Genomic DNA, 55352 nt, shown 5'->3' with positions numbered 1-55352 from the left:
GCGGTGGCGAAGGCGCGATGTTGGGTACCGGCGCCGGTGGTGACGGTACCGAAGCTGCGGTCGTCGGTCCCGAGGTAGCCGGCGCAGACCAGGCCCCCGACGATCACCACCTCGCCGAAGGCGATGACGACCGTGTCAGGCACCATCGGCCGCCCCAGGCGTCGCCGCGCTTCGGGAGCGACGACCGTGCCGTCCGAGGCGATCGGCAAATAGGTTGCCACGACGGTGGTCTCGGTGGGTCCGTAACTGGACACCAGTTCGATCCGTTGTCCCGCTGACGAATTCATCCATTTGTCGACGGCGGCCGGGCGAACGGCTTCGCCGCCAATAACGATCTGCCGCAGATGTGAACGGTGGATCGCGTGCAGCGCTTCGGCGTCTTCGCACAAGAGATGCCACACGGCGGTGGGCAGGTCGACGACCGTCGCGTCGGTGGCGATCAGACCCTCGACGAGTCCGTCGAGGTCGCCCGATTTCATCGCGGCGGTTCGCACCAGCTGCGCGCCCGCGGCAGCGGCGGCGAAGGTCTCCTCGACGCTGATGTCCGACGTCAGCGGGGCGCACTGCAGGATGGTGTCCTGCCGTCCCCAACCGTAGGCTCTGATCGCCGCGGCGCAGAACAGCGCGAGCGAGCCGTGGGTGACCCGCACCAGCTTGGCCTGCCCGGTGGAACCCGACGTCGGCATGATGTAGGCAGTCTTCGCGCCGAGTGACATGTCCTGCGCCACTTGGGCAAGACGATCGTCGACCAGCGAGCGGACACCGTCATCGATGGCCACCGGCAGCCCGATACCGGTCACGTCGACCACCCGCGCCTCGGCACCCGCCAGCTGCTCGGCAATAGCCTGCGCGCGGGGCGAAAGTTGTTCTGGTGTATCGCAGATGCTGTATCCGCAGCCGACCAGGTGACTTGCGATCAGGCAGTCGATGGTGTTGCCGGTGTCGTCGTCCGCAAGCACCGCAATGTCACCCGGCGAGAAGCCGTTGCGCACCAGATGGGCGACCCACCGGTGGACACCGGGACGGCCGGCCAGGGTCTCGCGGAGACCTGCGGACCCGTCCACGAACCACGCCCGCGACTGGGTCGTTGCGATCTGCATGTCGTCGGGGCGGATCGACCCGTCCGGACCGAGCGCGAACCACTCGCCGACGGCCTTGGCCATCGGCTGATCCCACAGGCGCACCATCGCTTCGAGTGCCACTGCGATCCGGCTAGCAACTCCTGCGGCGGATTTCGGCCGATCTGCCCGGTCCCAGATGGCCACGTTGAGCACGCGTTGACCTTCGTCCAGGACACTCGCCACCGTCCTGCCCTCGATCGGGCCGATGTCCGTCGCGACCGGTGCTTCGGTCAAGAACGGGCGCAGGGTGGGCGCGCAGGTCTCGCGGATGAAGTTGAGCGTCAACGCGTCCACCTGGGCGGTGCGGTTGATCGCCAAATACATTCGGCGGTAGTGCTCTTCGCGCAGCCAGCGGCGCCGCACCGCCTTCACGTATCCTCGGTCGACGGCGCGCACCACATCGCGCACCGATGCGAAGGGAGCGAACCTGACCGGGTGCGCCACCGAATTGACCAGGCACGTCGCGACATTGAGGTCCGGGTCACCGAACCTGTTGTCGACCGCGTGAACGAGCAGACCCTCGGTGCCCTGTCGCAGGCCCGCGTCCACCGCCAGTGCCGCCGTGGCCACCAGGACGTTGAGCGGGACCTGTTCGGTATCCGAGAGCCGAACGAGCGCGTCGAAGGCATCACCGGCGATCGTCACTGATTCTTGCAGGACGCCTTTGGCGGCGGCGCCGGCAGCGTGCGTGCTCTGGCCGGCCCCGCCGAGACGCGCATCCTCGGCGAGCTCACGCTGGACGGCAGCACTGAAACGCTGCAGCGCCTCGTCGGCCTTCGCCCCTTCGCGACGATGGGCTTCGGCCGTCCTCGTCAAACCGGTTGCGAGGGAGGGCACTTCTGCGGGGTCGCCGGCCGCGAGGTGGCGTGCCAGATCGGCTTCGATGATCCCGGTGGCGCCACCATCCACCACGATGTGGTGCGCATGCACGTCGAGTCCGCAGACGTCGCCGTTCTGGTCTGTCCACACGGTGTACCGCACCAGGGCTGTATCGAGGATGCCGGTCGACCAGGTGCGCTGGAGTTCGAAATCGGTACCGGTGCTCTGAAAATCGCCGGACCGCACGCGCACGATGTCGCCGAACCGCAGGCGAGGCACCAGATCCGGATACTGAGTTCCGGTCGCCGGCGTTTCCAGAACGCAGAGCTGCACCGGGTTTTCGCACACCATTGCCTCGCACGCGGCCAGGAATCTCGGCAACTGCAGCGGGCGGAATCGGTAGGTCTTGGCGATCAGGTACAACGACGGATCGCCGTCCTGCAGCACACCGTTATACAGGTTCTGTTGCGACCTGCTCAGCGGGATGCGGGCCACCCAGACTTCAGGCGGGCTCACAGAGGTTCTCCAGCTCCCGGACCCAGCCCGCAATCGAGAGGTCGTCCGCCAGGCGGGACGGCACGTCGGATTCCCGGTCCACGTCCAGCTTTTTCATCAGCAGAACGAAGCGAACGGAATCCAGCCCGAGGTCTCGAAGATCAGTGCCGTCACCATCGTGTAGATCCTCTTCATCGATGTACAACACGTCGCAGACCGCGGCGAGCACCCTTTCCCGGATCGTCTCAACCATGAGCGGACACTTCGGTTTTGCCCACCGACGCGGCCAGTGAGGCCCGCATGACCTTGCCGGACTGTGTCCGTGGGATCTCGGCGACGATCGCGATTGTCGACGGTCGCGCCATCGCTTCAGACTGTTGCCGGAAGCGGGCGGCGATCGCCTGCTTGAGCTTGCGGGCCGCGGACTCGTCGAGTTCGGTCGAAGGGACCACGGCCAGACCTACCAGGGCCCCGAACTCCGGGTCCGGAATCTCGTAACATGCGGCTTCGCGGACACCTTCGGCGCCTTCGGCGATCCGGTCGACCTCGTCTGGCGCGATATTCACACCACCGGAGATGAACATCTCCGAGGATCGTCCCTTGATGTAGAAGAAACCGTCCTCGTGGCGCTCGAGCAGATCGCCGGTGTTGACCCACCCGTCGATCAGAACCTCTTGGGTTCGTGCGGCATTGTTCCAGTACCCCAACATATTTGCCGGCGATTTGATCCAGAGCGTGCCGAAGGAAGCCGACGGCGCAGCACCCGGCGTCGCGGGCCCGGAGTCGGCAGAGCCGGCGAGGTAAACCTCGACTCCGGGATAGGGCCGTCCCACCGCACCGGCCTCTATCTTCGCGATCGAGTCCTCATCGGTCGGCAAACATAAAGCCGTGCAGCCCGTTTCGCTCAATCCGTAGACCTGCGCGGTGCGCACGCCCAAATTCTCGATGAACCGGACATCGGCCGCGATCGCCCGGGAACCTCCATACCCGAGGAGCCGTAGCGACGGCACCTTCTCATCGGTTACCTTCAGCTCGGCGATCAGTTTCGAAAGCAGGGTCGGGACGACGCACGTCGTCGCAACCTCGTTCTTGCTGAGAATCTCCAGCAGCGACGTGGTGCTCTCACCACCGGTGATGCACACCCCGCCGCGCATCAAACAGGTGAGTATCCACCACAATCCACCGATATGCGTCGCCGGCAGCGGCGAGTAGGTGGTTTCTCCGTCCACCCAACTGACCCAGTCCAGGCCGGTTTCGCGCAGGATGTCCTGCACGGCATAGAAAGTGCGGTTGGCCAGGAGCACGGCCTTCGGCTCGCCCGTCGTCCCGCTGGTGAAGATCATGGCCAGTGGGTGGTCGGCACCGTATTCCGGGCATCGGTAGTCGTCCGGTGTCGCCGCGGTGTTTCCGGCGTAGGCGTGCACGTCGACCCTGACCGCCGGTGTGGCGCGCAGATTCTGCGACAGCGTGGAAAGGTCGGTTCTGCTCCCGGGCGCGATGAGAATCGCGCTCGGGGCAGTGATCTCGCCGAAACGATCGATGGTGGCCGGCGGAAGATTGCCGTCGGCCATCACAGCGATCGCCCCGAGTTTCGCGCAGGCCAGCACCGACAGGTACGTCTCGGGCCCGTTGTCCGAAAGGACGAGTATCCGGGATCCCGGGGAAACCGACTGCGCCCGAAGTGCTGCGGCGAGCCCGTTGACTGCGGCCACCAGTTCGGCATACCGCAGCGCGCTTTTGCCGTCGCATCGGCGCAGGGCAGTTGCCAGCGGCCGCTGCCGCGCCTGCTCGAAAACCCGTTCCAGGACAGTTAATGGTAAGTGAGACATGACCTTCAGGTGCTTCCTTGGTGCTATACCGGACGATGCGTTACGGGATGTTGAGGGCGGCCAGCTCGACCTCGCCGGACGCGGCCCCGCCATACTCGTCCCAGAACTCCATGGCGCACTGGATCGAGAGGTACCGCAAGCGTCGGTCGACCACCTCGAAGTCCCGGCACAGCAGGCGCGCGGAGAACTTCTGGGCGTGGATCATCCGCTTGAACCGGGAGGCCGTGTTCTTGATCAGCATGCTGGGGAGCTGGTGATCGAAGTAGTCGGAAATCGACCAGCCCCGCAACACCGGGATCTCCTCGTTGAGGATCGCCGGCGCGAAGGCGCTGTACGCAAGCTGGTTGAAGCACAGAATCAATTCGGCCGCATTGAAATGGCCGGTGCTGCGAATGTAGGCCGGCTCGCTGATACTGAAATTGCCGTAGGCAAGGACAGAATCAGCGGTGGCTTTGTAGCTGGCGTCGACGAGATAGCGGCAATCTTTATAGGCGTAGGGTTCGAGAACCTTGACCAGCAGGTGCTCCTCGATCGGGGCGGTGTCGCTGATGTCGGTGAATTCCGCGCGGGTCGGCGCGAACGGGGACAAGGTGATGGTACTCATACTGGATATCCTGGTGTCGTCAAGCCGTCCAACATGGTCAGACGGTGGGTGGTTAAATGTCCGGCGGCGGTGCCGTGTTTTGCGCGGTGCATCAGAGTACGGTTGTCCCAGAGAATGATGTCGCCGACTTCATAGTGCTGGGTGTGAATGAATGGCGATTTGTACTCGGTGTCCAGTTGCCCCGTCGCTTCCATCAGTTCTTGCAGAATGGCGGGGTCGAGCACATTGCCGTCTTTGTCTTCGATCTTCGTGGTGCCGGTCGCGCAGATATAGAGAATCTCCTGCCCGGTGTGCGGGTGCCGGATCACCGTCGGCCACTTGATCGGCGGCGTGGTCCGATTGATCTCGTCCCACACTTCGCCGATCGGCCGGTAGACGTCACGCGGCCGGATCTTGATGTGGCGCCGCGGATCGTGGGTGCCGAACGTGCCCCGCACCGGGTCCTGCTTCGCGGCCGGCAGCGATTCCCAGACCCGGGTGAGGTCGATGAAATAGGTTCCGCGGTCGGGTCCTGGCACGGTCAACGGCAGCACCATGGAGAACGCGAAAGGCTCCGGCATGAACATGTAATCGATATGCCAGAAGGCGCCGGTTTTCGGAACGCCCTGCCCTTCCTCGGTGGACGAGACAAAGATTTCCGGGTGCTCCTGGTGATGGTAAAGCGGCTCGTAGTAGGGAACGATTTGTCCGACGATCCGTCCGAGTTTGATGAATTGCTCCGGAGTCGGATGCACATCTTTGAGGACGACGAGTTTGTTGGTGTACACAATCTCGCGGATCTCTTCAGTGGAGAGATCGTCCAGATTGGCGGGATCGAGTCCGGTGACCTGAGCACCGAGGCCCTCGCCCTTCACATTAAGTGTCATTAACTGTCTTTCCTGTCTGGTAGATAGATGAGTCAGGGTTGCGCATTTAGGTAAGGTGCCGTGATGGTCCAACCCCCTTGGGTGATTTCTTCTGATGATGTCGCCGTATCGCCTGGCGGCGCGGCTTGAGATGAATTGAGGTTGTCAGCAGCCGCTTGCCCGTTTCTTGCGTAATCCTTGAAGGCCTCTCCATGGGATTCCTGGGAGTACGCATCATCGGCGTCCCGGCGTCGCGTCGACGGGCCACGTGGCAGGCAGCAGTGGCAGGGTGCTGCTGGACCCGTCGTCAGTCAGGTGGGCGAGCCCGGCCGGCGCTTCGGCGCGGGCGGGCGTGGTGCCGGTGAAGCCGAGCCCGCCCGCTCCGCGGGTGCTCGCGGTCGGCGGCTCAGGCTCAACGCCGGTCGTGGGCGCAGCGCCGATTCCCGTTGTGGCATCAAGCAATTCGTCACGGTGACCGCGAACTTCGACGGCGGCCCGGCGCCGGCGCCGGCCCTGGACTCTCGCTGCTGCCAGCTGCGCGGGGGCCGCGGCGTCGACGGTGTCCGGCATGCTGCCCGGTGCCTTCGCCCCCGCTCGGGGACCGGTGCCGATCCCGGGTGGCGGCAAGCCGGGCACGGCATAGCTGATGGCGGACGTCGGCGCCGGGCTGGTCGCCGGCGCCGGCGCGGTGGAGCCGGACGCGGGATTGGCCGTCGGGGAGCTTGGCCCGGCTGCAACCGATACTGCAGGCGCCGCAACGATATTCGTGATCGGCTCGGCGCGGGTGGCAGCGCCCGGTTCGGCGGTCACCGGCAACAAGCCGGCCGGCGGCAGGCTGTTCAAGTACGGGAGCAGCAGCCCCAGTGCGCTCAGCGCGCTCAGGGCTGGCGTGAAAAACGGCAGCAGCAGAAGGGAATACGAGGCGTAGTACGGGTACCAGAGCAGGTCGTACAAGAGCAGTGCGATCACGGCCAGGACAACGGTGGTGGTGGGGCTGAACCCGAATTGCTGGAAGAAGTCCAGGAAATACTGGTACGGGTTGGCGATGAGATTTTCCAGATCCGCGATGAGTTGCGCGATCGAATCCGACGGGGCCGTCGTGGCGGCGCCTTGAGCTTCCGCAGTGGCCGCCCGGATCGGAGGTGCCGGTTCGGTCGTCGGCGTTGCTGCGAGGGCCCCCGTGGTGACCGCCTGATAGACGGTCATGGTCTCAGCGGCTTGGATCCACATCCGGACGTAGTCGGCCTCGTTGAGGGCGATGGGGATGGTGTTCACACCGAAGAAGTTGGTGGCGACTAGTACGCCGTGAATCGTGTGATTGGCCGCCAGTTCAAGAAGGGTCGGCATGGCGGCGACGGCACTGCTGTATGCGATGGCGGCCGTTTCGTGCTGCGCGGCGGTATTTGCGCTGTCGGCGGCCGCCTGTTCGAGCCATGCGAGATAGGGGACGTGCGCGGCGACGTACTTGCCGGCGCTGGGGCCCTGCCAGCCACCGGCCTGCACGTCGGCGAGCACCTGAGTCAGCTCGGCTGCCGCGGCGCCGTAGTGACCGCTGAGTTCTTGCCACTGTTGCGCGGCCAGCAGCAGGGATCCCGGACCCGGCCCGGCGTTCAACAGTGCCGAATGCTCCTCCGGAGGCAGGGCCATCCATATCGGGCCGGTCAGGCTGCCACCTCCTCGCTTAGATCGATTGCGCGAGGCGGAAACCGGCCTTGCTTTGCCCCGTCGTGAGTTAGTCGTCGCCGGTAGGTCAAAAGTTCCGGCGGTCAGTACTGTCTGAGCCATGCCAGCGTTCGACGCCCGTCACCTCGGCGGGATATCCGAGACCGCACTGCTCACGCTGCATCAACGGGCGACCGAGGCCGCCCGCCCGGACGGCGTCATCGATGATCCGATGGCGATCGCCTTGCGCGACCGCATCGACTACGACTACCACCACTTCGGCCGGACTCATCAGGCCACGGCCCTGCGGGCACTGGCCTTCGACAACGCGGCGCGGGCATTCCTCGCCATCCATCCGCGGGCGACGGTCGTCGCGCTGGCCGAGGGCCTGCAAACCAGCTTCTGGCGCCTCGACAACGGTGAACTCACCTGGCTCTCGGTGGATCTGGAACCGATCGTCCAGATACGCCAACAGCTGCTGCCGGCATCCGACCGGCTGCAGTACTGCGCGCAGTCCGCCCTCGATTACTCCTGGATGGACCGGGTGGACGACAGCAACGGCGTGCTGATCACCGCCGAAGGCCTGTTCCAATACTTCGAGCGGGCAACCGTATTCGATCTGATCGAATCCTGCGCGAGGCGATTTCCCGGGGGGCAGTTGGTCTTTGACAGCATCCCGTGGTTGTTGAGCGTGTATTCGCGGCGGCGCGGCTTCAAACTCAGCGAGTTCTACACGGCGCCGCCGATGCCGTTCTGGTTCACCGCCCAGCAGTACGCCGACCTGTGTGCCGTTCCCGGCGTCCGCGCGGTTCGCGAGCTCCCCGCACCGCCGGCGCGCGGCCGGTTCCTACCGAAGGTGCTGGCCCTGACCTACCGGGTCTCCGTCTTCGACCGGCTGCGGGCCCCCAACACGCTCGTCGAGTTCGGATAGCGGAGTGGCGATCGCGAGCGCGGCGCAGCCGGGTGAAGCGGGTCGCCACCATCAGACCGTGGCGATCGCGAGCGCGGCGCAGCCGGGTGAAGCGGGTCGCCACCATCAGACCGTGGCGATCGCGAGCGCGGCGCAGCCGGGTGAAGCGGGTCGCCACCATCAGGCGGTGGCGATCGCGAGCGCGGCGCAGCCGGGTGAAGCGGGTCGCCACCATCAGACCCCACCGCAAACGGACCGGGAACAAATCGCCCGTGATGCGCGACTATTAAGGCATGGATTGCGAGGTGGCGCGCGAAGCGCTGTCGGCCCGACTCGACGGCGAGCGTGAGCCCGTGCCGTCGGCCCGGGTCGATGAACACCTGGACGAGTGCGCTGCCTGTCGCGAATGGTTTGACCTGGTGGGTGTTCAGGCGCGCGAACTGCGCCGCCTGGTCGAGTCCCGCCCGGTGATCGCGCCGGTGGGCCCGATCGGAACTCAGCAGCCAGCGCCGTCGCGACGACGATTCGCCCTGAGCTGGCAACGCTGGGCGCTGCTCGGCGTCGGCGTTGCCCAGATCGCCCTGGCGGTCGTGCAGGGCGCGGGCCTGGATGTGGGTCTGCACCACGGGATGGACAGCACGAACCATCTGCTGCACGAGTCCACGTCCTGGTCGCTCGCGCTCGGTGTGATCATGATGATCGCTGCGCTGTGGCCCGCCGCGGCCGCCGGACTCGCCGGTGTGCTGGCGGTGTTTGTCGCGGTATTGGCCGTATACGTCACCGTGGATGCGGCCTCGGGCGCCGTCACCCTCGGACGGCTGCTGACACACCTGCCGGTGGTGCTCGGCGCAATCCTGGCGACCATCGTGTGGCGGACCACCCCGGCGCCCGGGCCGGCGCCGCAGGCTGCCGAACCCGATATCGTGTTGCCGGACAACGCTTCTCGGGGCCGCCGTCGGGGACATCTGTGGCCCACGGACGGCTCGGCGGCCTGAGGACGGCTTAGCGGCCGGCCCCAAAATTGCGCAGGCGCAGGCTGTTCGACACCACGAAGAACGAGGAGAAGGCCATCGCCGCTCCGGCCACCAGTGGATTGAGCAGGCCGGCGGCGGCGATCGGGATTGCCGCGATGTTGTAGCCGAAGGCCCAGATCATGTTGACCTTGATGGTGCGCATGGTCGCCGCGGCCAGTCCCAGCGCCAGGGGTACGACCTCGAGGTTGTCCCGGACCAGGATCACGTCGGCGGCGCCGATCGCGACGTCGGTGCCGCGCCCGATGGCCATGCCGAGATCGGCACGCGCCAGGGCCGGACCGTCGTTGATGCCGTCACCGACCATCGCGACCACATGCCCGCGCTCACGCAGCTGCTCGATCACGTCGACCTTGCCTTCGGGCAGCACGTCCGCGATCACCTCGTCGATGCGGACCCGGGCCGCCACCGCCGCCGCCGATGCCGGGTTGTCACCGGTCAACAGCACGGTTCGCAGACCGCGATCGTGCAGCGCCGCCACCGCGGGCACCGCCGACTCCTTCACCGCGTCGGCGACCGCGATGAGCGCACATGCCGCACCGTCAACCTCGACGAATACCGCGGTCTCACCGCGTGATTCGGCGTCACGCCGCGCGTCGGTCAGCACCGTCCCGTCGGCTGGCGCACCAATCCAGGTAGGTTTCCCGACCCGCACCGCACGGCCTCGCACGGTACCGCTGACGCCGCGCCCGGGCACCGCACGGAAGTCGGCGACCGAATCCCGCTGCGGCGCGGCCGCCGCGATCGTCAGCCCCACCGCGTGCTCGGAGGCCGCTTCCACCGCCGCGGCCAGTTCCAGTACCTCGTCGGCATCCCAGCCCGGAGCGGCCGTCACCGCGCTGACCGCCAGCTTGCCCGTGGTGAGCGTGCCGGTCTTGTCGAAGACGACCGTGTCCACGGCGCGGGTGGCTTCCAGGGACTGATGCCCCTTCAGGAAGATGCCGAGCTGGGCGCCGCGGCCGCAGGCCACCAGCATCGCGGTGGGCGTCGCCAGCCCGAGGGCGCACGGACAGGCGATGACGAGAACCGCGAGCGCGGCCGTGAACGCCCGCTCGGGGCCGGCGCCGGCGAGCAGCCAGCCGGCCGCGGTCAGGCCCGCGATCGCGAAGACGCACGGAACGAACACCGACGCGATGCGGTCAGCCAGGCGCTGGGCGTCGGCCTTCTGCACCTGTGCTTCCTCGACCAGACGGACCATCCCGGCGAACTGGGTGTCGGCGCCGACGGCGGCGGCCTCCACGATCAGTCGGCTGTCCAGCACCACGGTGCCACCGATCACCTGGGCGCCCGGGTGGACCTTCACCGGCTTGGCTTCTCCGGTCATCGCGCTGACGTCGACCGCCGCGCAGCCCTCGACAACGAGACCGTCGGCCGCGATCGTCTGCCCGGGCCGCACCACGAAGCGCTGCTGCTCTTTGAGCTGGTCCGCCGGGATCACCAGTTCCGACCCATCGGCCTGGAGCACCGCGACGTCCTTTGCGCTCAGGGCGGCCAGAGCCCGCAGCGCACCGCCGGCCCGCGACTTCGCCCGCGCCTCGAAATACCGGCCCGCCAGCACGAAGACCGTGACGCCGGCGGCGACCTCGAAGTAGATGGCGTCACTGCCGAGCAACGCCTGCCAGACACCCCGGCGTTCGACGCTCTGATGGGTGCCGAATGCCGTGTGCAGCGACCACACCGTGGCCGCGGTGATCCCGACCGAGATCAGCGTCTCCATCGAGGCGCCGCCGTGCATCGCATTGCGCAGCGCGACCCGGTGGAACGGCCAGGCGGCCCAGACGACGACCGGCAGCGCCAGCGCGCTGAGCACCCATCCCCAGCCGGTGAACCGGGAGCTGGGCACCACCGCGAACATCACCGACAGATGCGCCAGCGGCACGAAGAACACGGCGGCCACCGCCAGCCGGACCAGCAGATACCGCGCGTGTTCGGCGTCCGGGTCGCCGGCGCCGTCACTGCCGGCGGTTCGCGGCTCGGCCTGGTAGCCGGCGCGCTCCACGGCCTCGCACAGGTCCTCGGTGGCGATGTCCTCGCTGAGCTCGAGCGTCGCCACCCGGGTGGAGAAGTTCACCGAAGCCCGTACGCCGGGCAGCTTGTTGAGGGTCGATTTCACCTTGAGGGCGCAGGCCATGCAGGACATCCCGGTGATGTCGAGTTGGACCCGCTGCACCTCTGCGGGTGCGTCCGTCGTTGCCGCTGTCACGTGAATTCTCGCCTCCTGCGAACTCGTCCCTACACAAGTCGTCAGGGCCGGTTCAAGAGTTCCCTGCGTTCGTCATGTCCGCATGGCCTAGGCTCAAAGCCCGTGGCCCCGGGCAGTGACGATGACCAAATTACCGATCTCGCCCGATCCGCGGGGCGGGGCGACCGGGCCGCGTTGTCCGAATTCATCCGCCGCACCCAGCGTGACGTCTGGCGGATGGTCGCTTACCTCGCCGATCCCGGCACTGCCGACGACCTGACGCAGGAGACCTTTCTGCGGGCAATCGGTTCGCTGCCCAGCTTCACCGGGCGTTCGACCGCGCGGACCTGGCTGTTGTCGATCGCCCGCCGGGTCGTCGCCGACCATTTCCGCTCCAAGATGCGCCGGCCGCGCACTGCGCACGTCGCCGATCTGGACGAGGCGCTCGGGCAGGGCCGTCGCGGCAGCCGGATCGAGAACATGGTGGAGATCCGCATCCTGCTGGATGGATTGGACCCCAAGCGACGGGAAGCGTTGATCGTCACCCAGGTTCTGGGCCTGTCCTACGCCGAAGCGGCTGAGGTCTGCGGATGTCCCGTCGGCACCATCCGGTCCCGGGTGGCCCGGGCCCGCGACGACCTGCTGCGGGCTGCCGCCGAAGGCGACTGCGCGGGGTAGCTGCGGACGTTCAGTTGCCCTTCATCGCGGGGTGATTGCGGGTCAGCAGCGGCAGCATCCACTCCGGAGGCGCGACCCGGAACAGTCCCGCTGAGATGCGGTTGGCCAGCCCGGGAACCACCACGGCCTTTCCGGCCGCCAGGCCGTCGATTCCGGCCTGCGCCACCTGATCGGCGGGTATCCACATGACCCGGGGCAGCGCGGCGTCGGCTTCTTCCTTCGAGAATCCGGCCGCCTCACCGAATCCGGTGTCCACCGGGCCCGGACACAGTGCCGTCACCGAGACGCCGGTCCCCTTCAACTCGCCCCGCAGGCTGTGGGTGTAAGACAGCACGAATGCCTTAGCCGCCCCGTAGGCCGCCTGCCCGGGCAGCGGGCCGAACGCGGCTACCGATGCCACGTTCAGGATCGCGCCCCGACGACGGTCCACCATGCCGGGCAAGAATCTGCTGCACAGATCCACGACGGCCGCCACGTCGACTTCGACCAGGTTGAGTTCCTTCTCCGGATCGGACTTCGCCACCACTCCCAGCGTCGACAGGCCGGCGTTGTTGATCAGGATGTCGGGGGTCAGCCCGAGTTCGCCGACCCGGTCCAACAGCGTCGCGCGGTCGCTGCGCTGGGCGAGGTCGGCAGGCAGCGGATGCGCCTTTGACCCGAGTTTCCTGGCGAGCGCCTCGAGCCGGTCGGCGCTGCGGGCGACCAAAACGATGTGGTACCCGCGTTTCGCCAGAATGGTGGCGATCTCCTCGCCAATGCCGGACGATGCCCCGGTCACGATGGCCGCGCTGTTGTTTCCTGCAGGTGGGAGAGCCATACCGAGACCGTACCGGGCCGCTACGGCGTGTCTTCGGCGATCGCGGCGAGCCGGTCGATCGACGCCCGCAACCGTTCCGCGGTGGTGGCCTGCGCGCGAGCCAGTCGATCGGGGTCGGTCAGCGCGGTCCAGTCGTAGGTGTGGGTAACTGTGGTACGTGTCTCGGACACCGGCGTGAGCTCCCAGCGCCACAGATGACCGGGCGGCGTCTTGCCCAGTTCGGAAGGGCGCCAGGCGATCCGGCGTCCTTCGTCGAATTCGACGACGTGGTTGAGCCGGACGGTGCCGAGCGTCAGCGTCATCGTGAAGGCGTCACCGACCCGGTGGACGCGCTGCCCGGGTTCGGCTGCGGCGAGGTTGTCGTTGCCGTCCCAACTGGGCTGCAGTGACGGATCCGCGATCAGTTCGAAGATCCGCTGCGCGCCGGCCGCGATGTCACGGGTAGCGCTGACCACCCGCGCCGACTCCGCCATGCAGCGATCCAATCACGGGGGCTTAGGGTGATTGCCGTCAGCAGCGCTCGGCGCCGCGCTTCATCAGGTTCGGACCGGTGACCTTCTGGTGCGATCGACTGCGCCGCATGGCGAACAGCGCGCGGTGGGCGCGCGCCTTCATGGGCGCGGCAATGGCAGAGCCACCGGGGCTCTGAATCCAGTTCTGCAGTGCTGTCACGTTATCGGTCCTTCATCGGTGCGACGTCGGAACATCGCTTGGTGCCATATCAGCCGATCCCCTTTAAGCCTGCACCGCGGCCGAGTGAACAACGCGCAAAGCAGGCCGCGTGTGGCCTGTGCGATCCGGCACACAGGCGTGCGGAGGTCGCCGGCGTCACACTTCTCGTCGCCGGCGCTTCGTTTTCCGAATGATCACGTCGGAGAACGAAACGTCGTGCCCGCCGGCACATCTGACCTGAGGCACCACGGACTCACCGCAATTCCGGTGGATCAATTCCGTGCCGGACCCTGCCTGCAGCACCCTGCCGAACTCGATCAGGCTGATGAGCACCGGGAACAGGTCCCGCCCCCGATCGGTGAGCACGTACTCATACCGGGTGCGCTGGCCGGGTTCACGGTACGGCTGCTTCTCCAACAACCCCGCATCGACCAATTCCCGCAACCGCTTGGCAGCGATCTGTTCGGTGACCCCTGCTCCACGCGCGAGGTCGTCGAAACGTCGGCCGCCCCAAAAGGCTTCGCGAAGCAACACCATGGCCGAATGGGTGCCGATGAATTGCAGTGCGTATTCCATCGGGCACCAGTCGGCGGCCGTCCACCCGTCCCGATCGGCAAGCCGTCCCGATGACTTCACTCGATGTCAGGCATTCAGAATCAGGCAATTGCTGGTGGCAGTGGCCAGCAGCTTGCCGGTGCTGCTGGTCAGTTTCGCCTCGGCCAGCGCGGTGCGACGGCCCAGGTGGGTCACCGTGCCAGTACAGCGAACCGGACCGGTTTCGACGCTGATCGCACCGATGAACCGCACCGACAGATCGAGGCTTGTGTAGGCCACCCCGGCCGGCAGCATGCTGTGCACAGCGCACGCGGCGGCGGAATCCAGCAGCGTGCAATACATTCCACCGTGCACCGACCCGATCGGGTTGTAGTGGAACTCGGCCGGAGTCAGGGTGAAGACGGCGGTACCTGCCGACACGGATTCCAGCCGGCCACCAATGGTGCTCATGACGGGCGGCTGCGGTATCTCCCCGTCGACCATGGCCTGCAGAAACTCCAGGCCGCTGCGACTGCGCGCCGCCTCGGCCGCGCTCAGCGGATCGGACCATTCGATGATCCGGTTTCGCTTGACTTGCTCACGCTCGGGAGCGCACGCGGTTTTGCTCATAACGGGCATCATCCAGGTCTGACTCAACTTAAGTCAAGTCAGACCGATCATGGTGGCGAGGATGGTGGCCACCTGCTTGGAACTATCGCCACTGAAGGCGTAGGCGTCACCCCGGCACACCGTGAGATTTCGGCCGGGACGCAGGACCTCGCCACGCGCGCGCAACCGGTCGCCGACCGCGGGGGCAAGCAGGTTCACCTTCAGCTCCACGGTCAGGACTCGCGACTCTCGCGTCATGAGCGTGAGCGCAGAGTAACCGCAAGCACTATCCAGAACGGCGATGCTGACGCCGGCGTGGAGAAAGCCGTCCTGCTGGGTGAGTCCCGGCGAGAAGGGCACCTCGATTTCGACCATGCCCGGCTCGATGCTGTGAAGTGTCGCGCCAAGCGTCGACATGAAGCCCTGCAACGCAAAGCTTTCCCGCACCTGTTGGCGGTAGTCGGGATTTCGCGGTAGGTAGGCGGACACTCAGGCCGCCGTCATGGCCGCGCGCTCCAGGTCGAGAAGTTGGTCGCCCTGCCGCTCCTCTTCGTAGGCCTTGCGGCCGCCCCGTATCCCGAACAGCCGCTTGGAGATCAGCAGGTAAAGCACCGCGGCGATGTTGATGGTCAGGGTCGCGACCCGCGTGGTGGTGACGCCCTTCAGCAGGTCGTGAATTTCCAGCGGCAGGAAGACCGAGGTGGCCACCACCGCGAAATACTCACCCCAGCGTTTCATCAACCACAGGCCCACGCCCTCGACAACCTGCAGCACGGCGTAGGCGGCGAGCAGACAGGTGATCAGTGCCAGGGTGGACGGTTTGGCCGCCAACGCCTTCTCCAGCTCATGGATCGCCGACATCTGGTCGACCTTGAAGCCGGCGGCACGAAAGACCGGCAGGTCGCGGTCGAGGGTGGCCTGAATGGAGCCCCGGGCACCGCGGAACGTCCAGACCGCCCAGGCGGCCAGCCCCAGCACCACGGCCCGTCCGAGTCGCTCGACGGCCAGTGCACGGATGATGATGGCCTGCCGTAACGCCTTGCCGCGCATGATCATCGGCGCGTCTTCCGGATGCCCGCGGCCGTGCGGCTCGCCCAGCGCGAAGTCGCCGCAGCGCAGGCACCGCCACACCTCGCCGAGCTCGGTCTTGGCGTGCAACCGCGCAGCCAGTTGCTCATCGTCCGGGGCGTAGGTGGCGTGGCCCGCGACGGCGCAGGTGATCAGCTCCCACCGGTTGAGGGTGCGTTTCTTGCTTTTGGCCACGTGCGCTCCTTCGGCGAGGTTGACGCCGATCATTCAACCCGACGAGCAAACCGCGCAAGGCAGGCCGTACTTCACGCCGTTCAAAACCGCCGCGAGCTGCGCGGCCCGCGGGCTGTCGGGCTCACGGTACCCAGCATTGCCGTGAGTTCGCGGGTGGAGATCTCATCGAGTCGTTCGACCGCGTCGACTATCTCGCCGCGCAAACCCTCGCCGCAGAACGGCTCGGCCAGCCAGTGGAATTTGTCCACCACGCGGCCCCAGGACAACGGGCGGGTGGGTGAACCCTCATAGTCGGATTGTTCGTGGCCGAATCTGCGCCCATCGCGAGTCACGATCCGCACCCGGGCCGCCGTGCGACCGGGGTAGGCCGCGGTGAGGTCCGCGGCCGGTTCGACGACCACCCGGGTCAACAGGTCCTGGACATCGGCGCGTCGAACCCGTTGATTCTCAAGCTGTTCGGGTCCGACGCCACCGTCGAGCAGGGCAACCGAGGCCAGGTACTTGAGGTTGTAGTCGGCTTCCTCTTTGGTCCTCGGGTGGTCCTTGTTGCCGTACGCGCCGCCGCCGGCGAAGTCGAACGCCCCCTGGAAAACTTCCAGAGTCACCGACGCGACGTCCGGGCCGCTCAGTCCGTTCGTCTCGCGGAGTGCGAGCACGGCGTCGATGATGACCTGGCCGTGGATCAGCGCGCAATACTGCTTGAGGTAGGTCTGTTCGACGGCGGTGAGTTTTGTTATGCCGGTGTGCAGATCGATCACCTGGCCGAAGAGTTGCACCAGACCGTGCGGGCCCTCGAACAGTGTTCTTGGGCCGGTCACGCCGCGGGCCGCCAGCATCGTGGCATACACCGCGCGCATACCGGTGATGGCCGGCGAGATCCCCTTCCAATTGGAGACGGGCTCGGCATGCACGGCCGCGAGTGAAACGTTGTCTGCCGCGGAAGCCGCAATCGCATCGGCGGTTCGGGCCGCGTCCAGGCCGATGAGCCGGGCTGAGCCCGCCGCGACCGACATCGCCAACTGCAGCGCATGATTGAGGCCACGCGCCATCACGGGCACTGCCGCGCTGAACCGACACTGGACCTCGTAGGCAACCGCAAGGGCGAGCAGGAAGTCCGGACCGGGGGCGTCGAAATGCTCGGCGACAGCGAGGATGGCGCCGAAGTTGTCGGCGGGGTGACACAGACCGCCCACCGTCAGATACGTGTCGAGCAGGTCCGGGTAGCGGACCAGCACCGCGTTGAAGAAGGCCGCCTGATCCACCGAGGCCGCCCCGCCGCCGACGAGTGTTGCGGTGCGCCGGCCGCTGAACTCATCGGCCTGGGCACGGATGGCCGGAATGAGTTCGCCACCCAGAGACCCGACCGCGCACGCGATGCTGTCCAGTACGTTGCGCTTGAGCATCGCCCTGGCCGGCTCCGCCAGATCGGATTGTTGCGGCCGACCGCGAAGCCGGCGAGGTCGCCCACAACATAGTTCGGCGCCATCGGTTCTCGTCCTTCTCTCGTCGATACCTCGACTCAAGCGCGACCACGCAGCGGCGTCCAGGACTCTTTGCCTACCTGTGTTCGGGTGAACTTCCTAAGGCAGTTCACCCGCCGCCGCGAGAACACTGCGATGCGGATCGTCGGACGGGGTCCACCACCGCCCGGCGGGGGGCGCGTGCCACCCGTGGTTGTCGGCGACGCCCAGCAGCGCCCGGACCAGATTGTGCACGCTGACGCGTTCGTCGTCGGCCCGGTGCACGAGCGACCATGTCCACACTGGAACCGGACCGGCCACCGGTCGTTGTCCCAGGCTGGGCGGCGGCACCGCCGTGTGGCGCTTGGGCGAGGCGAGCACGGCAACGCCGAGTCGGCGGACGTGGGCGTAGAACGCGTCCCCGGTGATGCCGCCGTCGTCGATGTCGACGACGCGCGCAGCGGTGTCCGCGGCGAATTCCCGCGCGAACCGATTCCAGGACCGCCAGGCCGACTCGTCGGCGTCGACCAGAACCCGAAGTTGGCTTGCGGCAACGGGTTCGGGTGCCGCGATACCCGGAAGCACGGCACCCAGCGGCTCGGCGCGCAGCAGATGTGCCGCGAGCCCGCGCTCAGTGGCCTGCTGCGCGGTGACCCAGGTCAGCGCCACGTCGAGGGTGCCTTCGGCCACCCGGTCGGCTTGCACGTGCGACGGCAGCACCCACTCATCGACGCGCACCGCCACTTCACCGAGCAGCGCGCCCAGATCGTCGGGCAGCCAGCTCACGTATCCGAGACGCACCGGCGCGGAGGTTTCGGCCGCCTGACGCATCTTGACTTTCACGTCGTCGGAGAGGGCCAGGATGCGGCGGGCATCCGGCAGCAACGTCCGGCCGCTCGCGCTCAATCGGACGGTGCGACGGTCGCGTACGAAAAGTTCGGCGCCCAAATCCCGTTCCAGGGCGATGATCTGCTGCGACAACGCCGGTCCGGAGATGTGCAGGCGCTGCGCCGCCCGCCCGAAGTGCAGTTCCTCGGCAACCGCCACGAAGTAGCGCAGCTGCCGCAGTTCCATGGGTTTGAGACTATGTTTCCGATCCGGCGTCGGCGAATTCGCAGAACGCGGCGTAGGCGCGGGCGCCGTAGATGGTGCCCGGCCCGCCGTACATCATGATGCTGACACCGACGGCCTCCGCGGCCTCCTCCTTCGAGGCCCCGGCGCGGACCGCCGCTTTGGCGTGGGAGGCGATGCAGCCGTCACATCCGTGCACTATCCCGATCGCCAGCGCGATGAGTTCCTTGTATTTGGCGTCCAGGGCGCCGGATGCCATCGCAGCCTTGCTCATTTCGCCGAACCCGGCATATACCCCGGGAATCATCTGGCGCAGCGCGCGGTGTTGCGGGTTGAGGTCGCTCAGGACGTCATGGTGACGGTGTTGTTGGTCCATGACAGGAAGTGTACTGATACCGGTAGGGGTATTGGTATAGTATGGGGCAGGAAGAGATAGGAAGGCACCCGATGAACTCTGACGAAGACACGATGGGCGCAGTGCTCAACCGGTTGCGCCGCGCGCAGGGGCAGCTCGGCGGCGTCATCGCAATGATCGAGCAGGGCCGCAACTGCAAAGACGTCGTGACTCAACTCGCCGCCGTATCGAAGGCGCTCGACCGGGCCGGATTCAAGATCGTCGCCTGCGGGCTGCGTGACTGCATCAACGGCACCCAGCACGGCGACTCGCCGCCGCTGAGCGAAGCGGAGTTGGAAAAGCTCTTCCTGGCTCTGGCCTGACGAGAAGGCCTGACGGAAAGAAAGGGATCAGCCATGACATTGGGAACCGCGGGTTTGACCGCCACGCTGCACACCTCGTTCAGCGACGCCGTTGAACAGACCACGCAGGCGCTGGCCGAACAGGGCTTCGGCGTCCTGACCAGAATCGACGTCAAAGCCACGCTGAAGCAGAAGCTCGGCAAGGACATGGAGGACTACCTGATCCTCGGCGCCTGCAACCCGCAGCTTGCGCACCGCGCACTGGATGTGGACCGTCAGATCGGCCAGTTGCTGCCGTGCAACGTGGTGGTGCGCACGGCCGAGGACGGCGGGGTGCTGGTCGAGGCGATGGACCCGCAGCTGATGGTCCGCGTGGTGGACCAACCGGGCCTGCAGGAGGTCGCCGACGAGGCCGCGGCGAAGCTGCAGGCTGCCATCGGCGCTCTATCGAAGGCATGACGGAACGCGAAGACAGGCAGGATATCTGCGAGCTGTTGGTTCGGTACGCCACCGGGATAGACCGGCGCGACTGGCCGTTGTTCCGCACCGTCTTCACCGATGACTGCGAGCTCGACTATGGCGAGATCGGTTCGTGGAGCGGTGTCGACGCCGTCACCGACTTCATGGAAAAGGTGCACGCGATGGCCGGGCACACCCTGCATCGGTTGAGCAATCAGGCTGTCGACGTTGATGGTGACAAGGCGGTGGCCCGTACCTATGTCGACGCCCTGATCATGGCCGCCGACAACCAGACCGGCGTCAACGGGATCGGTTTCTACGACGACGAAATCGTGCGCACGTCCGCAGGATGGCGGATCGCCCGGCGGCGGTTCACCGCGGTGCGAGTCAGCACGGTCGGCTAGGAGGTCCCGTGACATTCGCCGCGAAGTACGGACCCTGGGCGCTGGTAGCCGGCGCCTCCGACGGTCTGGGTGCCGCCTTCGCCACCGGGCTCGCCGAGCGGGGCGTCAACGTCGTGCTGCTCGCCCGCCGGCACGAGGCGCTGAGAGCCGTTGCCGAATCGATCAATTCGACGACCTCCGCCCAAACCCGGACCCTGGCGGTCGATCTCGCACAATCAGACGCGGCGGCCGTCATCGCCGAGGCCACCGCCGACCTGGACATCGGATTTCTCGTCTATTGCGCGGGGGCGGACCCGAATTTCAGGCCCTTTCTGTCCAGTCCGGTGCAGGCCGCCGAAACGATGGTGCAACGCAACTGCATGGTGCCGGTGCAGTTGTGCCACCACTTCGCCGCGCCCATGGTCGAGCGCGGACGCGGCGGCATCGTCGTCTTCGGCTCCGGCGCGGGGTTCGCCGGTGGGCCCAACATGGTGGCGTACGCGGCTTCCAAGGCTTTTGACATGGTCTTCGCCGAAGCGTTGTGGGCCGAGTTGCACGACAAGGGCGTCGATGTCCTGGGCCTCATCCTCGGCAAGACGGACACGCCCGCACTGCGCGAGCTCGAGTACAGCCGCGGCCAGATCGCTTCGCTCGATGAGGTGCCGCCCGGAGCGGTCGCCGTCGACGACGTCATCGCCGAGGCTTTCGAGAACCTGACCAGCGGACCGACCTGGGTTGTGGGGGAAGAGTTGCGCGGTGCCATGCAGATGCTCGGCTCGCTCCCGCGCAAGCAGGCGGTCGAACTCATCAGCGCGGCCAGCGCCTCGGCGATGGGCTCGGACTAAAGAGTTTCTCCTCCGAATTGGTGGGCATCACAGCGGAGTCGCCCGTCCGGGCAGAGGAAGCGAGTCTCCGTGAGCTACCGCCGCGCCGAATTGGACCAAGACCTCTTGCAGGAGCTGCTGTGGACCTACGGTCCCTGCGGACAGGAGGACGCCGTACGAGACGTCTGCCGACGGGAGTTGGAGCCCGTAGTGGACCACAGCTGGACCGATGAAGCGGGCAACCTCATCGGACTCATCCGCGGCAGCAACGGCAACGGTGACGCAGCGGCGATTCGCATCCTGGCGCACATGGACGAACTCTCCATGTTGGTCAAGCGGGTGGAGCCGGACGGTTCGCTGCACATGACGCAGTTGGGAACCATGTACCCAGGCAATTTCGGGCTCGGTCCGGTGGCAATTCTCGGTCTTCGGGAGACCCTCATCGGAGTTCTGACCGTCGGTTCCGAGCACACCACGAAGGAAAGCGAGCGGATCTGGCAGACCAAGCCGGATCAAGGCGACCGGGCGCTGGATTGGACGCACGTCTATGTCTTCACCGGCCGCACACCGGAGGAGTTGGCCGCCGCCGGAGTGCGACCCGGTACCCGCGCATGTGTCGAGCGCAGCAAGCGGACGCTGCTGGAATTCGGTAATTTTGTCGGCTCGTACTTTCTGGACGACCGCGCCCCGGTGACCGCCCTGCTGCACGCGGCTCGGCTGTTGCGCGAGCGTGAGATTCGGCCACCCCATGACGTCTACCTGGTGTTCAGCACGAACGAGGAGGTCGGTGGGGTGGGTGGGTCATATGCCGCCGGTAATCTCCCGGGCGATATCACCCTCGCCCTCGAGGTGGGTCCCGCCGAAAAGGAGTACGCAACCACATGTGCGGGCGGGCCGATGGTCGCCTACAGCGACGCAGAATGCCTCTACGACAAGGGCCTTGCTGACCGGCTGATGGACATCGCGGACGAACTGGGCCTCTCCCCGCAGCCGGCCGTTCTGGGTGCCTTCGAGTCTGACGCGTCGCATGCAAAGGCTGGCGGACTTTCCCCGCGCGGGGCACTACTCTGTCTGCCAACCCTGAGCACTCACGGGTATGAGGTGATCACGCGCCGGGCGATTCCTGAGATGGCCGACATCGTCACGGAATTCATGCTGCGGCCGTCGACCGCCAGCTGATCAGCACGCGTCCATAGAGCAGGCGCCGGACCCGGGCGCCGGGAAGCACGGCACGCACGTGAGCGCGCAACTGGGCGAAGGTGTCCGGCGGCGGCCACTTGATAGGTGCGGTATGTTCCCACTTGCCCCGGATCTGGTTGACAGCACCGCAGGCGATCCATGACGTCACATGCCAGAGACCTTCGGGCACAGACGGTTTGACAAAGGTCACCACGGTCAGCGTGCCGCCCGGCCGCAGCAGGCCGGCCAGGCGCGCCAGCGCCGCACGCGTGTCGTCGATATGGTGCAGCGCGGCATTGGACACCACCGCGTCGAAGTCGGGCAAGTCGGTCGTCATCACGTCGCCGTGCATCCACTGCACTGCCGCATCCGGGAACCGGGCGGCTGCGCGCTGCAGTACCGGCTCGTCGATGTCCAGCGCCACCACCCGGGGTATCCGCCCGGCCAGGCGCGCGGCCAGGAACCCGTCGCCGCACCCGACGTCCAGGACCTGCTGAGCATTGGCGGGGACCTGGGCATCGACGAGCGCGTTGTAGTGGATATTGATATTCCATGGTTGTTGCGTCGGCATCTCATCCAACCTAACCGCCGGAGTCTTATTCTTCGATTGGCGTCAGAACGGGATCGGGGTGCAGGCATGACGAACGCGGCGAACGCGTGCGTGACGTGTGGTACCGGATTGCGCGCTGCGGCGAAGTTCTGCGACGAATGCGGAACTGCGATTACATCGCCGGCAGTGCCCGCGTCGCCCGCGGAGTTCAAGCACGTGACGGTGTTGTTCGCCGATGTCGTGCATTCGATGGATATCGCCGCCGCTGTCGGCCCGGAGCGGTTGCGGGAGATCATGACCGAAGTCGTGACGGCCGCGGCGGCGGTAGTGCGGCGGTTTGCCGGCACGGTGGACAAGTTCACCGGTGACGGCATCATGGCGGTTTTCGGTGCTCCGGTGGCGTTGGAGGATCATGCTTTTCGGGCTTGCCTGGCGGCGTTGGGAATTCAGGACGAGGCCCGGCGGCTGGCACCGCAGGTGGCCGAGCGGGACGGCGTTCGGCTGGAGCTACGGGTCGGGCTGAATTCCGGACAGGTGATCGCCGGTGAAGTCGGTTCCGGCGCTTTGGGTTACACCGCGATCGGCGAGCAGGTCGGCATGGCACAGCGGATGGAGTCGGTGGCTCCGCCCGGTGGTGTCATCCTGAGCGAATCGACCGCTCGACTGGTCGAAGACGCGACCGTGCTGGGCGAGCAGGAACTGGTGCGCATCAAAGGCGCAACCGACCCGGTGCCCGCACGGCGACTGCTCGCAACAACACACGATCATCACCGACGCAGTGACCCGCAGCTGGTCGGGCGCACCTGGGAACTCAACACTCTCAACGGAATTCTCGAAGAGGCTATCGCCGGAGCCGGTTGTGTGATCGGTGTGCTGGGCCCCGCGGGAATCGGCAAGAGCCGCATTGTGCGTGAAACCGCGGCGTACGCGGGCGGCCGCGGCGTGGCCGTCTTCACCACCAGCTGCGAATCCCATACCAGCGACCTGCCATTCCATGCCGTCAGTCGCCTGTTGCGGGCCGGGCTGGCGGTCGACGACCTCGACGACGCCGCGGCCCGTGCCCGGATTCGCACCCTCATCGGCGGCGCCGATCCCGAAGACCTTGTGCTGCTTGACGATCTACTCGGAATAGCGGACCCCGACGTCGCCCTGCCGCCCATCGAGGCCGACGCCCGCCGGCGGCGCCTGACGGCACTGGTCAATGCGGCGTCGCTGGCCCGCGACGAGCCGGTCTTGTACGTGATCGAAGACGTCCACTGGATCGACGAGGTCAGCGAGTCGATGCTGGTTGACTTCCTGGCGGTAATCCCGCAGACCCCGTCGATCGTCCTGATCACCTATCGTCCCGAATACCACGGCGCGCTCACCAAAGTCGCAGGCATGCAGACGATTGCGTTGCGGCCGCTCAGCGCCGTACAAACCGCATCGTTGATCGGCGGGCTGCTGGGGACGGACTCCTCCGTACAGCCGCTGATCGAGGTCATAGCCGAACGCGCCTCGGGTAACCCGTTCTTCGCCGAAGAGCTCGTGCGCGACCTGGCTGAACGCGGGAAGATCCGCGGCACGCAGGGAGGGTATCGACTCGCCGCTGAGATTGCGGACATCAGTGTGCCGGCGACACTGCAGGCGGTGATCGCGGCGCGCGTCGACCGTCTGAGCTCGTCGGCCAAACGCACACTGAGCGCCGCGGCAGTCATCGGTTCGCGTTTCACCACCGAGTTGGTGACCGCGCTGGGGATCGAACCGGTGGTGCCCGAGTTGGTCATGGCTGAGTTGATCGATCAGGTGAGTTTCGCTCCGCGAGCGGAATATGCGTTCCGGCATCCGCTGATTCGTGCGGTCGCCTACGAGTCACAACTGCGGGCCGACCGCGCCGAACAGCATCGGAAATTGGCAGCCACAATCGAGCGCCTCGGCGCACCCGACGAGAACGCCCCGCTGATCGCCGAACATCTCACAGCAGCAGGGGATCTCCACCCTGCGTTCGGCTGGCACATGCGCGCCGGGACCTGGCTGACTCACCGCGATCTCAGCGCGGCGCGAGCCAGTTGGCGGCACGCGCGCGACGTTGCCGACCGGTTGCCGGACACGGATGAGCAACGCCTATCGATGCGTATCGCTCCACGCACCCTCCTGTGCATCAGCGCATGGATCGCCGGTGGCAGCATGGAGGACACCGGCTTCGAAGAATTGTGCGCCCTGGCCGGCGCTGCTGACGACAAAGTTTCTCTAGCCATGGGAACGGCGGGTTGGGTGTCGGCTTTGACCGTTCACGCCCGATATCAGGAGGCATCGCACTGGGCATCCGAACTCGTCGATCTACTGGAGGCGATTGGAGATCCGGCCCTGACCGTTGCACTCCTCTATGCAGCCTCCGTCGCCAAGCTTCAGTGTGATGATGCGGCTGAGTCATTGCGCCTGTCGCAGCGTGCAATTGACTTGGCGGACGGTGACGCGACGATGGGCAATCTGATCCTCAGTTCCCCGCTGGCCGGCGCCATGATGTTGCGAGGGTGTGCGCGATGTTGCCTCGGCGATCCAGGATGGCGGGCCGATGTGGATCGGTCTGCGGAGATGGTCCGGGCATTCGACGTGACCTTGCGCGCTGTGGTGCTGGTTTTCAAATACTCACTCGCAGTGAACGAAACGTGGCGGCCAAACATCGAAGACCTGCATGAGACAACTGTGATCTTGGAGATGGCGGAGCGATCCGGTGACGATTTCACCCTTGCCTGTGCTCGATACCTGCGCGGCCTGACACTGTTGATGCAAGGCGATCAAGACCGCGGCGAGGGCATCGCATTGCTTGCAGCGGCCCGCGAAGCAGCAGTGCGAGAGCGCTTTACGATGGCGATCATCGGGTTCATCGACACCCACAATGCCCATCAGAAGATCCGCGTCGGTGATCTCGACAATGCAATCGAATGTTCTCGCAACGCCGTAGAGTCGGAACACGCCTCGGGTGCAGTGCTCACTCGCGCCGCTGCGGTCGCGGCCCTCGTGGAGGCTCTGTTGGGCAGAGGAATGCCCTCCGACATCCAGGAGGCGCAGGCGGCCATCGAGCGTCTGGCGGCGGTACCGACCGAGCCGGGATTCGTCATCAACCGAATCTGGTTGTTGCGCATGCGGGCGTTGCTGGCGAACGCGCTCGGCGAGGGCGCAGCGTACCGAGCATATCGAGACCGCTACCGTCAGATGGCGAATTCTTATGGCTTCGAAGGACATATCGCCTGGGCAGAGGAGATGGAATGACGGTGTACCGCGAAGTGCTGACGGTGATCGGTGTCGGCGGTATGGGACAGGCGATCGCCCGGCGGCTGGGTTCGTCGAAGACGGTGCTGCTGGCCGACAACAACGAGCAGGTGCTGACCTCGGTGGCGGAATCCCTGTCCGCGGACGGCTACGACGTCGAGCGTCAGACGGTCGACGTCTCCTCACCCGAGTCGGTGCACGCGCTGGCCGGTTTCGCCGGCTCGCTGGGAAGCATGACCCAACTGGCCCACACCGCCGGACTCTCCCCCGCCCAAGCCCCGGCGGAGGCGATCCTCGCCGTCGACCTGGTCGGCGTCGCACTGGTATTGCGAGAATTCGGCGAAGTGATCGCCCCCGGCGGCGCGGGCGTCGTCATCGCCAGCATGGCGGGGCACTTGTTCCCGCCCTTGTCCGCCGAACAGGAAAAGGCACTGGCGCACAATCCACCCGAGGAACTGCTCGCACTGGATTTCGTCAACACCGTCAGCGAACCGAACTTTGCCTACCCGATCGCCAAGCAGGCCAACCTGATTCGTGTTCGCGCCGCGAGCGCGCAGTGGGGCGCCCGCGGTGCCCGGATCAACTCGATCAGCCCGGGCATCATCTCCACGCCGATGGGCCAGCAGGAACTCGCCTCACCCGTCGGCGACGGGATGCGGGCGATGATCGCGATGTCCGGCACCGGCCGCATCGGCACCCCCGACGACATCGCCGCGGCGGCCGCGTTTCTGCTCGGCAGCGATGCCTCGTTCATCACCGGCACCGACCTGCTGGTGGACGGCGGTGTCGTCGCCGCCCTGAAAGCGGGCACGCCGTGAGTTCTCAGACCAGGTAGTAGAGATCAGCCTGCGTCGCGGGCCGGTCTGCCGCCTTGGCATGGGCATAGCGCACAGCTTTGAGGGTCGCCGAGAACTCCCGGTCCTCCTCGGGAAAGACGTGCTCGGCGGGGAACCAACTCTGGAAGCCGACATTCTTCAGGATCGCGGCGGCGTCGGGGCGCAGTCCGGCCAGTAGAACAGTGACGCCGCGGTCGGTGAGTTCGCGCAGGAAGTGCTCGATGCGCTCGATGCACACCACATCCGGGTGCCGCACCCGTTTAAGCCGCAGGATCACGATCTTGCCCTGATCCTCCGCCCCGATCCGGTCAGTCAGGTCCGCGAGGTGTCGGTCCAATTCAGGTGCCGCCCCGAAGAACAGCTCGCCTTCCAAGTCGTAGATGACCGTGCTGGCATCCGGTAGGTCACCCCGGACACGTTCGCGAACCACACGTTCGGGGGTGACGACGAGTTCGGTCGCCTTGAGTTTGGCCGCGCGCGGGACGAACAGCAGGATCGACAGAATCACGCCCAGCAGCACGGCCTTGTCCAGGTCGATGGCGATCCCCGTCAGGGCCGTGACGATCACCAGTCCCGCGTCATACCGTGACGCCTTCAGCGTGTAGATCAGTCGCTTGAAGTCGACGAGTCGTGCCGCGATCACCAGCAGCAGGCCAGCCAGCGCAGGCTGCGGCACGTAGCGCAGCAATGGCGCGAACAGCAGTAGCGCCACGGCAACCGTTGCGGCCGAGACGATCCCGGAGAATCGCGTCTTGGCGCCGGACTGAAAGTTGATCGCCGATCGCGACAACGACCCCGATCCAGGCAGACTCTGGAAGAATCCGCCACCGAGGTTGGCCAGCCCCTCGGCCATGATCTGCCGGTTGTAGTCGAGCTTCTGCTGGGTCTGGTGCGCAATGGCTTTGGCGATCGACAGGGCTTCGATAATGCCGACGAACGCAATGGCCAACGCTCCCGTCGACAGTTCCGGCAACCACGCCGTGTTGACGTCCGGGATGTGCGGGGTCGGCAGACTGCGCGGCACCTTGGCCGCGACCGACACCGCGGTGCGGCCTCCGACGCCGGGCACCGACCAGCCGGCCAGGTACGCGATCAGGGCCGTGACGATCAGCACGGCTAGCATGTCGATCTGCGGCAACCCGAAGCGCTGCACGGCTTTCCGGAACACAACGGCGAGCACCACGGCGGCGGCGCTGATGATCACCGCGCGGTAATTGATCGCGTCACCGTGGAACAGCGTCAGCCAGACGCGCCGCAGCACCTGCATATGGCCGTTGCCTTTGTCCTTGACCCCTAACGCATTACCAAGCTGCCCGATCGCCAAAAGGAAGGCTGCGGCCGCCATGAACCCGATGATGACCGATTCCGAGATATAACGGGTCAGGTTGCCCAGCCGGAAGACCGCGATGACGATCTGGAACGCCCCCACCAACACCCCGAGCAGGAACAGCGCCTGATAGAGCTGCCCGATGTTCTCCGGGTCGATGAATGCCAGGGCGGTGAAGACCAGCAGTGAAATGGCGCTCGTCGGCCCGTTGATCAGATGCGAGGAAGACCCGAAGATCGACGCGATCGTCGTCACCACGATGGCCGAGTAGACGCCGAACTTCGGGTCCACGCCGGCGATCAGCGCGTAGGCGATCGCTTGCGGAAACGAGATTGCCGCGACGGTGAGTCCGGCGATGAGATCGGCGCGACCTTTGATCCAGCCGTACTGAAATAGTTGACCCACGCGCCTGCCTCTATGTCGCCGGCGCCGCGGCGACCGGTGGCGCCGTCAGGTTGTCCAGAATTCCGTTGTCGCCGAAGAACTTCTCGCGGGCGTCGGTCCAATCGCGGGCGACGGCGCTGACCGGGAACAGCGCCAACGGCGGGAGTCGGTCGGCATGCCGCGCGGCAACCTCGGGCCGGAACGGCCGGTAGCCGTACTGAGCGATCACTTCCTGTGCGGCGTCGGTGAACAGATAGCGCAGGTAGTCCTTCGCATACGTCGCCACATTTGGATCGGTGAGGTTTGCGTCGACCCACGCCACCGCGGGTTCGGCCAGGATGCTGACCGGCGGGTAGACGATCTCGAGTTCGTCCTTGTTGGCAGCGACCTCGCGCAGTGCCTCGTTCTCCCATGTGAGTTGCACGTCGCCGACCCGCTGGACGGCGAAGCTAACCCCGGCCCCCCGCGCTCCGGCATCAGCGACCGCCACATGCTGAAGCAGTGCCCGCACATAGCTGCTCGCCTGTTCTGGGCTGCCGCCGCGGGTGGTGACCGAACCCCAGGCGGCCAGCACGCTGAGTTGACCGTTGCCCGACGTGCGCGGGTTGGGCGAAACGATGGCGACATCGCGGTTCACCAAGTCGGGCCAGTCGCGGATGCCTTTGGGGTTGCCCTTGCGGACCAGGAACACGATCGTCGAGGTGTAAGGGACCGAGTTGTTGGGCAACCGTTGGCGCCAATCGGTCGGCAGGAGTAGGCGTTTCGCCAGCGTGTCGATGTCGCTGATCAGCGCCAGCGACACCACGTCGGCCCGCTGCGACCCGTCCACCACGCTGCGCGCCTGCCGGCCCGACCCGCCGTGAGACTGCTTGACTGCCAATCTGTTTCCGTACTGGGCGGTGAAAGCGTGGTCGATCGCCGCGTACAACTCACGGGTCGGGTCGTAGGAGACGTTGAGGATCTGGTTCGACCGGTCCTCGGGCAGGTTCTTCACCACGATCGCGGTCGCCGCGAAAACGATTGCGGCAATACCGAGCACGTTGAGCCAGGGCACTCGGCCAAGCCAACGCAGACGGCCACTCACAGCGATCCCCACTCGTACGGTCGACGGGCAATTCGTCGATGCTAACGATCCGGCCGGTCCACGGCAGCGGTGAGAATCAGGCAGAAGATAAAGGCGGCGCCGCCGGCTGCCCTTTGTCCTCAGCCCTTCGTCTGGTGAGCGGTGAAGCGTTCAGCACGCCTGCTCACACCGAACGATCAGCGGATGTTGTACTCGTGCAACGTCTGGCCGGTGCCCTCACTGACCGTCACGTAGCCCTGTCCATCGGGGTGGAAGGCGATCGCTTCACCTTGCGTTTCGCTGACAACCGGCCCGTCGACCGGCTGCTGGCTGAACGGCGACCAGGCACTGGTGCCCGGGGCGCGATCCCAGAGCAGGACATCGCGGTACGTGCGTACCGCGAGCTGCGAGCCGTCCGGTGAGAAGTCGGCGCTGGTGATCAGTTTCGACCCGGAGTGTGACATGTCAAGGGTGGCAACTTGATTCCACTGCGTCGGCGTGCTGCTGCTGCCGGCGCTGGTCCATCCGCTGTCCGGAGTGGAGAACACTCGGGAGACATTGCCGCTGGTCTTCTCGATGACCATGAGGTTGTGTGTGTTCGGGTCGACCGCCAGCGCCTCGGAGTTGATCTTCTCGCCGCCCGGATACTGCAGTCGAAGCTGTTCAACGCCGGACAGCGAGCCGTTGGTCGGATTGGCGGCGGTGCCGGTGACGATCGGCTCCGGCACCCGGTAGACCGTGACGTTACTGCGCGACAGGCCGTTGTCCCCGATGTCCCCGACGTAGATGTAGGACTTGCCGTCCGGGCCCTTGGCGACCTCGATGTCCTCCCAGTCGCTGGCCGTTGCGCCACTGAGCTTGTAGGTCGCCAAGGTCTGACCGGTCTTGGCGTCCACGGCGAAGATGCGGGCGGTGTCTCCGGAATCGTTGTGCACCCAGTAGACATTGGGATTGTTGATACCGGCGTCGACGCCCGAGATCTCCTTGAGGTTGCCGTCGGTGATGGTCCCTCCGTTGGACGAGCTGATCTTGCCGTCGCGGGCCGCATCCACCGCGTTCTGGCCAGATGGGTTGGACGGGTTGCCCGGGTCCGTGGGGTTACCCGGGTCCGTGGGGGTACCCGGGTTGGTCGGAGTACCCGGGTCCGTCGGCGTCCCCGGATCGGTCGGAGTACCGGGGTTGCTCGGGGCGCTGAGCTTCGTGCCCGTCGCGCCCTCCGCTCCGTCGTGGCCGGCGAGTTGCCCGCCGGAACCACCGGCGCCGCCCGCACCCGGTGTCTGACCGGATCCGCCAGTGCCGCCGTTGCCGCCGTCGCCCATCAGTCCGGCGTGTCCCCCGGCACCGCCGACACCACCGATCGCGCCCGCGCCGCCCACGCCACCGGCACCGCCGTTACCGGCCAGCAACCCGCCGTTGCCGCCCCGGCCGCCCGCGGGCGCCGGCCTGGTGGCATCGATTCCGGCACCACCCTGGCCCCCCGCACCGCCATTGCCGATCAGTCCGGCGCTGCCGCCGTTGCCACCGGCCTGACCGCTCGCCCCTGACCCGCCCTTGCCGCCGTTGCCGTACAGCAGTCCGCCGGCGCCACCGTCCTGACCCGTGCCGGCCAGTCCGTCGGCGCCGTTGCCGATCAGCGGACGGCCGGTGAGCGTCCGGGAAGGCGTGTTGATCAGGTTGAGCGCCTGGTCGAGCGGGTTGGCGTTGGCCACCTCAGCCGCGGCGTAAGAGGCCGCACCGGACGTCAGGAGCCGGACAAACTGCTGCTGAAAAGTCTCGACCTGACTGTTCAGGGCCTGGTACTCACGGGCGTGACCGGCAAACAACGCGGCAATGGCCGCCGACACCTCGTCTTCGGCCGCGGCCAGGATCGTGCTCGTCGGAAGCGCCGCCGCGGCGTTGGCGGCGGTCAGCGTCGAGCCGATGCCTGCCAACTCCGTCGCCGCTGAGGACAACAATTCCGGCACTGCCGCCAGGTATGACATCTGAGACCTTCCAGCCAGCTATATAATCAATCAATTGATCGTATGCACGGTTCGCGGCATCAGGCAGCGTTTTCGGCAAATAATCAATCAGTTGATAGTTTAGGGCCGATTCAGCAAGCGTCTTGCGGCAATTTTCGGCGGAGCGACCCTGTCGTGCGTCCAGTCGCCGGGCCGGACGCGCCAGGTACGCCGTGCGTACTCCAACTCGGTGTACGGCCACTGCGTTACGACGCGGCCAGTGGGCGAGCGGAAATAGCTGTCGCACCGCGTCCAGATGGAGCGTTCCAAGTCCGCCGACAGCCGGTCGTTGTAGCGCTGTTCCGCCTCGGGGCGCACGTCGAGGTGTCCGCCACGACGGGCGATCCGGGACACCGCGCTGGCTACCAGCCGGGCGCCCGCTTCCAAGATGTAGACGATGGAATTGCCGCCCTGGTTGGTGTTGGGCCCGTAGAGCATGAAGAAGTTCGGGAACCCTGACACCGCTACGCCCAGGTAGGCGGTCGGGTCTGCACCCCACCGCTCGTGCAGGTTCTGTCCCTGGGCGCCCACCACCTCGATGCCGGACAGGTAGTGCGACGTCTCGAATCCGGTGGCCAGCACCACGGCATCGACATCGAACGTGGCGCCCGTGGCGGTGACGACCGAAGTCTTCGTCATCCGCTCGACGGGATCGGTCACGAGTGTGACGTTGTCCCGCTGCAGCGCCCGGTAGAAATCGTCACCGAGCAAAACACGCTTGCAGCGGAACGGATAGTCCGGCGTCAGGTCGCGGCGCAGCCGCTCGTCGGGCACGGTACGTTCCAGGAAGGATGTCGCGAACTGCGATCGCGCGGCAACGATAGGGTCATCGGCCATGGTCGCGGTGTTGTCGTGCTGGAATTTCCAGATCTGCCAACGCTTCCGGCGCGCAGCCAGCGGGTTACGCCGGAACTGCGCCAATTCCGTTGCGCTGTAGGGCCGGTCCTCCTTGGGCACCATCCAGGGCGGTGTCCGCTGGAAGACAGTGAGGTGCCCGGCCACCTTAGCGAGCTCGGGGATGACCTGGACGCCGCTGGCCCCGGTGCCGATCACCGCCAGCCGTTTGCCTGTCAGGTCAACGTCGTGATTCCACTGCGCCGTATGCATCACGGTGCCGCTGAATTCGGGCAAGCCTGCGATATCGGGAAGTCGTAGCGATCCGAAAAGCCCAGCGGCACAAACCACTACGTCAACCACGAGATCCCGAACACGCCCGTGCCGATCTAGCTGCAGGTTCCACCGCCCGGCATCATCGTCCCAGCGGGCCGACCGCACCATGGTGTCGAGCATGAGGTGGCGACCCAGGTCGAAATCGTCCACCACCGACTCGAGATAGGCCAGTATCTCGGGCTGCCGTGCGTAGGTACGTGTCCAGGACTTGTTGGGCGCGAACGAGAATGAATAGAGGTGGCTCTGGATGTCACACGCCGCGCCGGGATAGGTGTTGCGCCGCCAGGTCCCGCCGACCCCGTCGGCGGCTTCGATGATCACCAGGTCGTCGATACCGGCGCGGCGCAGCGCAACGGCGGCGCCCAGGCCACCGAACCCGGCTCCGATGATCGCCACCTTCGGGGAGGGCCGGCGGCGGCCGGCCGCCCTGATCCGGCCGAGGACATATCTCACGGAAGGTCCCGGCTGGGGCGAATGTCGAATCCGGCCAGGTCCCCGCCGGCCCGCCATGCCGCCAGCAGGTCGGCGTATTCGGTAGGGCCACCGAAGAAGAAGCTGCCCTGGCGGGTCTTCGCGTCCGCCTTGCCTTCTCGGTTGTAGTAGCCGGGCGTGCAGGTCTTGGCCCGCTCGGCCGTGGCCGCCGACCGCTGCACCACCGTCTCCACCCAGGCGGCCTCGGCCGCCGCCGACGCCTCGACTTCGCGAACGCCGTGTTCCAGCGCCCAGGCGATGATCCATGCGGCGTGCGTGGCCTGGACGTCCAGCAGATATGGGAAATTCACCGTAAGCCCTGCCTGGGCGATGCTTTCGATAAAGCAGTTGGGAAAGCCGTTGGCGCACAGCCCCTGAAAGGTGCGCACCCCGTCGTTCCATCGCTCGGTCAATGTCACACCGTCGCGGCCGATCAGTTCGAATCCGGTGCGCCTGCAGTAATCGGTGCCGACTTCGAAACCCGTTGCGAAGATCAGGCAGTCAAGCTCGTAGGTGACCCCGTCCACCACCACACCCGCCTCGGTGATCTGCTCGACGCCCCGCCCACGAGTGTCCACCAGAGTCACGTTCTCGCGGTTGAAGGTTTGCAGATAGTCGTCATGGAAGCATGGCCGCTTACAGAAGTAGCCGTACCACGGCTTGAGAGCCTGGGCCGTCGCGGGATCGACGACGATTTCATCGACACGCGCCCGGATCTCCTCCATCTTGGCGAAGTCGGCGACCTCGATATCCCGGCCGCGTTGCTCGGGGCTGACGGTCGCATCGGTGTCGTGGCGCATCACCGGCAGCTTGCGGGTGATGCTCGTCCAGGCGTCGGCGACCAGGTCCTTGTCCGCCTGCCCGCCGGAGGTCAGGATCTGGAAGTTCTCGATCCGTTCGCGCTGCCAGCCCGGCTGTAACGTGTTGGCCCACAACGGATCCGTTGGTCCGTTGGCGCGGACGTCCACCGACGACGGGGTGCGCTGGAACACGTAGAGTCGCTGCGCCGCCGCGCCGAGGTGAGGCACACACTGCACGGCGGTGGCCCCGGTGCCGATGATGCCGACGCGCTTGTCCGAAAGATTCTCCAGTTGAGCGCCGGTGTACGCGTAGTCCCACCGGCTGGTGTGAAACGTATGACCGCGGAAGTCATTGATGCCCGCAATGCCGGGCAATTTCGGCTTGGCCTGATATCCGTTGGCCATCGAGACGAACTTCGCCCGCATCTCGTCACCATGGTTCGTCTTGATGATCCAGCGGGAAGCGGCTTCGTCCCAGCGGATTTCATGCACGTCGGTCTGCAGGCAGGCATCCCGGTAGAGGTCGTAGTGTTCGGCGATGCGCCGGCAGTGCTCGAAGATCTCCGCGCCCCTCGCATACTTCTGCTGGGGAATGTAGCCCAACTCTTCCAGCAGGGGGATGTAGACGTAGGACTCGACGTCGCAGGCGATTCCCGGATAGCGGTTCCAGTACCAGGTGCCGCCGACGTCAGCCGCACGGTCGATCAGCCGGATGCTCTCGACCCCGAGTTGACGCAGCCGCACACCGGTCAGCAATCCGCCGAATCCGGCGCCGACGATGGCTACGTCCACCTCATCGGTGACCGGCTCGCGGGTGAAGTTCCCGTCCGCCCACGGGTCAGCGGCGAACCGGGCGAACTCGCCGGCGATCTCCACATACTGAGCGATCCCGTCGGGGCGCAACCGCCGGCTGCGCTCCTGCGCATACTTCTGGCGCAACGCTTCCACGTCGAACGTGCGTCCAACAGTTCCGGTCAAACCCTCGACCCCACTCTCCGTGAGCCCGTCCCGATAATCGATCGCTTGATCGCATCAAGGAGATGCTAGCTTCCCGAAGCGAAGAGCTCGCCTCTGACCATTACTTTGGCGGCGTCCAGCGCCGCGTGGTACTCGTCCGGCGGCAGGGTCGCGGCCAGCTCGGTCAGCCCGTAGATGAGCGCATAGATCGCTTCTCGGGTGGCGTGTGGGTCAGCATGATCGCCCAGCTCGCCGTTTTGCTGGGCTTGCCCCACCAGGCCTTCGATGATCTCGCGGAACGCCTCGAACCGGGCTTCCCCGCCGTCCCGGACGAGGTGCTCGGCCCGGATCGCCCACTCGAAGGCCGCCAGGTCCGGATACTCACGCATCAACGCACCGCATTCGTCGAGCACGGCCTCGATGCGATCGACGGCGTGCCCCGGGCCGTCGGCCGCCTTGCGCAACCTCGGGATCGCGGTCTCGGCTCGGTCCGCGATCGTCGCCTTGAGCAATTCCGCTTTGTTCGGGAAGTAGTTGTAGAGGCTCGCGCTCGTGACGTCGGCCAACCGGGCGATCTCACGGATCGTGGCTCGTTGGTATCCCACTTGCGCGACGCAGCGCATCGTCGCGCCGATGATCCGCCGGCGAGTCTCCTCGCCACTTGCCCCGACGGGGCGGCCCAGCTGGGTTCGGGCCATGGTGAGTTGTGTCCTTACTTGTGGAGCCGTCCACCTGGTAAGGCGGGACCGGTGTCGACGTGGTCGAATATATTCGACCGATCAATTAGTTCTCGCGACCGGGCGGGCGCGGTGAGTAGGCGATTTCTTGACGGGGGCAATGCGGCGTGACTGTCAGCTCTTCCGTGTCCGATTCGTCGGCCGATTCGTCCCTGTCGGGAACTCCGCTTGGCCGCCCGGTGGGCGCGGATGGAGAGCAGACCCGGCGCCGGATCATCACCGCGGCGATGCGGTGTGTGGCAGAGGTCGGCTACTCCCAGACGACGATCCGCGAGATCGCCCGGGCCGCCGACATGACCAGCGGAAGTCTCTACCACTACTTCTCGAACAAGTCCGAGCTGCTGCGGGCGACCGGTCAGGAAATTGAGAACATCGTCCTGCCCCGACTGCGTGGCGCCGTCGCAAGCTCGGACAACGTCGCCGATCAGCTTGATGCGGTGCTGGATGAGTCGAAGCGGCTGATGCGCGACTTCCCGCACCTGGCCGCCTTCCTGCGGGCCGTGCGCTCGGGCGGTGTCACCCAGTCGAGGCTGAGCGCGCCGCAGTATCCCGGCTCCAAGGCGCTGCGCGACGTCGTGACCGAGATCGTAGAAAATGCGCACAGCCAGGGCGCGTTATCCCCTGCCACGGATACCACCGCGGCCATCGACGCCATCTGCGCTCTGACGCGCGGCCTGACGGAACCGGCGGCGCTGGACTCCCCGGAGGTCTATGACGCAACGCTCAGCGTCGCGAAGCGGATGGTCAGAGGGACCTTGTTCACCCGCCCGAAAGCCGGGCGGTGATGGGGGAACTGCTCACCGCGCTGCGCCTGAACATGACCAACGTCGCCGATCCTGCCGGGCGACACGGCGACCGCTATCGGGCTGCGCTGGAGATGGCGGAGTTCGCCGACAAGAACGGGTTCACGGCGATCAGCGGCGAGGAGCATCACCTGGCCGCCACGGGTTGGCTGCCTTCGCCGTTGCTGGTGGCCGCCGCGCTGGCGGGACGCACGAGCCGCGTGCGCATCAGCATCAATGCGTTGATCGTGCCGCTCTACGATCCGGTCAGGCTCGCCGAAGACATCGCCGTGCTGGACAATCTGGCTCAGGGCCGGTTCAGCTTTGTGGCCGGAATGGGTTATCGCCCTGCGGAATACCATGCCGCCGGGAAGGATTGGTCCCGGCGCGGCGCCTTGATGGACCACTGCCTTTCGGTGCTGCTGCAAGCCTGGGGCGATGAAGCCTTCGAGTACGACGGCGCCGTCATCAACGTCACGCCCAAGCCGCACACTCGGCCGCACCCTTTCTTCTTCGTCGGCGGGATGACCGTCGCGGCGGCTCGGCGCGCGGCACGTTTCGGGTTGCCGTTCTCACCGCCGATGGCCATGCCCGACCTGGTTGCCGTCTACACCGACGAGTTACGTAAGCACGGCAAAACCGGATTTGCCTACTACCCGGAAAACGGCAGCACCGTCACCCTGTTGCATCCCGATCCGGACGAGGCGTGGTCCCGGTACGGCGGATTCATCATGAACGAGGCCGCCGAGTACTCCGGCTGGAGGCGCGACGGAGTACCCCGGCCCAACGAGAAGCCCGCGGCTTCGGTCGAGGACCTGCGCCGGCTCGACAACGTCGAGATCCTCACTCCGGGTGAGCTGCTCGCCCAGATCCGCGGCGGCCGGAAAGACATCGTGATGAACCCGTTGATCGGCGGTCTTCCGATCGACGACGGCTGGGCCAGCTTGCACCGGTTGGTCGACGAGGTTCTCCCGCACGTGTGAAGCCGGGTTTGGCCATACACCACGCAAAACTTGCATGAACTCCGCCTGTGAAAATTCACAGCGATAATACGTTTGCAGTGGTTTGGATATCGCATAGGCGGGCAAAATAAGCGGCATGATCACGCGCTTCCTCGTTTCCGCCGCAGCCGTGGCTGCGGGTTTCAGTGCCTCGATCCTCGCTTCCCCTGCCCCCGCCGCGTCCGCCGAGCCCTGCCCCGACGTCGAGGTGGTGTACGCCCGGGGTACCGGAGAGGAAGGTCTCGGTGCCACCGGACAAGCCTTCGTCGACGCCCTGCGGCCAAAGATCGGCACGCAGTCGATGGGTGTGTATTCGGTCAACTACCCCGCCAGCGAGGAGTGGGCCACCGGTGTCGACGGAATCAGGGACGCCGGCGCTCACGTCAACTCGATGGCGGCGGCCTGCCCCAAGACGAAGATGGTGCTCTCCGGCTTCTCGCAGGGCGCGGCCGTGATGGGCTTCGTCACCTCCGCCAGGGTGCCCGACGGCGTCGACCCCGCGACCGTGCCCAAGCCGCTGGATCCCGCTGTGGCCGACCATGTCTCGTCCGTCGTCCTGTTCGGAACGCCGAACACGCGGGCGATGGAGTTCCTCGGCCAGCCTCAGGTGGCGATCGGTCCGCTCTATCAGGCCAAGACCCTCAAGATCTGCGCGCCGGAAGACCCGGTGTGCTCGCAGGGGCTGAACTTCGCCGCCCACAACTCCTACGCCGACGACGGGGCGTCGATCGAGCAGGGCGCGGCGTTCGCGGCCGCTCGCCTGGGCGGCGGTGCTCCGGCGCCGGTCCCGTCCGGCTTCGGCAACTGACGGGTCAAGCGCGGCGGGCCAGCCCGTCGACGATGAGTCGAAGCCCGAAATCGAACTCGTCAGCCAACGGCACCGGCAAGTGCCCGGCGACCTCGGCGGTCGCCGGGTAACTGCCGGAGTCGAGCCGGCCGAATGCCGCGGCCGCCGCCGCATCGCTCTGTTCCGTCACCGCCGACGCCGAAACCTGCATGGCAAAGCCCAAAATGAAGCGCGACAAGGTGGCGTAGGTACGCGCGGCAGATTCCGCGGAGAATCCGTTACGCAGTAACACGCCCAGCACGAACTCCCGTTGCGCCATCGCGTTCGGCCCCATCGGAATATGTCCGATCAGCAGCGGCGCGGCATTGCCGTGCCGCCCGAGAGCCCCGAACATGCTGTGCGCGAACGAGATGCAGGCCTCGTCCCATGGCAGCGACGGGTCGTCAGCAATAACGACCTCGCCGAGCATCCGGTCAACCACCATGGCCACCAGTTCGGCCCGGTTTGCGAAGTGCCGGTAGAGCGTCGCGGTGCCCGAGCCCAGACGCTGCGCCAGGGATCGCATGGACAGCGCCTCGGCACCTTCCTCGTCGACGAGCTCGAGCGCCGCACCAAGGATGCGGTCCAGCGGTAGCGCCGGGCGCCCGCGCGACCTGCCTACCGGGGGGTTGACATCATCATTATTAATGGACACACTGTATCCATTAATAGTCGACGGGTCAATGCCCCTGCCGTGAAGGACGTTTCAGCATGCTTCTCCCCCTCGCAGCCGAGCCGTTCACGGCTTCCACCGATCGCGACATGCTCCCGTCGGAGCGACGCGAATTCGTCCGCACCCACCGCACCGCGGTCTTCGGCTACCGCCGCCGCAACGACGGCCCGGCGATGTCGATCGTGTACTACATCCCCACCGACGACGGCGAGTTGCTGGTTTCCACGATGGCCGGCCGCGGCAAGGCCCGAATCATCGAGCGCGACAACAAGATCAGCCTGTGCGTGCTGGACGAGCGCTGGCCGTTCACCTACCTGCAGGTCTACACGGACGCAACGCTGGACGAGGACCGCGACCTGGCGGTCGACGTGATGATGGCGGTGGCCGGGCGGATGTCTGGCCAGCCACTGGGCGCCGAGGCGCGCCCGTCGATCGAGGCGATGTGCGACCGGGAGAATCGCGTGGTAATCCGTTGCCGCCCCTACTCGACGTTCGCCACCCCGCCGCGGCATCTGCACCGCAACGACGAGGGCGAACAGCTCTCGCACTGGGTTTCCGGCGTGGTGCCGTGGGACGCCGCCGACCCCGCGGCCTAGTTACGGCTGGTCAGGCTGAAGCGTAGCGGTCGCGCAGCTTGGCCAGCGTCGCCTCGATGCCGGATGCGTTCTGCTTCGCAAAACCCATCCGCTCGTAGTACTTCAGCTTCTTCTTGAGCGCCCCGGCATCGTGATAGTCGAAGGTCTCGGTGACGCGCGTGGAGGTGGGTGAGAGCGCCTCGAATTCCCACCGCCACCGGTGGCCGAGCGGGTGCCGCCACTCGATCAGCTCATCGGGTTTGAAGGCGGTCACCGTGCTGGTGATGCGGTAGGGCAGGCCGAACATTTTCATCTTCGTGGAGAACTTCGCGCCTTCGGCGAGCTGGTCCGGGGCTTTGACGTTGGCCTGCACCGTGCCCGACCCGTCCAGTTCACTGTGCCGCCGCGGATCGGCGGCCATCGCGAACAATTCCGCCGCCGGGGCGGCAACCTCGACCCTGCGACTGACCCTTCGGGGTCCCCTGTCGACAACGATGACGGTCATCCTGCCACCCTATCGTCGGGGAAAGCACAGTTCCACGACGCAAGGAGAGCTATGAACAGGCCACTCAACGGACGCGTCGCGGTGATCACCGGCGCGGCGCGGGGGCAGGGCCGGGCACACGCGGTGCGGCTCAGCGCTGACGGCGCCGACATCATCGCGCTCGACCTCGCCGGACCGCTGCCGTCCAGCGTTCCCTACGACTCGCCGACGCCCGATGACCTCGCCGAGACCGCCCGGCAGGTCCAGGCCAACGGCCGGCGGGCCATCACGGCCGCGGTCGACGTGCGCGACCTGGACTCACTCAAAGACGCCGTCGACCGGGGCGTCGGCGAACTCGGCCGGCTCGACGTGATCGTCGCCAACGCGGGCATCTGCAATCCCGCGGCCTGGGATCAGATCACCGCCCAGGCATTCCGCGACACCATCGACACCAACGTCATCGGTACCTGGAACACCGTGATGGCGGGCGCTCACCACATCATCGACGGCGGCCGCGGGGGGTCCATCATCCTGATCGGGTCCGCCGCCGGCATCAGGATGCAGTCGTTCATGATTCACTACACCGCCAGCAAGCACGCCGTCGTCGGTATGGCACGCGGGTTCGCCGCCGAGCTGGGCCGGCACAACATCCGGGTCAACAGCCTCAACCCGGGAGCGGTCGCCACCCCGATGGGGACCGGCCGGATGCGCGAAGCCATGGAATCGGCCGCCGGCACCAACCCGAACCTGCGTGACCTGCACCGGCCGTTACTGCCCGAAGGCATCGCCCAGCCCGAGGACATCTCGGACGCGGTGGCGTGGCTGGCTTCGGATCAGTCCCGATTCGTGACCGGCACCCAGCTGTCGGTCGATATCGGGATCGGCTACTGCTGATTTGTGATCGACACAACAGTTAGGCGCTGCCACGGCGCTGCGCGGGGTATATCCGCGCTGGTCATGGTACGGTTCGCTGCTGTGGTGTCGTTGCTGGTGAACCCGTTGAGCAGCCCGGATGAGGGCGTGCGCGGGTTCCGGCGCACCCGGAGACCGATAGCAGAATGTCAGAGCTGAGCCGCCGCCGTTTCCTTGGGTCCCTCGCCGTTTCCACCGTCGCCGGCGTGGGCCTGGCCCGATGCATGGTCGACCCTCAACCACGCACCTTCGCCCAGACGCCCGCTGTCGCCGCCGCGGACGGACCGCCCGCCGGCCCGACCGTCGCGGGCCTGTTGCCGCCGCCACCGCCGAGCGCACGCGTGCGACTGCCCGGCGGCGGCGTGCTGAGCCAGCTGCCCGGCAGTGGTGACCTGCTGGCGCTGACCGTCGACGACGGGACCAACAGCGAGGTGGTGCGCGCCTACACGCAGTTCGCGAAGGACACGGGTATCCGGTTGACGTACTTCGTCAACGGAACCTACGACTCCTGGACCGACAACCTGGCGCTGCTTCGGCCGTTGGTGGAATCCGGACAGATCGAGCTCGGCAACCACACCTGGTCGCATCCCGACCTGACAACCCTGTCGAAGGGCGATATCGCCAAGCAACTCATGCGCAACGACGAATTCCTGAAGAAGACGTACGGCGTTGGCGCCAAACCGTATTGGCGTCCACCGTATGCAAAGCACAACGCGGCCGTCGACGCTGTGGCCGCCGACCTCGGATACAGCGTGCCGGTCCTCTGGTCGGGATCGCTGTCAGATTCGACGTTGATCACCGAGGAATACATCGTGAAGATGGCCGACCAGTACTTCACGCCGCAGTCCATCGTGATCGGGCACCTCAACCATCTGCCCGTCACCCACGTCTATCCGCAGCTGGTGGACATCATCCGCGCCCGCAATCTGCGCACCGTCACCTTCAACGACATCTTCCTCAAGACGCCGTAGCGGGGTCCACTCGGCGGACCGACCGCAGTCTTCGCGACCAGCCGATAATTCAGTGTCTATTGCGCAGGACATCAAATCGGTGTTTTGATGTCTGTTGCCATGGACACCAAAAAGCGGCGCTACCAGATGTACGCCCGCGCCGATGCAGTGCAGGCGACCCGCGATGCGATCGTCGAGGCCACCATGGCCGCCGTCATGGCGCAATGCACGCTCGATATCACGCTGGGCGTGGTCGCCGAGCGCAGCGGCGTTACTGTCAAAACCGTTCTGCGGCACTTCGGGAATCGCGAGAACCTCATCGAGGCTGCTTGGGCTCGCATGCGAGAGGACGCCCTGGCCGAGCGGAGCGCGCCGCCGGATGACCCGGCCCAGGCGTTGGTCGCGCTCATCGCGCACTACGAGCTCCGTGGCGACATGATCCTTGGGTTACTCGCCGAGGAGCACAGCGATCCGCGGGCACAACTCATGTGCGCAGACGGCCGGAGCTTGCATCGCAGCTGGGTGGCACAGACGTTCGCGGCTCGATTGCCGGTCCATGCCGGTGCGCGAGACAGCCTCATCGACGCGCTGGTGGTGGCCACCGACGTGTACTGCTGGAAGCTGCTGCGGCGCGATCGAGGTCTGACCTTCGACGATGTGCATCGACGGATCCGGTTCATGACGGACGCCATGCTGGATGCCCGCGAACGGGCCGTGCCGTGAAAGTCCTGTTCGTTGTGGCCGACGGAGGCGGCAACATTCCCCCACAGTTGGGGGTCGCTCGTGCCTTGAGTGACGACGGCGCAGATGTCCGGTTCCTTGGCCATCGGGGTGTCGGCAGGCGGGTACAGGATGCTGGTTTTCCCTTCGAAACTATAACGCTTGGAACGGATTTCGATCCAACCCGACGTCACCCGATCAAGGGTGTGATGGGGGGAATGTTCGGGGTCATCACCGATCGCCGAATCGGCACCGAAGCCGTCGAGGCTGCGCGTCGACACGGATCCGACGTCGTAATCGTCGACATGCTGATGGTCGGCGCGATCCAGGAAGTTGCGGCCGCAGGCATTGCGACCGTGGTCTTCGTGCATTGCTTCTACCGATCGGTCCAGGACGTGGCCGCCGGACCGATCGGTTGGTTGTTACGGTTGCGCGGCATACCCCCTCTGGGAGCAGAACGCAATGGCGCTCTCCAACTCGTCGCCGCCCGAGAGGATCTCGATCCAGTTCGGGGCGCACCGCCGGTGCGCCACCTTGGTGTGGTCTGGCAAGGAATGCCTGCAGCGTCGACGCGGCAGCCCGTTCCCCGGGTATTGATCAGCCTCAGTACCTGTGCTTACGCCGGTCAACGCCGCATGATGCAGAAAATCCTTGATGCCGTTGGGTCCCTTGCGGTGCAGGCGACGCTCACGGTGGGACCCGCCATCGACTCATCGGCACTGCGCATCCCGGCCAACGTGGAGGTACACACCTGGCTTGACCATGACCAAGTGCTGCAAACAGCGTCCGTGGTGGTGGGACATGGCGGGCACAGCACCGCCATGCGGGCGTTGTCTTTCGGTGTGCCCATGGTGGTCCTCCCCGCCAGTGCCCTGGTCGACCAGAAGCGTGTGGGCGCGGCGCTGCAACAGGCAGGCGCCGGAATTCTGCTGCCTAAAAGGTCTAATGCCCAACGCATCCGCGCGGCAGTAAGCGCAGTGCTCACCGACCCGCGTTATGGTCGGGCTGCCGGCCGCCTCGGTGAGGAGATCCGTCGGCGCGACGGAGCGACTTCAGCGGTGACGGCCATCAACGAGTTCGTCACGAACTCAATATCCCGCTGAGATCCCGCGCGCTCCCGTCGCCGGCGTACCGGGCCAGGCGCTCGTCGAGTACGGCGTGGAAATGGCCGGCCGCACTTTCGTGCCGGCCGAATTCGACGAAAGCATTTGCGCCTGAGCTCAATCCGCGCTGGACACCCTCGGACATCTCATTGTCCTCCACCGAGCCGCGCGCGATCAACGTGCCCACGGCGGCCGGGTTGTACTGTCCGTCAGCACTATTCGCGCGCTCGGCCAGCTCGGGGCGGGCCATCGAATAAATGGTGACGGTGCTGCGTTCGACATCGACCGGGTCGACCACGATCATCAGCATCAGGTCCGGGAACGTCGCCAGCATCACGTTCGGAAAGAGCTGATACAGGTACGTCACCCGGGCGTCCGTCGTCCAGGTGCTTTCCGGACGGTCGCGCAACCGCTCAATGTTGCGGTAGGGGAACGTCAGACGGCAATTCGGGCCGAACATCTCGACCACGTTGAGGTCGTCGTACTGCAGCGGGAAGAAGGTGTCCTTGTGGGTCGACCGGATGTGGTAGCCCTCCAGGAACTGCTCGACGAGGACCTTCCAGTTCATTCGGCGCACCGTGCTGTCGACATACACCAGTCGTTGTGCCGGCAGCAGCTTGTCACGCCGCGGCGTCCCGTCGGTCAACCACGCCAGCGCGTCGTCACGCGGTTCAAGAGCGGAATCCAGCGCCTCGATGACGATCAACCCGTCCACTTCGTGGCTGTTCACCTCGACCAAGCCCCGGGCCGGCACGTCGAGATCGGGAAACGCCTCCTGGTGCGGTACGTGGGCGAGCGACCCGTCCAGCCGGTACGTCCAGCCGTGGTAGCGGCACACCAGGGCATGCGCGCATCCGGCGCCCTCGACGAGAGCAAACCCTCGATGCCGGCACGCATTGCGGAACACCCGCGCACGCCGATCGCGCCCGCGCACCGCGAACAACGGCACCCCGAACGCCGCTCGCTCGGCGTGGTCACCCGGATCGGGGATGGCCGCCGACGGCAGGAAAACGCTCGGCATGGCCCGCAGCAACCGCATTTCGCGCCCGAATCGGGTTGTGTCCAAATAGTTTTCCACCGGCTCGCGCCACGAGGGGCCTTCGTCGGTGGTGCCCGCGTCGATATGGGCCAGTATCCGCCGGACGATCTCGATATCGTCGGCGATCAACGGCTTCGTCGGGGAGGCCACGCCCGTTAGTATCACAGTTTCCATGTCACACGTCAATGATTTAGTGATACCGGGTCTGATCGGGGAAGATGTACCAATGCCCGCCGTGTCCGAATCTCGGGTGCGCGAACTGATCGGCGACCGGCCGCTCAGCGCACGCTCGGTGCTGGCATCGGCATTGCTGGGTTCCGATGAGGCCCGGCTGCCGGTGTCGAACCTCGTCGCGTTCGCGTCCCTGTTCGGCATCAGTGACGGCGCCGCCCGCACCTGCCTGTGGCGGATGGTCTCCAACGGCGAACTCAGTGGGGACGACGGCAGTTACGCACTGGCCGGCCGGTTGGCCGAGCGGCGCCAGCGCGTCGATGAGGCTTATCGGATCGACGATGTCACTGACTGGGACGGCACCTGGGAACTGGCGATCGTCTCAGTGGAGCGCCGCACCGCGGCGGATCGACTGGAACTGCGCAAGGCCGCGACGGCACTGCATCTGGCCGATTTCCGCGAGGGCGTCTGGATCCGTCCGGACAACCTTGACCCGCAACGTCTTTCCGCGTCGCGCGCGGTCCTGGACCGGCAATGCACGCATTTTCACGGCGCGGCCACCGACATCACGGCTGACAAGATGCGCTCGTTGTTCGCCCTCGACGGCTGGGCGGACGATGCCAGGGCACTCATCGGCGCCATGGAGGTCGCCCTGTCCGGCGACTCCCGAGACAATTCGGCCGAGAACTTCGCCTACGAGTTCGCGCTGTCGATCGCAGTGGTCCGCCACCTTCAGCTCGATCCGCTGCTGCCCGCCGAGCTGGTGGAAGATCACTGGCCGGGCAACGCATTGCGCAGCACCTACCGCCTGTTCGACGATTCCTTCAAGAAGCGGATGAACAAGGTGTTCGACGGATGAGCGCGTTTCACAAGCGCCTGCTGGTGCCCGCCCTGGTGGCGATGCTGCCGCTGGTGGCCGCGTGCGCGGGCGGTTCAGGCGGGGCCGGCCAGCACCCCTCCTCGTCCGCCGCGCCGTCCTCGAAGCAGGCCACCCACGGCCCGTTCTTCCCCGAGTGCGGGGGCGTCAGTGACCAGACCCTCGCACAGCTGACCGGCGTTGCGGGACTGGTGGTCACGGCACGCAACGCGGTCGGATGTCAGTGGCTGGTGAACGGCAGCATCTCCGGACCGTGGTTCTCGTTCAGCTGGTTTCGCGGCAGCCCCATCGGGCGGGAACGAAAGAACGAGGATCTGAGCCGGACCACCGTCAACGACATCAACATCGACGGCCACGGCGGGTACATCGCGGTCGCCACCGACCGGCTCGGTACCCGGCTCTGCGATGTCTCCATCCAGTACCAGGACGACTTCTTCGAGTGGTCAATACAATTCGTCCGAAAACCGTTCCCCAACCCGTGCGACATCGCCACCGAACTGGCGCGCCGGACCATCGCCACGGTGAAGTGACCCGCGGATCTCAGCGCTGTGCTCGCCCAGCCTCGGTGCTCTGGTGCGGTAGGTCACCGGCGTCGCGGACAAGCTGATCGGGCTGGCGACCTGCCGGCCCAGACTGACACCGTCGTCGGTGTGGCGGATCGGCTGCAACCCCAACTCATCGGCGAGCGTGAAAGCCTGACCGATGTTGTTCACCGCCCCAGCGGGAATGCCCAGCGCCGGAAGCGTTCTCGTCCAGTAGGCCGCCGATCCGGACGCCAAGGCACCTTCCAGGTGCTCGCGCAACGACGCCCGGTTGCCCACGCGTCGTTCGTTGCTGCGGAAGCGCGGATCGCACGCCAGCTCGGGAATGCCTAGGGCGCCACACAGTGCACGGAACTGCTTGTCGTTGCCCACCGCCAGCACGATGGTCCCGTCGCCGGTCGCGTAACTGTCGTACGGGGCGATGCTGGCGTGTCCGTTACCCATCGCGCGCGGAATCTCCCCGGCCAGAACATAACTGGCCGATTGGTTGGCAAGCGCGGCCAGCAGGGACGACATCAGGTTGACCTCGACGTGCTGTCCGAGTCCGCTGCGGTCGCGCTCGCGCAGCGCCGCCAGGATGCCGACCGTGGCGAACAGCCCCGCCAGCACATCCACCAGCGCCACCCCGACCTTGGTCGGATGGTCGTCGTCGGGTCCGGTGATGCTCATCAGGCCGCCGACCGCCTGCAGGAGCAGGTCGTAGCCCGCCAGTTGCCGCCCCGCGCCGGTCCCGAACGCCGAGATGCTGCAGTACACCAGGCCTGGGTTCCTGCGCCGCAAGGTTGGTTCGTCGAGGCCGAACCGCGCCATGGTGCCCGGCCGGAAGTTCTCCACCACCACATCGGCGCTTTGCGCGAGTTCCGTTGCGAGCCTGAGGTCGTCGGCGTCATCGAGGTCGAGCACGATGCTGCGCTTGTTGCGGTTGACGCCGAGGTAGTAGGTGCTCTGGCCGTCGACGAACGGCGGTCCCCACGCCCGGGTGTCGTCGCCGCCGGGTCGCTCCACCTTCACGATCTCGGCACCGAGGTCACCGAGGGTCATCGTGCAGAAGGGTCCGGCGAGTACCCGGGAGAAGTCCGCGACCACTATCGACGACAGCGACGCATTCCCGGTCATGCGACTGCGTCGGCCATCGCCGGGCCGAACCAGATACGCCGCGCCTGCGGGGCGATCTCGGCGGCCCGGCCGTCGAGCTGTTCGAGCGTCAGGCTGCTGATCGGATGTGTGGCTACGGCGGGTTCCAGCCCCGCCATGCCCCGCGCCTCACGCTGCAGACGGGCCTCGAGTTCGAATTCCGTTGTCACGATGGCGACGGTCGGGATCCCCGCCTGCTCCAGCCGCACCGCGTCGTTGACGCACGCCGAGCAGCAGGAGCCGCAGTCACCGATCGCGGTGAGGGCGACGTCGCTCTCGGCGGCGATCTGGGCGATCAGTTCGGGACTGGCGTCAGAGGAGAAGTGGTGCTTGTCGTAGTAGGTGACGCTCGCGAAAATCATTCCGCCTGAGGCCAACTCGCGGACGGTTGCGCGAAGCAACTTGGCCGCATTCCATTTGGTGTTGCTCAGCACGGCCAAGCGGAGACCCTCGGTGCGGCTCGGGCGGGGCGCCGTCGGCACGGCCGTCACCTCGACCACACCACAGGGGTCATAGACGAAATCAGTCTCGAAATAAGTCACTGAATTTTCCTTCCTAGATTCTCTACAGCCGACAGGCGCCGTCGGAGCAGTCCAATTCGCGGGCGTCGCCGGTCAGGGCGGCGGCGGTGTCGTCAACCGCTCGCAACACCGGCGTCGTCGCGGTGCTCCACCCCGGCAGGAACGCGGAGAACCGGCCGGCGGACCCGCCGGCGACGAGCAGGTGGATGTCGTCCGGGGTGAAGACGATCGGGACCTGCCGGCCCGCCTCCCGGGGATACCACTTGGGCAGATTGCGGTTGTAGGTCCGTGCGCCCGGAGGTGCGTAACGGTCGCCGTAGCTGACCTCGTCCCAGGAGTTGGTGCCGTTGAGCCACAGGTAGCGCCGTACGTCGTCGCGTGACCAGCCGAACGAGGCGATGGTGCGGGCATGCTCGACTCCGATGACCACGGTGCAGGAACCGCCGAGCACGGCGTTGTTGTGCGCAATAGTGCTCATCGCCGAGGCGATCGAATCCAGGATCCCCCTGTGGGTCATCGGAGATGTGATTGGTCACGCTGTGCGGGGCTTCGGCGCCGATCACCAGTACGGTGCTGTCGCCGGGGGCGTAGCCGTGCTCGACGTGATAGGGCGCCCACGGGCTGGCCTCCTCGTTCTCGGCAATGCAGAAGGTGTACTTGCCGGGGTGACCCAGCGTGCTCTTGTCGAGTTCGCCGGGGATGCCGCCGCCGACGCTGAGCAGGATCAGCCGCACCGCGCGGCCGATGGTCGCATTGGCTCGGTTGCCCGAGCCGAAAACGTTCCCGCCGCAATTCATTCCGATCTGCCGTGCGATGGGGCCGTTGACGACGATCAACGGAGCGACCACATGCGTGGTGGCCTGAATGCCGTTGAGATTGAATCGCGGGTCGGCCATGGCGAGCACCGCCGCGCGCACCACTGGCGCGTACTCGGGTTTGCAGCCGGCCATCACCATGTTGACGGCCAGCAGTTCATTGGTCAGGCTGCCCCATCGCGGCGGGATCCGGGCGACGAAGTCGTCGGCCTCTCCCCCCAGCACGTCCAGCACCGCGGCCACCCGGGCCGGGGTGGGCGGGACGACGGGAAGTCCGTCACTCCACGGTTGGTCGAAGTAATGCTCGACAAGATCGCGTTCCGCGGCGATCACTGCGGTCATGGTGTTGCCTCCTTAACTCTGCTGGGGCAACCGTAAATCCCGGACATCATCGCAGTCCAAGACATATCCGGTCATCATTTATATGCTGTATATATGGCCGATCCGGAGCTGCGACTGCTTCGCTACTTCGTGACGGTGGCCGAGGAACGCCATTTCGGGCGCGCCGCGGAGCGGTTGCACATCGCGCAGCCACCATTGAGTCAGCAGATTCAGAAGCTGGAGCGTCAGTTGGGCGCCGAGCTCATCGACCGGTCGCGGCGCCCGATCGAGCTCACCGATGCGGGCAGAGCGCTGTTCGACGAGGCACAGCTTGCGCTCACCCACGCCGAGCGGGCTTTCGCGGCGGCGCGCCGGGCTGCCACCGGGCAGCTCGGCCAGCTGCGCATCGGGGCCCTGCAGGCGGCGGTCGACGGGGTGCTGCCATACGTGATGCGGGCACACCGGCGGCAATTCCCGGACGTGCGGCTCGAACTCAGCGAACTGAACAGCGTCGAGCAGGTGGAGCAACTGATCTCCCACCGCATCGACGTCGCACTGCTGCGCGGCCCGGTCGACGAACCGTCATTGACCGTCCAGCCGCTCATCGACGATCCGCTGGCCGCGGTCGTGTGCGAGGACCATGCACTGGCTGACCAACAACGGATCGAGCCGGCACTGCTGGCGCACGAACCGATGATCCTGTGGACACGAGCCGCGGCAGCCACCACCTACGGCGACGTCATCGAGCTGTTCCGGATGTACGAGATCGAACCGCCGATCGTCGACGAAGTTCCGCGCATCCAGACGATCCTTGCGTTGGTCGCATCGGGAGCCGGCATAGCCTTGCTACCAACGTCTTTCGTCAATCTGGGCCGCACCGGGGTGCGATTCGTCCCACTAGAGGGGCAATTGCCCCACCGGCCGCTGGCGCTGGCGTGGCGCACTGTGAACCAGTCCCCCGGCGTGCGTGGCTTTTTGCACGTCGCGGCTGCGGCGGTACCGCAATACCTGGACGACCTGCGTGGGCACTATCCGCAGTTGGGTGTTACCCCTCGAGCATCCCGTCGATGAGCCGGTGCAATACCTGGCCGATCTCCGCGCGGGTCTTCTGCTGATCCTCGGCGGTGGCGACCGCCATCGCCGCCTCGTCGAGTGCGCCGATCAGCACGGTCGCCAAAGGGCGCACCGGCAGTCGCGCCAGCTGGCCCGCCTTGATCGCCTCGGTGATCAACTGTTCGGTCATGCCCAGGCTGTAGCGCTGGGCAACGTCGCGGAAGGCGGCCCAGCCCAGCACCGCTGGTGCGTCCAGCAGGATCAACTGGCGCACCTCCGGATCCCCGGACACGTCGAGCCAGGCGTCCACCGCGGCGCGAATCATGTCGGCCGGGCCGGCGGCTCCTGACGAGGCCACCAGCGTGGCCATCCGCGTCATCACGTCGAGCTCCACCGCCTCCACCACCGCGCCGAATAGTGCTGCCTTGTCGGCGAATTGGTGATACATGGCACCCCGGGTGACCCCGGCCTCGGTGGCGATCTCCGGGGTACCGACTTCGGCGTAGCCGCGCAGGCCCCACAGCTTGCGGGCAGCCAAGATCAGCGCCTCGCGGGTTGCCGCGGAGCGCTCCTCCTGAGTGCGTCTCTTGATTTCCATACAACCTGTTGGTAACTTACGAACAGACAGACTGTTTGTAAATCTCTCTCTACTAGGAGCCGTTCATGCCGACGATCGACATTAGCGCCGGAACCATCCATTACGAAGAAACCGGACCCGAAAACGGCAGGCCCGTGGTGTTCGTGCACGGGTACATGATGGGCGGCCAATTGTGGCGCCAGGTCAGCGAGCGCCTGGCCGGTCGGGGTTTGCGGTGTATCGCCCCCACCTGGCCGCTCGGCGCCCACCCTGAACCGCTGCGACCCGGCGCCGACCGGAGCATCACCGGTGTCGCCGGCATGGTGGCCGATTTCCTTGCCGCACTTGACCTTGACGACGTGGTGCTGGTCGGCAACGACACCGGCGGAGTGGTGACCCAACTGGTCGCGGTGCACCACCCGGAGCGACTCGGTGCGCTCGTGCTGACCAGTTGTGATGCCTTCGAGCACTTCCCGCCGCCCATTCTCAAGCCGGTCATCCTCGCGGCCAAGTCGAAGAAGGTGTTCCGCGCGGCAACCCAGGCCGTGCGGGCGCCCGTCGCACGCAAGCGGGCCTATGAAGGACTGGCGCACAGTGACATTGACGCGCTGACGCAGGCCTGGGTGCAGCCGGGCCTGTCCGATCCGGCGATCGCCGAGGATCTGCGCCAGTTCTCGCTGTCGATGCGCACCGAGGTGACCACCGGCGTCGCCGCCCGGCTTCCCGAGTTCGACAAGCCGACGCTCATCGCCTGGTCGGGTGACGACGTCTTCTTCGAACTCGAAGACGGCCGCCGGCTCGCCGCGGCAATTCCGAACGCGCGCTTGGAGGTCATCGCGGGCGCGCGCACCTTCTCGATGCTGGACCAACCTGACCGTCTGGCAGATCTACTGTCATCGGTCGCGGTGCGCGCCTAGCGGCGGCCCGAGAGATCAACTCGCCCAGGCATGTTGTGCAACCCGCAGGAAGTTGCCGCCCAGGACGGCGGCAATGTTCGCGGAGCGCCAGCCGCGCGCGTCGAGATGCTCGGACAGTGTCAGTAGCGTCTCCGGCGGCATCCACTGGATCGTCCCCCACCGGGTGTAGTTGTCGTCGAACAGGTGCGGGTTGCGGGCGAGCTCCTCGACGAAATCGTCATAGTCGAAGGAGAAATCGCTGCTGATGCCTACGTGGTCGATGCCGACCAGGTCGACGGCGTATTCCAGGTGTCGAGTCATGGCTTCCAGGGTCGGGGTGTTGGGACCCAGGAAGATCCCGACGCCGGTGATACCGATGACTCCTCCGGTGGCCGCGCAGGCCTGCGCCTGTTCGTCGCTGATATTGCGCGGATGGTCCCAGACCGCTCTCATGCACGAGTGGCTGTAAATCACCGGGCCCGTGGATATCTCACACATATCCAGCCCGGTCCGCGGGCTGCAGTGCGACCCGTCCGGGACGATCCCCACCCGGTTCATCTCGGTGACTATCGAACGCCCCCAGTCGGTGAGGCCGCCGTCGACCGCATCCAGGCATCCGCTGCCGGCGCGGTTGGCGTGGTTGTAGGTGGGCAACAACGTTCGCACCCCGAGCCCGGCGAGCACGGCGAGGTTGTCGAGATCGTCGTCGAGGGGACGCGAGTCTTCCAGGTCGAAGACCACTGCGATGCGGTCTTCGCCCGCGATACTGGTCACATCGTCGACGGTGCCGGCCAGCTCCAAGTCCGGGTGGGCGGCCACCGCACTTCGGAAGTGGCGCAACAGCGCCGTGGTGTCACCGAAGCTGTGTGGCGAGTATCCCGCATTGACCGAGACGAATGCGCCACCGCGACGCCGGTACCGGGTCAACAGGCCGACTTCGGCCTCGGCCTGTAGCGGCAGGCAGGTGTGCTGGTCCCACAGGATCATGGATACCGATACTGCCGCACCCGCGTAGAGCCCGGCTACCGCGCCAGCTAGCGTTTCACCATGTCGGAAGCAGCCCTGCAGGACAGACGCATTCTGGTAACCGGTGCCGCGACGGGCATCGGTGCGGCGGCCGTCGCCGCCCTCAGTGCGGCCGGCGCGCAGGTCGTCGCCACCTACCACCGGACACCGCCGCCCGACGACCTGACCGCGACCTGGCTGCAGTGCGATGTGCGCGATGCCGGCGCCGTCTCGTCCATGGTTGACCGCGCGGCCGAGGTTCTCGGCGGGCTTGACGTTCTGGTGAACGCTGCCGGTCTGTGGCAGGCCGGGATTCCGGGTTACATCGAGTCCGAGGACATTTCATTCCTGTTGGATACCAACGTGAAAGCCACGATCCTGACCAACCAGGCCGCCTACGCGGTGATGAAGGACCAGCAGCCCAAGGGCGGCCGCATCATCAACTTCGGATCGTCGGAAGCCGTGATGGGCAGCCCGGTCTCGGCCGTCTACGCCGCGACCAAAGGCGCGGTGCAGGCCTGGACGCGGTCGGCGGCGCAGGCCTGGGCGCACGACAAGATCACCGTCAACGCGTTGGCGCCCGCGGTGCAGACACCGGGCTCCAACCGGTTCCGGGAGTTTCTCGGGCCCGACGCCGCGCCGTTGATCGACGAGCAACTCAAGACCCGGATTCCGCTCGGCGGCGCACTCGGTGATCCGGCGCGCGACCTCGGACCCGTGCTGGTGTTCCTGGCCGGTCCCGGCTCCGGCTTCATCACCGGACAACTGCTGGCGGTGGACGGCGGCCTGACCATGGTCGGCGGCTGACCTTTCAGCGCGAGCAGACGTGAAATCGCGCAATTTCGTAGCGAATCGCGCGATTTCACGACTGCTCGGCCTATTGGGCGCGCCGCCGGATCTGGCCCTTGGGCCGCCGCACCCGGCCGGCCGGATCTCGCGTTGTGCCCGAAGCGATCTCGTCGCGCAGCTGCTCGATGTTGGAGATCTCCGCATAGAGTCCGCGGATGGCGTAGTCCAGGACCGCGAAGGAGTAACGCTGTTCGGGATCGTCGAGGATGCCGACCTCCCGGGATCGCCGTCGCGACCACAACGCCTCGTCCAACCGTCCCCGAGTCGCCTCTAGGTGTCGCTCCAGGGTGTCGATCACCCGCTCCGGATCCTCACCGCGAGCCAGCCAGGTCCGCAGAATCACCGGATGCTTGATGACGACCTGATCCTCGCCGGGAAAGTGCTGCACCCAGCTGCGCAGCGCCTCGAGTCCGGAGTCGGTGGTCTCGTACAGCGTGATGGCCCGTTTGCCCGACCGCGCGTCGATTTCGCCGACCATCCCACGCTCCAGCAGCCGGCCCAGTTCGCGCCGCACATGGCTGACCGACGGGGACCAGTAGAAGTGGCCGACCGAAAGCTCTGCGCGCGTTTTGATTTCGCCCGCGGTGAGTTGCTCGTCGGTGGCCGCCAGCACGCCGAGCACCAGGTAGGCAGTGACTGGCAGTCCGTTGGTGATGCGCCGCGGGCTCATGGTGACCCGGTGAAGTATGGAAGGGTCAAATCCTCTCCCACTGAATGGAATGCGACCCGCACGCGCAGGCCGATCGCCAAGGCGTCGGCCGCGATGCCGACGACGTTGGTCAGCATCTGGTAACCCTCGTCCAGGGTTACTATCGCGGGTGCGTAGGGAGGCTCGAAGTCTGCGGTCACCGGCCGGTGCACGACGGTCCAGCTGTAAATTTCGCCCGATCCGCCGCTCCGCGTCCACTCCAGCGAAGCCGAAAGGCATTGGCGGCAATGCTCTGTCGGCGGAAAATTGGCGACGCCGCAGTCCGCGCAGTGCTGGTAGCGCAGCTCGTGGGAGCGGCAGCCTTCCCAGAACGGCACGGAGACGGGACTACTGGCGTGCGGCACAGATCCGGATTGCGGGCGCAGTGTCATCGGGGCTCGCTTCCCAGCAGCAGCACCGTGGTGAACAGTGCGCCGGCGCCGCCGTTGCTGCACAGGGCGATTCGTGCGCCAGGTACTTGCAGCGGTCCGGCATCGCCGCGCAACTGTTGCACCGCGCGCACGGCTCGCTGCATCATCTGCGGGTTGGCGCCGGCATGACTGAACGACATGGTCCCTCCATCGGTCGTGATCGGATGGCTGCCGCCGATGGCGATGTGACCGTCGGCGACGAACGGGCCGCCCTCACCGTCGCCGCAGAACCGGAACGCCTCCAATTGTCTGATGATCTCGAATGAGAACGGATCGTAGAGTTCCAGGACGTCCACATCGTCGCGCCGGATTCCCGCGTGCCCGAACGCGCGGTCGGCTGCCCGCCGGCCCACCACGCCGTTGACGTGGTCACCACGACGACCCGCGAGATCCCAGGCCGGCGGGTGCTGATAGGAGGGGCCGTGGAAGTCGGCGCCGCTGCCCAGAATGTAGGCCGGCCGGCCCGTCGTCTCGACGGCGGCGATGTTGGCCACCACCAGCGCACAGCCGCCCTCCGAGGTGGTGGCGCAATCCAGCAGGTGAAACGGGTCGGCAATCAGCCGCGACGCGGTGATGTCCTCGGGCGCGAATGGACCTCGTTGGTAGTAAACGGCTTCGGGATTGTTCGAGCCGTTGTTGCGGATGGTCGCCGCCACCATCGACATTTGTTCGCGCGTGGTGCCGTAGACGTGCATGTGCCGGCGGGCGATGAGCGCG

Annotated in this window: 59 protein-coding genes and 1 pseudogene (2 of these 60 only partly in view); 25 read left to right on the top strand and 35 right to left on the bottom strand. The window is 66.3% G+C overall.

The window, feature by feature from the left end; translation table 11 throughout:
- From C0J29_RS01625 to C0J29_RS01600, 6 genes are all read right to left on the bottom strand, one after another.
- A protein-coding gene (locus C0J29_RS01625; protein WP_120791336.1) for an AMP-binding protein crosses the window boundary here: on the bottom strand, positions 1–2456 show its 5' portion. It extends 1702 nt beyond the left edge of the window; the window shows 2456 of its 4158 coding nt (coding positions 1–2456); it begins with the start codon at positions 2454–2456; its stop codon lies off the left edge, out of view.
- Entirely contained in the window at positions 2443–2676 is a 234-nt protein-coding gene (locus C0J29_RS01620) for an acyl carrier protein (protein ID WP_120794483.1), read from the bottom strand. Before C0J29_RS01620 ends, C0J29_RS01625 begins: the two co-directional genes overlap by 14 nt.
- 4 nt (positions 2677–2680) lie before the next feature.
- Positions 2681–4264: a fatty acid--CoA ligase FadD10 gene (fadD10, locus tag C0J29_RS01615; RefSeq protein WP_120791335.1), complete on the bottom strand. Its 1584-nt coding sequence runs from the start codon at positions 4262–4264 to the stop codon at positions 2681–2683.
- Positions 4265–4304: 40 nt separating this feature from the next.
- Positions 4305–4868, bottom strand: a complete 564-nt coding sequence (locus C0J29_RS01610) for an FcoT family thioesterase (RefSeq protein WP_120791334.1) — start codon at positions 4866–4868, stop codon at positions 4305–4307.
- The gene (gene scoE, locus C0J29_RS01605; RefSeq protein WP_065048883.1) at positions 4865–5734 is read right to left on the bottom strand and encodes a (3R)-3-[(carboxymethyl)amino]fatty acid oxygenase/decarboxylase; all 870 of its coding nucleotides are present in this window, start codon (positions 5732–5734) and stop codon (positions 4865–4867) included. The genes C0J29_RS01610 and scoE overlap by 4 nt, the downstream gene beginning before the upstream one ends.
- A gap of 213 nt (positions 5735–5947) precedes the next feature.
- Complete coding sequence (locus tag C0J29_RS01600; RefSeq protein ID WP_242460601.1) at positions 5948–7360, bottom strand: PPE family protein; 1413 nt, start codon at positions 7358–7360, stop codon at positions 5948–5950.
- Between the two features lie 136 nt (positions 7361–7496).
- Here C0J29_RS01600 and C0J29_RS01595 point away from each other — a divergent pair, with 136 nt between their 5' ends.
- From C0J29_RS01595 to C0J29_RS01585, 3 genes and pseudogenes are all read left to right on the top strand, one after another.
- Complete coding sequence (locus C0J29_RS01595) at positions 7497–8306, top strand: class I SAM-dependent methyltransferase (protein WP_120791333.1); 810 nt, start codon at positions 7497–7499, stop codon at positions 8304–8306.
- Between the two features lie 4 nt (positions 8307–8310).
- Positions 8311–8634: pseudogene (locus C0J29_RS34715) on the top strand (hypothetical protein); the annotation flags it as partial.
- Entirely contained in the window at positions 8579–9280 is a 702-nt protein-coding gene (locus C0J29_RS01585; protein ID WP_120791332.1) for a zf-HC2 domain-containing protein, read from the top strand. The pseudogene C0J29_RS34715 and the gene C0J29_RS01585, both read left to right, overlap by 56 nt.
- 7 nt (positions 9281–9287) lie before the next feature.
- Here C0J29_RS01585 and C0J29_RS01580 read toward each other — a convergent pair whose 3' ends face one another.
- Entirely contained in the window at positions 9288–11456 is a 2169-nt protein-coding gene (locus tag C0J29_RS01580) for a heavy metal translocating P-type ATPase (RefSeq protein ID WP_162951595.1), read from the bottom strand.
- Between the two features lie 165 nt (positions 11457–11621).
- Here C0J29_RS01580 and sigC point away from each other — a divergent pair, with 165 nt between their 5' ends.
- Positions 11622–12176 (top strand): RNA polymerase sigma factor SigC, encoded by a 555-nt coding sequence (sigC, locus tag C0J29_RS01575; protein ID WP_065042509.1) that lies wholly within the window; start codon positions 11622–11624, stop codon positions 12174–12176.
- Between the two features lie 10 nt (positions 12177–12186).
- On the opposite strand, the gene C0J29_RS01570 is transcribed toward sigC, so the two are convergent.
- The 10 genes from C0J29_RS01570 to C0J29_RS01530 all read right to left on the bottom strand — a co-directional run bounded on the left by C0J29_RS01570 (position 12187) and on the right by C0J29_RS01530 (position 18978).
- Entirely contained in the window at positions 12187–12993 is an 807-nt protein-coding gene (locus tag C0J29_RS01570; RefSeq protein WP_065042510.1) for an SDR family NAD(P)-dependent oxidoreductase, read from the bottom strand.
- Between the two features lie 20 nt (positions 12994–13013).
- Positions 13014–13466: an SRPBCC family protein gene (locus C0J29_RS01565; protein ID WP_120791330.1), complete on the bottom strand. Its 453-nt coding sequence runs from the start codon at positions 13464–13466 to the stop codon at positions 13014–13016.
- A 37-nt stretch (positions 13467–13503) separates the two neighbouring features.
- Positions 13504–13665: a hypothetical protein gene (locus C0J29_RS32635; protein ID WP_156770534.1), complete on the bottom strand. Its 162-nt coding sequence runs from the start codon at positions 13663–13665 to the stop codon at positions 13504–13506.
- 156 nt (positions 13666–13821) lie between these two features.
- Positions 13822–14301 (bottom strand): winged helix-turn-helix transcriptional regulator, encoded by a 480-nt coding sequence (locus C0J29_RS01560; protein ID WP_242460600.1) that lies wholly within the window; start codon positions 14299–14301, stop codon positions 13822–13824.
- A 6-nt stretch (positions 14302–14307) separates the two neighbouring features.
- A complete protein-coding gene (locus tag C0J29_RS01555; protein ID WP_120791328.1) occupies positions 14308–14829 on the bottom strand; it encodes a PaaI family thioesterase in 522 nt (173 codons plus the stop codon).
- Between the two features lie 33 nt (positions 14830–14862).
- The gene (locus tag C0J29_RS01550) at positions 14863–15297 is read right to left on the bottom strand and encodes a PaaI family thioesterase (protein WP_197748240.1); all 435 of its coding nucleotides are present in this window, start codon (positions 15295–15297) and stop codon (positions 14863–14865) included.
- Positions 15298–16071, bottom strand: a complete 774-nt coding sequence (locus C0J29_RS01545; RefSeq protein ID WP_120794481.1) for a DUF2127 domain-containing protein — start codon at positions 16069–16071, stop codon at positions 15298–15300.
- Positions 16072–16151: 80 nt separating this feature from the next.
- The gene (locus C0J29_RS01540) at positions 16152–17474 is read right to left on the bottom strand and encodes an MmgE/PrpD family protein (RefSeq protein ID WP_242460599.1); all 1323 of its coding nucleotides are present in this window, start codon (positions 17472–17474) and stop codon (positions 16152–16154) included.
- Between the two features lie 177 nt (positions 17475–17651).
- On the bottom strand, positions 17652–18605 hold the full coding sequence (locus C0J29_RS34295; protein ID WP_120791327.1) for a LysR family transcriptional regulator: 954 nt from the start codon (positions 18603–18605) through the stop codon (positions 17652–17654).
- 10 nt (positions 18606–18615) lie between these two features.
- Positions 18616–18978, bottom strand: a complete 363-nt coding sequence (locus tag C0J29_RS01530; RefSeq protein ID WP_120791326.1) for a carboxymuconolactone decarboxylase family protein — start codon at positions 18976–18978, stop codon at positions 18616–18618.
- A gap of 71 nt (positions 18979–19049) precedes the next feature.
- Between C0J29_RS01530 and C0J29_RS01525 the strand changes: the two genes are divergently transcribed.
- The 5 genes from C0J29_RS01525 to C0J29_RS01505 all read left to right on the top strand — a co-directional run bounded on the left by C0J29_RS01525 (position 19050) and on the right by C0J29_RS01505 (position 22143).
- Entirely contained in the window at positions 19050–19319 is a 270-nt protein-coding gene (locus C0J29_RS01525) for a metal-sensitive transcriptional regulator (protein WP_065042519.1), read from the top strand.
- Between the two features lie 33 nt (positions 19320–19352).
- Entirely contained in the window at positions 19353–19757 is a 405-nt protein-coding gene (locus tag C0J29_RS01520; protein WP_120791325.1) for a DUF302 domain-containing protein, read from the top strand.
- Positions 19754–20161: a nuclear transport factor 2 family protein gene (locus tag C0J29_RS01515; RefSeq protein ID WP_120791324.1), complete on the top strand. Its 408-nt coding sequence runs from the start codon at positions 19754–19756 to the stop codon at positions 20159–20161. Before C0J29_RS01520 ends, C0J29_RS01515 begins: the two co-directional genes overlap by 4 nt.
- An 8-nt stretch (positions 20162–20169) precedes the next feature.
- A complete protein-coding gene (locus C0J29_RS01510; protein ID WP_120791323.1) occupies positions 20170–20985 on the top strand; it encodes an SDR family NAD(P)-dependent oxidoreductase in 816 nt (271 codons plus the stop codon).
- Positions 20986–21054: 69 nt separating this feature from the next.
- Positions 21055–22143 carry a M42 family metallopeptidase gene (locus C0J29_RS01505; protein WP_120791322.1) on the top strand — a complete coding sequence of 363 codons (1089 nt, stop codon included), beginning with the start codon at positions 21055–21057 and terminating at the stop codon, positions 22141–22143.
- On the opposite strand, the gene C0J29_RS01500 is transcribed toward C0J29_RS01505, so the two are convergent.
- The gene (locus tag C0J29_RS01500) at positions 22115–22714 is read right to left on the bottom strand and encodes a class I SAM-dependent methyltransferase (protein ID WP_120791321.1); all 600 of its coding nucleotides are present in this window, start codon (positions 22712–22714) and stop codon (positions 22115–22117) included. The genes C0J29_RS01505 and C0J29_RS01500 overlap by 29 nt on opposite strands.
- A 66-nt stretch (positions 22715–22780) precedes the next feature.
- Between C0J29_RS01500 and C0J29_RS01495 the strand changes: the two genes are divergently transcribed.
- The gene (locus C0J29_RS01495; protein WP_120791320.1) at positions 22781–25945 is read left to right on the top strand and encodes an ATP-binding protein; all 3165 of its coding nucleotides are present in this window, start codon (positions 22781–22783) and stop codon (positions 25943–25945) included.
- Entirely contained in the window at positions 25942–26763 is an 822-nt protein-coding gene (locus C0J29_RS01490) for an SDR family oxidoreductase (protein ID WP_371872477.1), read from the top strand. Before C0J29_RS01495 ends, C0J29_RS01490 begins: the two co-directional genes overlap by 4 nt.
- Before the next feature lie 4 nt (positions 26764–26767).
- On the opposite strand, the gene C0J29_RS01485 is transcribed toward C0J29_RS01490, so the two are convergent.
- From C0J29_RS01485 to C0J29_RS01460, 6 genes are all read right to left on the bottom strand, one after another.
- Positions 26768–28513, bottom strand: a complete 1746-nt coding sequence (locus tag C0J29_RS01485; protein ID WP_120791319.1) for a SulP family inorganic anion transporter — start codon at positions 28511–28513, stop codon at positions 26768–26770.
- A gap of 10 nt (positions 28514–28523) precedes the next feature.
- On the bottom strand, positions 28524–29582 hold the full coding sequence (locus C0J29_RS01480) for a sulfate ABC transporter substrate-binding protein (protein ID WP_242460690.1): 1059 nt from the start codon (positions 29580–29582) through the stop codon (positions 28524–28526).
- 170 nt (positions 29583–29752) lie between these two features.
- Positions 29753–31537, bottom strand: coding sequence for a PE domain-containing protein (locus tag C0J29_RS01475; RefSeq protein WP_120791318.1), 1785 nt, complete (start codon positions 31535–31537; stop codon positions 29753–29755).
- Between the two features lie 99 nt (positions 31538–31636).
- Positions 31637–33121 carry a flavin-containing monooxygenase gene (locus C0J29_RS01470; protein WP_242460689.1) on the bottom strand — a complete coding sequence of 495 codons (1485 nt, stop codon included), beginning with the start codon at positions 33119–33121 and terminating at the stop codon, positions 31637–31639.
- Positions 33122–33174: 53 nt separating this feature from the next.
- Positions 33175–34974, bottom strand: a complete 1800-nt coding sequence (locus tag C0J29_RS01465) for a flavin-containing monooxygenase (protein ID WP_120791316.1) — start codon at positions 34972–34974, stop codon at positions 33175–33177.
- Between the two features lie 65 nt (positions 34975–35039).
- On the bottom strand, positions 35040–35651 hold the full coding sequence (locus C0J29_RS01460; RefSeq protein WP_120791315.1) for a TetR/AcrR family transcriptional regulator: 612 nt from the start codon (positions 35649–35651) through the stop codon (positions 35040–35042).
- A gap of 218 nt (positions 35652–35869) precedes the next feature.
- Between C0J29_RS01460 and C0J29_RS01455 the strand changes: the two genes are divergently transcribed.
- From C0J29_RS01455 to C0J29_RS01445, 3 genes are all read left to right on the top strand, one after another.
- The gene (locus C0J29_RS01455) at positions 35870–36475 is read left to right on the top strand and encodes a TetR/AcrR family transcriptional regulator (RefSeq protein ID WP_277950732.1); all 606 of its coding nucleotides are present in this window, start codon (positions 35870–35872) and stop codon (positions 36473–36475) included.
- Complete coding sequence (locus C0J29_RS01450) at positions 36475–37455, top strand: LLM class flavin-dependent oxidoreductase (protein ID WP_242460598.1); 981 nt, start codon at positions 36475–36477, stop codon at positions 37453–37455. The genes C0J29_RS01455 and C0J29_RS01450 overlap by 1 nt, the downstream gene beginning before the upstream one ends.
- Positions 37456–37570: 115 nt before the next feature.
- Entirely contained in the window at positions 37571–38281 is a 711-nt protein-coding gene (locus tag C0J29_RS01445; RefSeq protein WP_065161944.1) for a cutinase family protein, read from the top strand.
- A gap of 4 nt (positions 38282–38285) precedes the next feature.
- Here C0J29_RS01445 and C0J29_RS01440 read toward each other — a convergent pair whose 3' ends face one another.
- The gene (locus C0J29_RS01440; protein WP_120794475.1) at positions 38286–38888 is read right to left on the bottom strand and encodes a TetR/AcrR family transcriptional regulator; all 603 of its coding nucleotides are present in this window, start codon (positions 38886–38888) and stop codon (positions 38286–38288) included.
- Between the two features lie 122 nt (positions 38889–39010).
- Between C0J29_RS01440 and C0J29_RS01435 the strand changes: the two genes are divergently transcribed.
- Positions 39011–39568, top strand: coding sequence for a pyridoxamine 5'-phosphate oxidase family protein (locus C0J29_RS01435; protein WP_120791314.1), 558 nt, complete (start codon positions 39011–39013; stop codon positions 39566–39568).
- Between the two features lie 10 nt (positions 39569–39578).
- Here C0J29_RS01435 and C0J29_RS01430 read toward each other — a convergent pair whose 3' ends face one another.
- Positions 39579–40052, bottom strand: a complete 474-nt coding sequence (locus C0J29_RS01430; RefSeq protein ID WP_065043344.1) for an SRPBCC family protein — start codon at positions 40050–40052, stop codon at positions 39579–39581.
- A gap of 51 nt (positions 40053–40103) precedes the next feature.
- Between C0J29_RS01430 and C0J29_RS01425 the strand changes: the two genes are divergently transcribed.
- The 4 genes from C0J29_RS01425 (at position 40104) to C0J29_RS01410 (ending at position 43716) form a co-directional block, all read left to right on the top strand.
- Positions 40104–40925: a mycofactocin-coupled SDR family oxidoreductase gene (locus tag C0J29_RS01425; RefSeq protein WP_065161942.1), complete on the top strand. Its 822-nt coding sequence runs from the start codon at positions 40104–40106 to the stop codon at positions 40923–40925.
- 173 nt (positions 40926–41098) lie between these two features.
- Complete coding sequence (locus tag C0J29_RS01420; RefSeq protein WP_065161949.1) at positions 41099–41914, top strand: polysaccharide deacetylase family protein; 816 nt, start codon at positions 41099–41101, stop codon at positions 41912–41914.
- 87 nt (positions 41915–42001) lie between these two features.
- Positions 42002–42616, top strand: coding sequence for a TetR/AcrR family transcriptional regulator (locus C0J29_RS01415; RefSeq protein WP_120791312.1), 615 nt, complete (start codon positions 42002–42004; stop codon positions 42614–42616).
- A gap of 65 nt (positions 42617–42681) precedes the next feature.
- Entirely contained in the window at positions 42682–43716 is a 1035-nt protein-coding gene (locus C0J29_RS01410; protein WP_242460597.1) for a nucleotide disphospho-sugar-binding domain-containing protein, read from the top strand.
- Here the strand turns inward: C0J29_RS01410 and C0J29_RS01405 are convergent.
- Positions 43694–44920, bottom strand: a complete 1227-nt coding sequence (locus C0J29_RS01405; RefSeq protein ID WP_120794474.1) for an aromatic ring-hydroxylating oxygenase subunit alpha — start codon at positions 44918–44920, stop codon at positions 43694–43696. The two genes, C0J29_RS01410 and C0J29_RS01405, sit on opposite strands and share 23 nt — an antisense overlap.
- 61 nt (positions 44921–44981) lie before the next feature.
- On the opposite strand from C0J29_RS01405, the gene C0J29_RS01400 reads away from it, so the two are divergent.
- Positions 44982–45785: a PaaX family transcriptional regulator C-terminal domain-containing protein gene (locus C0J29_RS01400; protein ID WP_120791310.1), complete on the top strand. Its 804-nt coding sequence runs from the start codon at positions 44982–44984 to the stop codon at positions 45783–45785.
- Entirely contained in the window at positions 45782–46333 is a 552-nt protein-coding gene (locus tag C0J29_RS01395) for a DUF3558 domain-containing protein (RefSeq protein ID WP_120791309.1), read from the top strand. Before C0J29_RS01400 ends, C0J29_RS01395 begins: the two co-directional genes overlap by 4 nt.
- Here C0J29_RS01395 and C0J29_RS01390 read toward each other — a convergent pair.
- From C0J29_RS01390 to C0J29_RS33270, 3 genes are read right to left on the bottom strand one after another with little or no spacing between them, the layout of a single operon-like run.
- A complete protein-coding gene (locus C0J29_RS01390; protein ID WP_120791308.1) occupies positions 46247–47461 on the bottom strand; it encodes a CaiB/BaiF CoA transferase family protein in 1215 nt (404 codons plus the stop codon). The genes C0J29_RS01395 and C0J29_RS01390 overlap by 87 nt on opposite strands.
- Entirely contained in the window at positions 47458–48021 is a 564-nt protein-coding gene (locus tag C0J29_RS01385; RefSeq protein ID WP_162951370.1) for a UGSC family (seleno)protein, read from the bottom strand. The genes C0J29_RS01390 and C0J29_RS01385 overlap by 4 nt, the downstream gene beginning before the upstream one ends.
- Before the next feature lie 22 nt (positions 48022–48043).
- The gene (locus C0J29_RS33270; protein ID WP_197748239.1) at positions 48044–48478 is read right to left on the bottom strand and encodes a hypothetical protein; all 435 of its coding nucleotides are present in this window, start codon (positions 48476–48478) and stop codon (positions 48044–48046) included.
- On the opposite strand from C0J29_RS33270, the gene C0J29_RS33265 reads away from it, so the two are divergent.
- Together C0J29_RS33265 and C0J29_RS01375 are read left to right on the top strand one after the other, a co-directional pair.
- Entirely contained in the window at positions 48471–49193 is a 723-nt protein-coding gene (locus tag C0J29_RS33265; RefSeq protein ID WP_197748238.1) for a hypothetical protein, read from the top strand. The two genes, C0J29_RS33270 and C0J29_RS33265, sit on opposite strands and share 8 nt — an antisense overlap.
- A 57-nt stretch (positions 49194–49250) precedes the next feature.
- The gene (locus C0J29_RS01375) at positions 49251–50207 is read left to right on the top strand and encodes a LysR family transcriptional regulator (RefSeq protein WP_120791306.1); all 957 of its coding nucleotides are present in this window, start codon (positions 49251–49253) and stop codon (positions 50205–50207) included.
- On the opposite strand, the gene C0J29_RS01370 is transcribed toward C0J29_RS01375, so the two are convergent.
- A complete protein-coding gene (locus tag C0J29_RS01370; RefSeq protein WP_065043336.1) occupies positions 50182–50787 on the bottom strand; it encodes a TetR/AcrR family transcriptional regulator in 606 nt (201 codons plus the stop codon). The genes C0J29_RS01375 and C0J29_RS01370 overlap by 26 nt on opposite strands.
- A 65-nt stretch (positions 50788–50852) precedes the next feature.
- Here C0J29_RS01370 and C0J29_RS01365 point away from each other — a divergent pair, with 65 nt between their 5' ends.
- On the top strand, positions 50853–51683 hold the full coding sequence (locus C0J29_RS01365) for an alpha/beta fold hydrolase (protein ID WP_065161934.1): 831 nt from the start codon (positions 50853–50855) through the stop codon (positions 51681–51683).
- 15 nt (positions 51684–51698) lie between these two features.
- Here the strand turns inward: C0J29_RS01365 and C0J29_RS01360 are convergent, their stop codons facing one another.
- Positions 51699–52649, bottom strand: coding sequence for a dipeptidase (locus tag C0J29_RS01360; protein WP_120791305.1), 951 nt, complete (start codon positions 52647–52649; stop codon positions 51699–51701).
- 60 nt (positions 52650–52709) lie between these two features.
- Here C0J29_RS01360 and C0J29_RS01355 point away from each other — a divergent pair, with 60 nt between their 5' ends.
- The gene (locus tag C0J29_RS01355) at positions 52710–53474 is read left to right on the top strand and encodes an SDR family NAD(P)-dependent oxidoreductase (RefSeq protein ID WP_120791304.1); all 765 of its coding nucleotides are present in this window, start codon (positions 52710–52712) and stop codon (positions 53472–53474) included.
- 70 nt (positions 53475–53544) lie between these two features.
- On the opposite strand, the gene C0J29_RS01350 is transcribed toward C0J29_RS01355, so the two are convergent.
- The 3 genes in view from C0J29_RS01350 to C0J29_RS01340 are tightly spaced (each overlapping or abutting the next) and all read right to left on the bottom strand, a layout consistent with a single transcriptional unit that may run on beyond the window.
- A complete protein-coding gene (locus tag C0J29_RS01350) occupies positions 53545–54186 on the bottom strand; it encodes a MarR family transcriptional regulator (protein ID WP_120791303.1) in 642 nt (213 codons plus the stop codon).
- A complete protein-coding gene (locus C0J29_RS01345; RefSeq protein ID WP_120791302.1) occupies positions 54183–54596 on the bottom strand; it encodes a Zn-ribbon domain-containing OB-fold protein in 414 nt (137 codons plus the stop codon). The genes C0J29_RS01350 and C0J29_RS01345 overlap by 4 nt, the downstream gene beginning before the upstream one ends.
- Positions 54593–55352: the 3' portion of a thiolase family protein gene (locus C0J29_RS01340; protein ID WP_120791301.1), read on the bottom strand. The gene runs 398 nt beyond the window's last position; the window shows 760 of its 1158 coding nt (coding positions 399–1158); the start codon falls outside the window, past its right edge; the stop codon is at positions 54593–54595. The genes C0J29_RS01345 and C0J29_RS01340 overlap by 4 nt, the downstream gene beginning before the upstream one ends.

This window comes from Mycobacterium paragordonae, from assembly GCF_003614435.1.
Taxonomy (GTDB): Bacteria; Actinomycetota; Actinomycetes; order Mycobacteriales; family Mycobacteriaceae; genus Mycobacterium; species Mycobacterium paragordonae.
This window is presented reverse-complemented; position numbering and strand designations above follow the sequence as displayed.

What these genes read in the sequence shown, in the direction of transcription:
- C0J29_RS01500 (WP_120791321.1), bottom strand. Translation starts at nt 22,714, where the DNA reads ATGCCGACGCAACAACCATGGAATATCAATATCCACTACAACGCGCTC.
- C0J29_RS01525 (WP_065042519.1), top strand. Translation starts at nt 19,050, where the DNA reads ATGAACTCTGACGAAGACACGATGGGCGCAGTGCTCAACCGGTTGCGC.
- C0J29_RS01520 (WP_120791325.1), top strand. Translation starts at nt 19,353, where the DNA reads ATGACATTGGGAACCGCGGGTTTGACCGCCACGCTGCACACCTCGTTC.
- C0J29_RS01595 (WP_120791333.1), top strand. Translation starts at nt 7,497, where the DNA reads ATGCCAGCGTTCGACGCCCGTCACCTCGGCGGGATATCCGAGACCGCA.
- C0J29_RS01445 (WP_065161944.1), top strand. Translation starts at nt 37,571, where the DNA reads ATGATCACGCGCTTCCTCGTTTCCGCCGCAGCCGTGGCTGCGGGTTTC.
- C0J29_RS01600 (WP_242460601.1), bottom strand. Translation starts at nt 7,360, where the DNA reads ATGGCCCTGCCTCCGGAGGAGCATTCGGCACTGTTGAACGCCGGGCCG.
- C0J29_RS01355 (WP_120791304.1), top strand. Translation starts at nt 52,710, where the DNA reads ATGTCGGAAGCAGCCCTGCAGGACAGACGCATTCTGGTAACCGGTGCC.
- scoE (WP_065048883.1), bottom strand. Translation starts at nt 5,734, where the DNA reads ATGACACTTAATGTGAAGGGCGAGGGCCTCGGTGCTCAGGTCACCGGA.
- C0J29_RS01375 (WP_120791306.1), top strand. Translation starts at nt 49,251, where the DNA reads ATGGCCGATCCGGAGCTGCGACTGCTTCGCTACTTCGTGACGGTGGCC.
- C0J29_RS01400 (WP_120791310.1), top strand. Translation starts at nt 44,982, where the DNA reads ATGCCCGCCGTGTCCGAATCTCGGGTGCGCGAACTGATCGGCGACCGG.
- C0J29_RS01495 (WP_120791320.1), top strand. Translation starts at nt 22,781, where the DNA reads ATGACGAACGCGGCGAACGCGTGCGTGACGTGTGGTACCGGATTGCGC.
- C0J29_RS01475 (WP_120791318.1), bottom strand. Translation starts at nt 31,537, where the DNA reads ATGTCATACCTGGCGGCAGTGCCGGAATTGTTGTCCTCAGCGGCGACG.
- C0J29_RS01540 (WP_242460599.1), bottom strand. Translation starts at nt 17,474, where the DNA reads ATGCTCAAGCGCAACGTACTGGACAGCATCGCGTGCGCGGTCGGGTCT.
- C0J29_RS01570 (WP_065042510.1), bottom strand. Translation starts at nt 12,993, where the DNA reads ATGGCTCTCCCACCTGCAGGAAACAACAGCGCGGCCATCGTGACCGGG.
- C0J29_RS01415 (WP_120791312.1), top strand. Translation starts at nt 42,002, where the DNA reads ATGTCTGTTGCCATGGACACCAAAAAGCGGCGCTACCAGATGTACGCC.
- C0J29_RS01530 (WP_120791326.1), bottom strand. Translation starts at nt 18,978, where the DNA reads ATGGACCAACAACACCGTCACCATGACGTCCTGAGCGACCTCAACCCG.
- C0J29_RS01345 (WP_120791302.1), bottom strand. Translation starts at nt 54,596, where the DNA reads ATGACACTGCGCCCGCAATCCGGATCTGTGCCGCACGCCAGTAGTCCC.
- C0J29_RS01450 (WP_242460598.1), top strand. Translation starts at nt 36,475, where the DNA reads ATGGGGGAACTGCTCACCGCGCTGCGCCTGAACATGACCAACGTCGCC.
- C0J29_RS33270 (WP_197748239.1), bottom strand. Translation starts at nt 48,478, where the DNA reads ATGAGCACTATTGCGCACAACAACGCCGTGCTCGGCGGTTCCTGCACC.
- C0J29_RS01565 (WP_120791330.1), bottom strand. Translation starts at nt 13,466, where the DNA reads ATGGCGGAGTCGGCGCGGGTGGTCAGCGCTACCCGTGACATCGCGGCC.
- C0J29_RS01515 (WP_120791324.1), top strand. Translation starts at nt 19,754, where the DNA reads ATGACGGAACGCGAAGACAGGCAGGATATCTGCGAGCTGTTGGTTCGG.
- C0J29_RS01390 (WP_120791308.1), bottom strand. Translation starts at nt 47,461, where the DNA reads ATGACCGGGAATGCGTCGCTGTCGTCGATAGTGGTCGCGGACTTCTCC.
- C0J29_RS01610 (WP_120791334.1), bottom strand. Translation starts at nt 4,868, where the DNA reads ATGAGTACCATCACCTTGTCCCCGTTCGCGCCGACCCGCGCGGAATTC.
- C0J29_RS01365 (WP_065161934.1), top strand. Translation starts at nt 50,853, where the DNA reads ATGCCGACGATCGACATTAGCGCCGGAACCATCCATTACGAAGAAACC.
- C0J29_RS01490 (WP_371872477.1), top strand. Translation starts at nt 25,942, where the DNA reads ATGACGGTGTACCGCGAAGTGCTGACGGTGATCGGTGTCGGCGGTATG.
- C0J29_RS01460 (WP_120791315.1), bottom strand. Translation starts at nt 35,651, where the DNA reads ATGGCCCGAACCCAGCTGGGCCGCCCCGTCGGGGCAAGTGGCGAGGAG.
- C0J29_RS01435 (WP_120791314.1), top strand. Translation starts at nt 39,011, where the DNA reads ATGCTTCTCCCCCTCGCAGCCGAGCCGTTCACGGCTTCCACCGATCGC.
- fadD10 (WP_120791335.1), bottom strand. Translation starts at nt 4,264, where the DNA reads ATGTCTCACTTACCATTAACTGTCCTGGAACGGGTTTTCGAGCAGGCG.
- C0J29_RS01585 (WP_120791332.1), top strand. Translation starts at nt 8,579, where the DNA reads ATGGATTGCGAGGTGGCGCGCGAAGCGCTGTCGGCCCGACTCGACGGC.
- C0J29_RS01370 (WP_065043336.1), bottom strand. Translation starts at nt 50,787, where the DNA reads ATGGAAATCAAGAGACGCACTCAGGAGGAGCGCTCCGCGGCAACCCGC.
- C0J29_RS01430 (WP_065043344.1), bottom strand. Translation starts at nt 40,052, where the DNA reads ATGACCGTCATCGTTGTCGACAGGGGACCCCGAAGGGTCAGTCGCAGG.
- C0J29_RS01580 (WP_162951595.1), bottom strand. Translation starts at nt 11,456, where the DNA reads ATGTCCTGCATGGCCTGCGCCCTCAAGGTGAAATCGACCCTCAACAAG.
- C0J29_RS01350 (WP_120791303.1), bottom strand. Translation starts at nt 54,186, where the DNA reads ATGAGCCCGCGGCGCATCACCAACGGACTGCCAGTCACTGCCTACCTG.
- C0J29_RS01360 (WP_120791305.1), bottom strand. Translation starts at nt 52,649, where the DNA reads ATGATCCTGTGGGACCAGCACACCTGCCTGCCGCTACAGGCCGAGGCC.
- C0J29_RS01425 (WP_065161942.1), top strand. Translation starts at nt 40,104, where the DNA reads ATGAACAGGCCACTCAACGGACGCGTCGCGGTGATCACCGGCGCGGCG.
- C0J29_RS01555 (WP_120791328.1), bottom strand. Translation starts at nt 14,829, where the DNA reads ATGAGCAAAACCGCGTGCGCTCCCGAGCGTGAGCAAGTCAAGCGAAAC.
- C0J29_RS34295 (WP_120791327.1), bottom strand. Translation starts at nt 18,605, where the DNA reads ATGGAACTGCGGCAGCTGCGCTACTTCGTGGCGGTTGCCGAGGAACTG.
- C0J29_RS01395 (WP_120791309.1), top strand. Translation starts at nt 45,782, where the DNA reads ATGAGCGCGTTTCACAAGCGCCTGCTGGTGCCCGCCCTGGTGGCGATG.